Here is a 56046-nt window from a genome sequence, read left to right on the forward strand (position 1 = left end):
CCGACCTGGAAGGAGCGCACCAGGTCGGCCTCGCCGTAGACGCCGTCGCCCAGGTGCACGCCGTAGGTCTTCACCGACACGGTGACCTGGGTGTTGGCCTGCCAGTAGTCGACCGGTCGCCAGCGCACCTCACGGTCGCTGACCCAGCGGAACCCGCCGGGCTGGGCCGGGGTGCTGCTCACGGTGATCGCGGCCTCCGCAGCAGCCCGGTCGCTGACCGGCTCGTCGAACTCGACCGTGATCGGCTGGGCCACGCCGACCACCCGGCCCTCGATGGGATAGACCGCGGCGCGTGTCTTCTCGCCGGGGCTGACCGTGGTGAACGAGGTGGTCGAGCTGGCCGGGACGCCGTCGGCGTTCACCGCGGTCGCGGTCACGGTGTAGGTGCGGCCGTAGCCGAGCTCGGGCACGGCGATCCATCCGGTGCGATCACCGCTCAGTTCGCCGACCAGTTCGATGGCCGTCCCGTCGCGACTGACCGTGACCTGCTCCAGGGTGCCACCGGTCACGGTGACCGTGATCGGTGCGGTCGGGCCGACGGCCTGCGCGTCCGGGCCTGGCGTCACCGCGACCGTGGCGGCCGGCGCCGGCGGTGGCGGCAACGGCGCGGCCGTCACCGACGTCGGGACGGCGGGCGTGGTCACCGCAGCGCTGGTGGTCGGACTCGACACCGCCGCAGTCGCCGCCACTGGGCTGACCTCGGGCAACCCAGGCGCGTCGGAGCAGGCCACCGCCACCGGCAGCAGTACCGCGGTGACGGCCGCGAGCAGGGCGGCCCGCCGGGCGCGCCGAGGGCGGTGGGCCGGACGCCCGGAACGGGCGGTGGTGACTGGCATGGTGTGCTCCCCGCGTGTGCAGCCGGTCCGCGGGCACTCCCCCACGGCCATCCCGGCCTCCGGATCCCCCGATCCGCGGCCAGTGTGCGGCAGCGATCCCCGGAGCGACGGCAACCCGCGCCGCGCGGCGGCGATCGGGAGCGAACCGTGTCAGAGCCGTGATCTTCCGACGCCCCGACCTGCACAGCGATCGCACAGCCGCCGGGGCGTGCGCGTGGACCGGATCTCCGTACCGTGGACGCTCCAGCCACTGCTTGCCCGGAGGCCGCCCGTGCTCAGCCCTGACCGATCGCCACGCCCGTGACGGCCGCCGCCCGCTCCGGTCCCGACGCCGTCCGGCCGGACCCCGGTGTGCTGGACCGGCCGGTCACCGCGGTGGCCGTACCGACCCGGCTGGCCCGCTGGTGTGCCGCGGCCGGGATCGGCGCCGTCCTGCTCACCCTGCTCGGCATGGCCTGGCTGCACCTGGCCGGGTCGACCGCGTCGATCTCCCCGATGCGCCGGACCATCAGCGAGTACGCGCTGACCGACGCGCGCTGGCTGTTCGACGCCTCGGTCGTGGTGCTGGCCCTCGGCGCGGTCACCGCGGTGGCCGCCCCGATCCTGCTGCGACTGGTCCCGGCGGTCAGCACCGGCACGGTGCTCAGCGCGCTCGGAGCCCTGGCGCTGCTCACCCTGGTCGTGTTCCCGAAGCACGACTGGGCCGTTGGTCCGAGCGCCGGCGGGACCGTGCACCGGATCGCCAGCGTGGTGGCCTTCCTGGCCCTGCCGACCGGCCTGCTGCTGCTCACCCGCCGCCGGTCCGACGGGTGGGCCCGGACCGCGTGGTGGTCGTGCGTCGCCGCCCTGCTGTGGTTCTCGCCGCTGGTCATCGCCGTGCTGCTGCGGCCGCTGACCGGCACGCCCTGGTACCGGGCCGTGCCGCTCGGGTTCGTGGAACGGGGACTGGCCGCGTTCCTGGTGCTGGCCGTGCTCGCCCTGGCCGTCTGGGGCTGGACGCGGGCGCGCCGTCCGCTCACCGTTCCGGAGCCGGCCACCGCCACCAACGGGATGCAGCTCGATCCGTCGATCCCCCGTTCGGTGCTGAGCTGATCCGAGTGAGCTGATCCGACTGAGCTGATCCGACTACGGTGAGCGGGCCCGACGCCCGAGCCGAACGGAGACCCTGGCCCGATGGATCTGCAGCAGCAGCTGGACCAGTGGCCGGTGGGTGCCGCCGCCATCGCCGTGATCGGGCCGGACGGTGTGCTCGAGGAGGCCCGGACCGGCGCCGCCACCGCGGACACCGTCTACCGCTGGGCCTCGGTCACCAAGGTCACCACCGCGCTCACCGTGCTGGACGCCGTGCTGGACGGCGCGATCTCGCTCGACGACCCGGCGGGTCCGCCCGGCGCCACGGTGCGGCACCTGCTCGCGCACGCGGCGGGTGTCCGGATGGAGGCCGCCGACGGCGACCGTCCGCTGGCCGCCCCCGGCACCCGCCGGATCTACTCCAACCACGGCATCGAACTGGCCGCCGAGCACCTGGCGGCCGCGACCGGCCGCCCGTTCGTCGACGAGCTGACCGACCGGGTGCTGGAGCCGCTCGGCATGACCGGCGCCGAGCTGGTCGGGTCCCCGGCCCACGGGTTGCGCAGCCCACTGGCCGATCTGGCCCGGCTGGGCCGCGAGCTGCTGCACTCCACCGAGCTGCTGCCCGGCGCGGTCGCCGCCGTGTCCACCCTGGCGTTCCCCGGCCTGGCCGGGGTGCTGCCGGGATTCGGCCGACAGGAGCACAACGACTGGGGTCTGGGCTGCGAGATCCGCAACGGCAAGTCGCCACACTGGACCGCGGCCGGCAATGCACCGAGCACCTTCGGCCACTTCGGCCAGTCCGGCAGCTTCCTGTGGGCCGACCCGGTCGCCGGCCTGGCCTGCGCCTCGCTCTGCGACACCCCGTTCGGCCCGTGGGCGGCGGAGTCCTGGCCCGCGACGGCCCAGCTGGTGCTGGACCGGTACCGCTGACCGACCGCTGACCCGGGCCGCGTCGGGGTACCGGCGCAGTGGTCCGGCGAACCGCAGCGCGCCACCTGATCACCCACCCGGAGGTCCCATGACGCCGTCCCCCGGCGCCGTCCCGTCCGATCAGTCCGGCTCGTCCCGCAGCCGCACCGAGCGGCTCGACGCGCTGCCGTTCACCCGCCAGCACGGGCGCCTGCTCGGCGGTTCGGGTATCGGCTGGGCCTTGGACGCGATGGACGTCGGCCTGCTGTCGTTCGTCATCGCCCAGTTGGCGGTCGTCTGGGGCACCCCGCAGTCGCAGCTGTCCTGGATCGCCTCGGCCGGCTTCATCGGCATGGCGCTGGGCGCCGGGATGGGCGGGCTGCTGGCCGATCGGCTGGGCCGGCGCCAGGTCTTCGCCATCACCCTGCTCGTCTACGGCGTGGCCACCGGCGCCTCCGCGCTGGCCTGGTCGGTGGGCGTGCTCATCGCGCTGCGCTTCGTGGTCGGGCTCGGCCTGGGCGCGGAACTGCCGGTGGCGTCCACCCTGGTCAGCGAGTACGCACCACCCCGGATCCGAGGCCGGGTCATCGTCATCCTGGAGGCGTTCTGGGCGGTCGGCTGGACGGCGGCCGCCCTGATCGGCACCTTCGTCGTCCGGGCCGGGGACGACGGCTGGCGCTGGGCGCTGGCCCTGGGCGCCGTCCCGGCGCTGTACTCGGTGTGGGTCCGCACCCGGTTGCCCGAGTCGGTGCGGTTCCTGGAATCCCGGGACCGGCACAGCGAAGCCGAGGCGGCGGTGCGCAGCTTCGAGCAGTCACCGCCGCTGCGCAGCCGGCTGTTCGCCACCAAGGGCAGCGCCACCGCACCGCCGGCCACCGTCCGGAGCCCGCAGACACCCGTCGCGCACCGGCCCGGTGGGGTCCGCACGCTGTGGACGCGCGGTTCCCGCCGCCGCACCGGCGCGCTCTGGCTGGTGTGGTTCTGCGTCAACTTCTCCTACTACGGCGCGTTCACGTGGCTGCCGACGCTGCTGGTCGCGGACGGGTTCTCACTGGTCCGCTCGTTCGAGTACACGCTGATCATCACGTTGGCGCAGCTGCCCGGGTACGCGGTCGCCGCGGTGCTCATCGAGGTGTGGGGTCGGCGGTCCACCCTGGCCACGTTCCTGCTCGGTTCGGCCCTGGCGGCGACCTTCTTCGCCGCGGCGGACACCACCGTGCTGGTGATCGCGGCCGGCATGCTGTTGTCCTTCTTCAACCTGGGCGCGTGGGGCGCGCTGTACGCGGTGACGCCGGAGATCTACCCGACGCACGCTCGCGGCACCGGGGCCGGCTGGGCCGCCGGCGTGGGCCGCATCGCGTCGGTGATCGCGCCCCTGGCCGTGCCGCCGCTGCGCGAACTGGGCGGCACCGGGCTGCTCTTCGGGCTCTTCGGGGCCGTGTTCCTGATCGCGGCGGCCGGGTCGCTGTTGCTGCCGGAACGGCGCGGTCAGGTGCTCGACGAGTAGCCGCACCGCGCCCGCAACACGGCGGAAATCCGGGCTTCACCCTCTTGCAATTCAGATATCAGATCCTAAATCCTGATCAGGTGCCCGTCCGGGCACCACCCGGCGATCAGAGGGTCGACGCGCATGCGCGACATCGAGTACGGCGTCTTCCTCCCGATCGGCAGCGGCGGCTGGATCCCGTCCACCAACGCCCCGGTACTGGACGGCTCGTACGCGGCGAACCGGACCGTGGTGCAGCTGGCCGAGCGGCTGGGCTTCCACTTCACCCTGTCCCAGGCGGTGTGGCGCGGCCACGGCGGCGCCACCCGCCACTTCGACGACAACCTGGAATCCCTCACCGCCGCAGCCGGATTCGGCGAGGCGACCGAGCGGATCGGGTTGTGGGGCACGGTCAACACCTCGATGCTGCACCCCGCGGTGGCGGCCAAGATCATCGCCACCTCCGACCAGATCTCCGGTGGGCGGTCCGGGCTCAACATCGTGGCCGGCGGCAACCGTGCCGCCGAGCGCCAGATGGGCATCGGGCTCGACCTGGACAACCCGGAGAAGTACCGGCGCGCGGCCGAGTGGGTCTCGGTGGTCAAGGCCCTGTGGACCGAGCCGTCCGTCGACTTCGACGGTGAGTTCTTCACCCTCCGGGACTGCCAGTCCGGCCCGAAGCCGGTGCAGGGTGTGCCCCGGATGATCTGCGCGGCCACCAGCGACGCCGGATTGCGGTTCGTGGCCGAGCATCTGGACGGCGTGATGTTCGAGGGCATCACCGACGATCGGGTCATCGAGGTCGGGCAGCGCACCCGGCGCATCGCCCACGAGCAGGGCGCCGAGCACCTGAAGAGCCTGTGCATCTTCATGGTCGTCCCGGGCGAGACCGACGCCGACGCCGCGCGCCGGGTGCAGCACTACAGCCAGGCCAAGGACACCGTGGCGCTGGCCAGCCTGGCCGCCGAGTTCGGCGCCGGCGCGATCCCGGTCGACGTGACGTCGAACAACGCCGACGCGGCCGCCTGGGCACAGACCATGGCCCTGAGCACCGGCACCCTGGCCGGCAGTCCCGAGACGCTCGCCGAGCGGCTGGCCGGCCTGGCCGACGCGGCCGACCTGGACTCGATGATCTTCATCATGCCCGACTTCGTCGACGACCTGCGGGTCCTCGGCGAGGAGGTGCTGCCGATCCTGGAGCGCAACGGATACGGCAGTCGGCTGCGCACGGCACTGCCCCCGCTGGCCCGGCTCTGACCCACCCGACCTCACAGCTCCACCCCCGACCCCGACCGGAAGGCGACCCATGGCCCGCACCGTGCTCAGCGGAGGGACCGTCCTGACGATGGATCCCGCCCGGCCGTTCCTGTCCGACGGCACCGTCGTCCTGGACGGCACCCGCATCGCCTGGGTCGGCGACACCGCCGACCACCTGGCTCAGGACGACGACCAGGTCGTCGACGCCGCACACCGTGTCGTCATCCCCGGCCTGGTGAATGCCCACTACCACGTCGATCTCGGCAAGGGCGCGGGCGAGTCGTCGAACGAGACGAAGCCCATGTGGGACCTGCTGTTCGACGACTGGTACCCGTTCCTGGGCCAGCTCACCGAGGAGGAGGCGTACTGGGCCACGATGGCCAGCTACGCCGAATCGGTGCGCAACGGCGTCACCACCGTGAACGACATGTACGTGCTCACCCCGGCCCGGGCCCGGGCCGCGAACGACCTCGGACTGCGCGCGGTGCTGTCCAGCGAGATCGCCACCCCGGAGACCGGCATCGACACCGTGGCCACCAACGTCGAGGCGTTCCACGCGGTGAACGGCGGGGCGAACGGTGACGGCCTGGCCCGGGTGTGGCTCGGCGTCGAGTGGCTGCCCTGCGCGACACCGGAGCTGCTCACGGAGGTGCGGGCCGCGGCCACCGAACTGGGCACCGGCATCCACATCCACCTCAACGAGTCGATGTCCGAGGTGGACGACGCGCTGAGCCGGTTCGGCAAGCGGCCCACCGAGTTGGCGTACGAGTTGGGCTTCCTCGGCCCCGACGTGGTCGCCGCGCACTGCGTGCACCTGTCCGACGCCGAGATCACGATGATGGCCGAGACCGGGACGCACATCTCGCACAACCCCGGCTCCAACGCCTACCTGGGCAACGGCATCGCCCGGATGAACGACTTCCGGGCCGCGGGCATCAACGTCGGCATGGGTACGGACGCCGGCTTCTGCTCCGACCTGTTCGAGATCATGCGGTGGGCCACCTACCTGCACCGGGCCACCTCCCGCGACGTGACGGCGCGCAAGAGCGCCGAAGCGCTGCGGATGGCCACCGTCGGCGGCTCCACCGCCCTGGGCCAGGACACCGGCGTCATCGCGGCCGGCAAGCTGGCCGATCTCACCCTGCTGGACGTCGACTCGGTGAAGTTCGCGATGATGGACCGCACCGACGCCGGCCTGGTCGAGGAGTTCGTGGTCAACCACGCCAACGGCTCCGACGTGGCCACCACCATCGTCAACGGCGAGATCGTCATGCGGGACCGGGTCCTCACCACGGTCGACGAGGCCGAGATCACCGAAGGCGTGGCCCGGTCCATCCGCGAGGCCAACCAGCGGTTCTTCGGCGGGCACTGAGCCGCGAGCACGACCGACCCGCGGACGACGAAGGGGCGGGCACCCGATCCGGGTGCCCGCCCCTGGCGTGTCCGCGCCCCGCCCGACCGGGCGCGGCTCACCGCCGCGGCGCCACCACCGACTCGTCCGTCGGGGCGAGCACCCGCTCCACCGCCGCACCGAAGGCCAGCACCGTCTCGTCACCCGAGAACGGGCCCACCACCTGCAGTCCCACCGGCAACCGGCCCGGTCCACGGCCGAACGGCACGGTCAGCGCCGGCTGCCCGGTGACGTTGAACGGGTAGGTGTACGGCGTCCAGGTGATCCAGGGCAGCTTGGCGCCGGACTCCCCGCCCACCGGCACCTCCCGGTCGGCCTCGAAGGCGACCAGTGGCATCGTCGGCATGAGCAGCAGGTCGACCCGGTCGAACACGGCGAACAGCGCCGCGTTGAACGCCCGGCGCGCCTGGAGCACGTCCAGGAAGTCGGGCAGCGAGTACTCCTGGGCCAGCGGCAGCAGCCGGGCCAGCCCGGGGTCCATCACATCACCCTGCGCCCGGATCAGATCGGCGAACCCGTGCCCGCGCCCGGTGACCCACAGCCCCTCGAAGATCTCCCGCGGCACGGCCGGATCCAGGTCCAGATCGACGAACTCGGCGATGCCGCTGCGCCGCACCGCCTCCACCGCCGGTGCGGTGCGCGCGGCCACCTCGGCCGACGGGGCGATGCCGAACGGGGCCGCCACCACGCCGACCCGCAGCGGCCGGCCGGTCACCGCCGGGTCGGGCCGGACGAACGCGGACTGCGGATCTCGTGCGTCCGGACCGCGGGTCAGCGCCAGCACCGCCTGCGCGTCGGCCACGGTCCGGGTGAGCGGTCCGGCGTGCGAGAGGCTCTCGTTCACCGTCCCCGGCCACACCGGGATGGCACTGAGGGTGGGCTTGAGGCCCACCGTGCCGCAGAACGCCGCCGGGATGCGGACCGATCCGCCGGCGTCCGAGCCGGTGGCGATGGGCACCGCCCCGGAGCCCACGGTCGCGCCGGACCCGGCGCTGGACCCGCCGCTGTTCCGGCTCGGGTCCCACGGGTTGCGAGTGATGCCGGTCAACGGAGAGATGCCGGTGCCCTTCCAGCCGAACTCCGGCGTGGTGGTCCGGCCGATGACCACGGTGCCCGCGTCGACCAACCGCTGCACGAACGGGCTGGCGGTCCGCGCCGGCTCGGCCGACGTGGTCCGGGAGCCCTTCAACGCGGGCTCCCCGACCAGGTACATGTTGTCCTTGCTGGCGATCGGTACCCCGTGCAGCGGGCTGCGCAGCCGGCCCTCGGCCGCCTCGCGTTCCAGCCCGGCCGCCTCGGCCAGCGCGGCGTCCTCGCGGAACCCGACGTAGGCGTTGATCGCCGGTTCCGCCTCCCGGGCCAGGTCCAGCGCCAGCCGGGCCAGTTGCACCGGCGACCACTCGCCCCGCGCCACCCCCGCACCCAGCTCCACGCCGCTGAGCACCCGGTAGGCGTCCGGGGTCAGCTCGGCGTACCGGCTCACACCGTCACCCGGGTGCGTTCGGCCAGCGACGTCCAGGCCGCGGCGAACCGTTCCACCCACGCCGGCGGCACCGAGGTCGACACCTTCACGAACCGCTCGCCGAAGTGCGGCGACTGGTAGGTGCCCGGCCGGATGAACACGTCGGCGGCCAGCAGGGCGTCGCAGACGGTCTCGGAGTGCAATCCGGTCGCGGTGACGTCCACGGCCAGGAAGTTGCCGTGCGAGGGCGACACGACCACCTCACCGAACCCGGTGTCCGCGACCACCTGCTCGACCCGTTCGATGTTGGCCCGGTTCACCCGGCGCACCTGCTCCAGCCACGGCCCGCGCACCTTGAGCCCGGCGATGGCCGCCCGCTGCCCGACGATGCCGGCCCCCAGCGGATTGGCCGGCACCGCGGTGAGCGCCGAAAGCAGTTGGGGCTCCGCGATCACCGCGCCCAGCCGCAGCCCGGCCAGGCCCAGCCACTTGGAGAAGCTGTACGTGGTGAAGGTGCCCTCCGGGTACAGCTCGGCGACCAGGCTGTGCCCGGTCGCGAAGTGCCGGTAGGTGCAGTCGTGCACGATCAGCGACTGCGTCTCGCGGGCCAGCGCGACGATCGCCTCGAGCTCGGCCCGGGCGTACCGACTGCCCAGCGGATTCAGCGGGTCGATCAGGTAGATGAGCGATCGCGGCTCGATGACCTCGGCGACCTGAGCGGCGGTCAGCGTGCGGGTCGGGGTGTCGTAGACGTCCAGCGCCGACAGCGGCACCCCGGTACGACCCAGGAAACGCCCCGGCCACGGCCAGCCCGGGTCGGTGGTGATGACCCGCGAGATCGTCGGGGCCAGCGTCATGCACAGGTGGTAGAGGCCGGCGACGGCGCCGTCGGTGATCCAGACCTGGACCTCGGGCAGGCCGATGTCCTCGCCCACCAGCCGGCGCAGTTCCTCGAAGCCGGCCGGTGGGGCGTAGACCTGGAAGTCGCGGTCCCGCACCGACTGCTCCAGCGCCTGCACCACCTCCGCGGGCGGATCGAGGTGCGTGGTGTTCTGCCCCATCCAGACCAGGTCCGGGCGGGCGAGCAGATCTTCGAACGAAGCAGCCATGATGTCCTCTGTCGTCAGTCGTACGGTCTGGAGATCGGCTGGTCAGTCATCGGCCAGCACGCCCGCCCGGATGACGGGGACGCCGTCGAGGTGGACGGTGGCGTCGCGCATGACGCAGTCCAGGTGGGCCACGGCGTCGACGGTCCCGCCGTAGGCGATCGAGTTGCCGAACGCCACGTGCGCGCTGCCCAGGGTCGACTCGGTCTCCATGGGCACCCCGCACACCGATCCCTGCGGGTTCAGCCCGACCGAGACCTCGGCCAGGTTGGTCATCCTCGGGTCCCGGCAGCGGGCCATCATCTCGGTGAGCCGGGCCGCCTCGTCACCGTCGGTGCCCACCAGCAGTCCGTCGCGGACGTGCAGCACGGCCGGGGCGGGCACCGGACCCGGCCCCATGAACAGGAAGTCGGCGTCGATGACGATGACGCCGGTGCTGCTGCCCTCGACCGGGGCGGTGCCCGACTCGATGTCCGGCGGAGCCATGTACTCCCCCGGCTCCCGGGCCACCCCGGTCAGCGCCCGGCCGCGGCGACCGGCCACCGACCCGCGCAGGTCGGTGCCGGCCGGCGTGGTGATCCGGTAGGTCGAGGCCGCCTCCCAGGCCCGGGCCAGCCGGTGGGTGGTGCGGGCCAGGGCGTCGAAGTCGACGTCGAACGGCCCGCCCAGCCGGAACGTGCCCGCGGTGACCGCCGGCATGCACAGGTAGCGGGTCCCGGCCGCGGATGCCTCCCGTCGGGCCCGACTGGACCCGATGAACGTGCTGGTCAGCTCGATCCCGCAGTCGGCGGCGGCCAACGCCGCGGCGGTGTCCGCCGGTGGTTCGCTGCCGGGCAGCGGATACACCGGCAGCACCCGCTCCACCGGCTCTGCGCGGCGCTCCCGGATGCCGGCCATCAGCCCGGCGACCACAGCCCGGTCGGTCCCGGCGTCGGTGAGCAGCACGACCGTCTCCCCGGCCCGCAGACCCAGACAGGTGTCGAGCGCACGGGACACCGTCCGGTCCGGGAGCATCGGCATCGCGGTCATCTGTCGGCATCCATCAGCCGGGGCCCATCAGACTGGCCCATCAGACTGGGCCCATCAGACGGTACCCATCACGCAGTCGCCGCCGGGGCCGGGAAACAGGACGCGAACTGCGCGACGGTGGCCATCCGGTAGTCGGCGTCCCCGCCCAGCGGGAAGACGGTGAAACCGTCGACTCCCAGCGCCTCCAGGTTGGTGATGTGCTCGGCCACCGCGGCCTTGTCACCCGAGAGCGACATGCGGTGCACGAAGTCCTCGGGCAGCAGCGCGGCCGCCTTCGCCGCCTCCTGGAACTCGCCGCCCTGGTACATCCCGCGGACCCGCTCGATGAGCGCCGGATCGAGCCCGGCCAGCTCGCAGTACACCGGGGCCGTCTGCGGGAACCACGCCGCGATGGTCCGGGCCGCGGCCAGCGCGCGCTCGCGGTCGTCGTCCACCGCGCCGTAGCCGAACACCGAGATCTTCGGCCGCTCGGTGCGTCCCGCCTGCTGCACCCCGCGGTCGATGTGCTCCAGGGCGTACCGCAGCCCGTCCGGGTGCAGCCCGGCCAGCAGCACCACCCCGTCGGCCACCCGGCCGGCCAGCTCCAGCGTCTTCGGCCCGGACGCCGAGATCCACACGGGGATCTCGGTCGGCACGTCGAACCGCATGTGCGCGTCGTCCAGGGCGAACCCGCGGTACTGGCGGGTCACCGTGGCTCCCGTCCACAACTCGCGTGCGGCGACGATCGCGTCCTCGAGCAGGGCCAGCTTCGCCGGCCTGAGCCCCAGGGCCAGCAACGGCCGGTCCCCGGCACCGAGCCCGTAGACGGCCCGGCCGCCGGACATCTCGTTGAGCGTGGCCGCGGCGACCGCGCCGAGCGCCGGGTGCCGGGTGACCGGGTTGGTCACCGCGTTGCCCAGGGTCATCCGCGCGGTGCGCATCGCCGCGATGGCCAGGTACATCGGGCTGTACTTGGAGTGCAGCGACGAGTCGGTGAGCCAGAACTCGTCGAAGCCCAGCCGTTCGATCTCCGTGACCATGTCCCCGAACTGCGCCGAGGGGTACACGGGCTGTAGTGCGACTCCGGTCCTCATCAGGGCACTCCTTCCCTCCGGCGCCGGCTCAGGCCTGCTCGGACCCGGCCAGCGCCATGGCGCAGAACGTCGCGTACACGCGGGTGGCTTCGATGATGTCCTCGACCGGGAGGTGCTCGTCGGGGCAGTACACCGGCTCCCCACCGGGCCCGAAGATGATGGTGGGGATGTCCTGGCCGAAGCTGGCGGTGTCACCGAGCCAGCCGGCCACCTGCAGGTCCGGCTCCTGACCCCGCACGGCCTCGACGGCTCGGCGCATCAGGCCGGTCACCGGGGCCTCGGGCGAGGCCAGGTACCCGCTCTTGACGTCGGCCAGCACCACCTCGGCCTGGAAGCGCGGCTCGGACTCCGCGGCCCGGGCCAGGCAGGCGTCGATCTCGGCGCGCACCTGCTCGATGGTGACGCCCGGCTGGGGCCGGCAGTCGACGCGGATGACGCACTCGTCCGGGATCATCGACGGCCCGCCCGGCGGCAGCCCGCCGTAGACGCGACCCGGCGCCATGTAGGTCTCCGGCCCGAACAGCTCGACCACCCAGTCCTCGAGCTGCGGCCGCAGCGCCGACTTGTCGAGCTCGATGATGGCGTGCGCGGCCAACATGTTGGCGTTCACCGCCAGCGGCTTGTGGCAGGTGTGCGCCGAGACGCCGCGGACGATGATGTCGAAGTAGTACCGCCCGCGGTGCCCCAGGAAGATCTCGTTGTCCGACAGCTCGCCGAGGATGCAGTAGTCCGCCGAACGGTCCTTGAAGTACTCGATGGAGCCGAGCTGGTCGCCCATGTGGTCGGAGACCGCGGCCATCGCGACTCGCCCGTTGACCGGCAGACCCGAGGCGCGCAGCGCCTCGATGGCCACGATCTGGCAGACCAGCGCCGCCTTCATGTCCATGATCCCGTGGCCGTAGATCGCGCCGTCGATGAGTTCGCCGGAGAACGGCTCGGTCTTCGTCCAGCCGTGTGAGACCGGCTTGGTGTCCATGTGCCCGGTGAGCACGACGGTCGGCCCCTGTTCCGGGGCGTCCCCGAAGTCGACGTGCCCGATGGCGTTCGGGCGCTCCGGCAGCACCGGCTGCAACTCGACGCCGGCGAAGCCCGACTCACGCATGACCTCGGCCAGGTGTGCGGCCAGCGCGCCCTCCTCGCCGAGGACGCTGGGGATGCGGCTGACCTCCTGGACCAGCCGGACCAGGCGGTCCGTGTCGATGCAGGCCGACACCTGCTCGTAGAGCGATGTGGCAGTGGGCGCGCCCATCGGTTCCTCCATCCGTGTATGAGATATCAGATCTTATCTGCTGGCCCGGCCGGGCACAGCGGCCCGGACCACAGTCCGTGTGAACAGTTCGTTACACCTGCGGCGGGGCCCGGTCCCCCTGCGTCAGTCGTCGACCGCGGGCAGGGCCGCGATCTGCACCTCGCGCACCTCGCGCAGGTGGGCCCGCAGCACCTCCTGTGCGCCCACGACGTCGTCGTCGCGCAGGGCATCCAGGATGGCGCGGTGCTGGGCCAGCGAGTCCGAGAAGCGGGCCGGGCCCGCCCCCAGCCTGCCCAGCCGGCGCAGGTGCAGCGCCAGCCGCTCGATGACACCGCGCAGCAGGGCGTTGTCGAGCAGGTCGAAGAACAGGTCGTCGAAGGCATCCAGACTGGTGCCCGCCTCGTCCAGGTCTCCCTGGTCCAGCGCCGCCGCGGTCTGCGTGATGTTGGCCTCCAACCGGTCCAGCACCTCCGGTCGGCCGGCCGCCATCCGCACGCACTCGCACTCCAGCAGCTCACGCGCCTCGTAGAGCTCCCGGGCGTCCTCCGCCGAGTAGGCCCGGGCCCGCGCGCCGCGGTACGGGGCGATCTCGACCAGGCCGTCGTGCTCGAGGCGGACGAGTGCCTCCCGGATCGGCGTCTTGCTGACGCCGAACCGGACGGACAGCGCGGTCTCACGCATCGACTCGCCCGGCCGGAACTCGTGCGCGATCAACGCGTCCCGCAGTCTGCGGTAGACGAGATCCTTCACCTGCACGGGCGCAACGGCGTCCCCGCTCACGGTCATGCGGCCCCTCCCGCGTCGTGGCCGGTTCCGACAGGCGGGCCGACTTCGTGCTCCGAACATGCTATCTGGGTCAAGGTGACGCGAGACCCCGTCTGCGGCAACGTTGTCCGGTCGAATTGTGAATTCCCTGTTACGCCTGGGCCGAGCCTCCGCCCGCGCTTGCGCGGCGCGATAGATTCGGGTGATTGCATATCAGATCTCATCTGCCGAGCGGGGACCGACCGTCCGGCACAGCGGACGGAGCCCCCATGGTCACTGATCTCGAAGCGACGCTGCGGCCGGAGGTCACCGCGTTCCTGCATCGTGACCACGCCTTGATCATCGGCGACCAGCGGCCGGCCGCCTCGGACGGCGGCCTGCTGGACGTGCACGACCCGGCCACCGGCGCGCTCATCGCCCGCGTCGCGGCGGGCACCGCGGCCGACGTCGACGCCGCGGTGGCGGCGGCGCGGGCCGCGCTGCCGGTCTGGAACGACCTGTCCCCCGCGGCCCGCGCCGATCTGCTGTGGCGCCTGGGCGAGGAGATCGAGCGCCGGGCCGTCGAGTTGGGCCAGCTGGACACCCTGGACAACGGCAAGCCCACCAGCGAGTCGGCGGCCCTGGACGTGCCGCTGTGCGCCTCGATCTTCAAGTACTACGCCGGCTGGGCCACCAAGATCGACGGCGAGACCATCACCCCGTCGGGCGGCGCCGCGTTCCACGTCTACACCCGGCGCGAGCCGGTCGGCGTGGTCGGCGCCATCATCCCGTGGAACTTCCCGCTGCTGATGGTCGGCTACAAGCTCGGGCCGGCGCTGGCCGCCGGCAACACCGTGGTGCTCAAGCCCGCCGAACAGACGCCGTTGTCGGCGCTGCGGCTGGTCGAACTGGCCCTGGAGATCGGCTTCCCGCCCGGGGTGATCAACGTGGTCACCGGCGACGGTGAGGGCGCCGGCGCCCCGCTGTCCCGGCACCCCGATGTCGACAAGATCACCTTCACCGGCGAGAACGCCACCGGACGAAAGATCCTCGAGGCGTCCGGGGCCAACATGAAGCGGCTGTCGCTGGAGCTCGGCGGCAAGTCGCCGAGCCTGGTCTTCGACGACGCCGACCTGGACGCGGCCATCGCCGGCACCTTCGGCGCCGTGTACTTCAACCAGGGCCAGTGCTGCATCGCCGGCGCCCGGGTGTTCGTGCACCGCTCGCTGTACGAGCCGTTCGTCGACGGCCTCGCCGCCAAGGTGCGGGCCATCCGGCTGGGCAACGGACTGGACCCGGCCACCACGATGGGGCCGGTGGTCAGCGGTGAACAGCAATCCCGGGTGAACGGCATGATCACCTCGGGCGTCGAGCAGGGCGCCACGGCGGTGGTCGGTGGCGGCACCGTGCGCCTGCCCGAACTGGCCGACGGCTTCTTCGTCGAGCCCACCCTGTTCACCGACGTGCACCGGGACATGACCATCATGCAACGCGAGATCTTCGGTCCGGTCGGCATGGTCGGCACGTTCGACACCGAGGAGGAGGCGATCGCGCTGGCCAACGACACCCAGTTCGGCCTGGCCTCCGGCATCTGGACCCGCGACGTCAAGCGCACCCACCGCGTCGCCGCGAAGATCAACGCCGGCGTGGTCTGGGCCAACACCTACGGCATGTTCGACGTGGCCATCCCCTACGGCGGCTTCAAGGCCAGCGGCTACGGCAAGGAGCTGGGTCGCGAGGCGCTCGATCCCTACCTGCAGACCAAGACGGTGTGGATCGACCTGGGCTGAGCACGGCGATGCCGGACGGGCGGGGGGCCCCCCCCCGGGGGGGGGGCCCGCCGTCGTGTTCCGGTGCCGCCGGCGGCTCGTGGCACGATGAGCCACGCGACGGCACCGGAACGAGGGAGTCACCAGGTGGCGGGGACGGACGAGAAGCAGCTCAACCCGCTGCAGATCAAGGAGCTGGTCTACGCCCGGCTCCGGCAGGCGATCATCGACCAGACGTTCAAGGCCGGCGAACCGCTGCGCGAGGCGGCGCTCGGCGAGCGGTTCGGCGTCAGCAAGACGCCCATCCGGGAGGCCCTCGTCCGGCTCGAGCAGGACGGCCTGGTGGAGATCGCCCCGTACCGCGGGGCCCGCGCCAAGCGCTACACCCAGGCCGATCTGCACGAGATCTACGCGGCGCGGGAGATCCTGGAGGCCGAGTGCGTCCGGCGTGCCGCGCTCGCGGACGACCCGGCACTGGTGGAGCGGCTCCGGGCCAACGTGGCTCGGACCGAGAAGGCGGTGGCCGCGGGTCGGCTGGCCGCAGCGGCCGACGCGCTGGACGAGTTCGACGAGATCCTGTTCTCGCAGCTGCACAACTCGCTGCTCGAGGAGATCCGCACCCGGCTGTCGGCCCACCTGCAGCGGGTCGGCCAGGTCGGCCGCAGCCGGGTCCGCTTCCAGAGCTCGGCCGACCAGCACCGGCGCATCGTGGACGCGATCGCCGAGGGCGACGCGGAGACCGCCGACGCCCTGCTGCGGGCACACCTGCACCACGTCCTCGAGTCCCAGCTGCCCTTGCTGGAACCCGAGCCGTGAGCCCGGAACGCTGATCCGGGCCCGGGATGCCGGGCCGGTCGTCAGCGCAGCGCCTTCTGCGCCTCGAACGCCTTGCGGGACTCCTCGTGCAGCACCTCGATGAGCTGCTCCTCGATCCGGACGAACTCCGGCGAGGTGGTCATCGACAGGTCCCGGGGCCGCGGCAGGTCCACCTCCACGTCGAGCCGCACCGACGCCGGCCGGGCACTGAGCACGATGACCCGGTCGGAGAGGTACACGGCCTCGCGGATGTCGTGGGTGATGAGCACCGCGGTCCAGGAGTGCTCGGCCCACACCTCCTGCAGCCAGGTCTGCATCTCGATCCGGGTCAACGAGTCCAGGGCCCCGAACGGCTCGTCGAGCAGCAGGATCTCGCGGCCCTGCACCACCGTGCGCAGCAGCGCGGCCCGTTGCCGCATGCCCCCGGACAGTTCGAACGGGAAGGAGTGCTCGAACCCCTTGAGACCGAACTGGGCGAACAGCCCGGCGGCCGCGCGACGGGCCTCCTTGCGCGGGGTGCCCTGCACCTCCAGCCCCAGCGCGGCGTTCTGCACGATGGTCCGCCACGGGAACAGCAGGTCCTTCTGCGGCATGTAGGCGGTGTGTTCGCGCTCGCCGTTGGCGACGGCACCGTCGATCAGCACGTCGCCCGAGGTGGGCGTCTCCAGCCCGGCGATGATGTTGAACATGGTGCTCTTACCGCACCCGGACGGGCCGATGACCGAGACGAACTCGCCCGGGCGGACCGAGAAGGAGATGTCGTCGATCACCTGACGGCGTTCGCCGCCGCCCAGCTCGAACTCGCGGAAGAGGTGATCCAGCCGGATGCGCGGGGTGCCCGCGGCCACATCGTCCGGCATGTCGTTCAGCATGTCGTTCGGCATGTCACTTCGCACTGCGCGCCTTCCTCTCCTTGAAGCTCCACGGGATGACCAGGCGCTCGATGGCGAAGGTCAGCAGGTACAGGCAGATGCTGAGCACGGCGGTGACCAGGACCGCGGCCAGCACGAGATCGGTGCGGAACGCGTTCTTCTGCACGCTCATGTAGATGCCCAGCCCCTGCTGGGCACCGACGTACTCCGCGAAGATGGCGCCGGTGACGGCGTAGGTGATGGCGATGCGCAGGGCGGTGAAGAACGTCGGCAGCGCCGACGGCAGGCGCACGAACAGGAACTCCTTGACCCGGCCCCCGCCCATGCTGCGCAGCAGGTTGGTGACCTCGCGGTCGGTCTTGTTGAACCCCTCGACCAGGCCCACGACGATCGGGAAGAACGTCACCAGCGCGACGACCAGCATCTTGGGCAGCAGCCCGAAGCCGAACCAGATGATCATCAGCGGCGCGATGGCGATGATCGGGATGGTCTGCGAGGCGACCAGCAGCGGCATCACCCCCCGGCGCAGCACCGGCGAGAAGTCGATCGAGACGGCGATGATCCAGGCCACCACCAGCGACACCGCGAACCCGGTGATGGTCACCTGCAGGGTCGCGCCGGCGTGCTCCAGGATCGTCGAGCGCTGGGCCCACCCCTGCTCGAGCACCCGGCTCGGCGGCGGCAGCACCTGGGGGCGCACCTCCAGCGAGCGGACCAGCACCTCCCAGACCGCGATGACGATGGCCAGGATGACCACCGACGGCACGACGTTGGCCCACAGGTTGCGGGTGCGCGGCCGGCGGCGACGGCGCGGCTGGACGGCCTGGGCGATGGGGTCCACCGGCCGGGCGCCCGCGCCCGTCGCCGTCTGCTGGACGTCGGTCATCGTGTGCTCCGTCCCACTGCCGGTGGCTCTGCTGGTGTCACTGCCCGTCCCACTGCCCCGTGTCACTGTCACTGTTCCCGTCCCATGTGCTGCCGTCGTGTCGCGCGCCCGGGTCACGTCCGGGGTCGTTGGTTCCAGAAGGCACGCTCGAGTCCGAGCGCGCGGTCGGTCAACTCCAGTGCCCGCTCCGGGGTGATGTCCAGGTCGTCGAGCAGCGCCAGGTGGCGTTCCATCGCGGCCTCGTACTCGTCGCCGCTGTAGATCCGCAGCCAGGTCGCGTACTCGCCGTCGCCGGTCGCCGCGGCGCGGAGCTGGGACAACGCGACTCCGTAGCCGTAGATGCAGGGCGTCATGCCGACCAGGGTGTCGGCGGCGTCGCCCTTGATCTCCTCGAAGAAGTCCAGGTAGTCACCGAGCTCGGTGGACGGCGTGGCCGACTCGAAGTCGCAGCCGAACGGGGCGGACGCCCGGCGGTGGTGGTCGAGTTCGGTCGAGTAGATCGCGGACGCGAGCTTCACGAACCGTTCGACCAGCTCGTCGTCCGTCGCGGCCGCGGCCAACCGCACGTAGATCCGCGCGTAGTAGGCGATGTAGAGGAAGTCCTGCTCGAGGTAGTTGCGGAAGACCGCGCGGTCGAGCGTGCCGTCGGCGATCCCCCGCAGCACGGGGAGGTCGATCCAGCCGGCGGCGACCTCGTCGATCCGCCCGCGGACGAGCCGGGTGATCGACGGACGGGCGGCGCCGGGGTCCGCAGTGGTGTCAGCGGCGCGTGGAGCGGTGTCTGTCACGGGTCGGTCCTCCGCGGGCAGGGGCGACGCCGACGGCGCCGCCCCTGCCCGGTCGTCGATCAGCCTTCGAGGTAGTCGTTGGTGAAGTACTGGCTCCAGTCGGGCGCCTCGGTCAGCGGGTCGCCGTCGGCGTCCACCAGCAGACCGGAGTCGAACAGGAAGGCCCCGAGCGCGTCCCACTGCTCCTGCGTCTGCCGGCCGAACTGCCCCTGGTCGTCGAGCATGAACTGCTCCGACAGCATGGTCTGGCTCTCGACCAGGAAGTCCAGGTCAGTGAGCACGTCGGCGTTCTCCTCCTGCAGGATCGCCGCGGCGCCGGCCGGATCGGCGATGGCGTCCTCGTAGCCACGGGCCATGGCCTGCACGAAGCCCTTGGCCACCTCGGGGTTGTCCTGCATCCAGGTGGTGTTGCCGACCACGATGACGGCGTAGTTGTCCGGGAAGCCGTAGTCGACGTAGTTGAAGTTCTTCAGCTCGACGCCGCGGTGCTCGGCCTCGATGCCCTCCCAGGCGATGAAGGGCACGGTGAAGTCGACGTCCCCGGAGTACAGCGCCTCGTAGGCGGTGGTACCCAGGATGACGCTCTCGAACTCCCCGGTGCCACCGGCGTCCTGGATGACGGCCTTCATGGTCGTCTCCTCGGCCGGGGTGCCGAACCCGCCGTAGACCAGTCCGTCGAGGTCGGCCGGACTCTGGATGTCGTCCCGGCTGGCGAGCACGCTGATGGCCGTCGTCCAGGTCTGCTCGACGGCCAGCACCGACTGCAGGTCGGCCCCGGCGGCCATCGGGACGGCCGACTGGTTCTGGAAGCCGATGCCGAACTCGGCCTGGCCAGCGTCGATGAGGACCTCGGGACTGCTGTTGTTGTAGGGCAGGATCTCGACGTCGATGCCGGCATCGGCGAAGTAGCCCTTGTTGATGGCCACGTACAGGCCGGTGTGGTTGGTGTTCGGTGTCCAGTCCAGCGCGAACCGCACGGTGGTCGGCGACTCGGGCTGGGACGACCCGGACGACCCGCCGGTGGTGCCGGCGGAACTCTCGGAGCCGGAATCGCTCGAGCAGGCGGCGAGAGCGCCGGCCAGCACGAGCGCCGTCGCGGCGGCAGCCGCGGCGCGAAGCTTCTTCACGGTCACATCCCTTTCGGGGGCAGGGGTGGGGAAGGGAGTCGGGGAATCACTCGGAGGGACTGAGGGGCCGGCCGGGCGGCCGGAGCGGGAGAGCCGGGACGCCGGGCCGGGACCCGGACGCGGCTCAGTGGTCCCGGCGGACCACCGTCATGCGGTTCACGGTGCGGCGGAAGGCCGCGTTGGTCTCGCGCACGATGCGGTCCTCGTCGACCGTCAACAGCTGACGGCCGCGCATGAGGACCCTGCCGTCCACGATCGTCGTGTCGACCGCCGATCCGTTGGCGGCGAAGACCAGGTGGCTGGTGATGTGGGTGGCGGTGTCCCGCAGCAGCGGAGTGAACTCCACCGAGTTCGTCTCGACCAGGATGATGTCGGCCTTGGCCCCGGGGACCAGCTGGCCGGTCTCGTGCCCGAGGGCGCGGGCTCCGTTGCGAGTGGCCATCCGCAGCACGTGGTCGGCCGGCATCACGCCGGCGTCCTGACGCTGCGCCCGGTGCATGAGCGAGGCGTACTTGAGCACCTCGAACATGTCCGCGCTGTTGTTGCACTCCACCGCGTCGTGGCCCAGGCCGACGTTGATCCCGGCCGCTTGCATCTCGGGCACCCGGGCGATGCCGTTGCCGAGCTTGGCGTTCGAGCTGGGGTTGTGCGAGATCGACGTGCCGGTCTCGGCCATCATTCCGATCTCGGCGTCGGACAGGTGCACGCAGTGCGCCGCGACCACGTCGGGACCCAGGAAACCGAGCTCGTATGCCAGTTCGGTGGGCCGGCGACCGAACCGCTCCAGGCTGTTCTCCACCTCGGACATGGACTCGTTGAGGTGGATGTGGATGCCGATGCCGAGGTCGGTCGCCGCCGCGCGCACGTCCCGCAGCAGTTCCGGCGAGGCCAGTGGCAGCCACTCGATGCCCATCCGCACCTGGACGCGCCCGCCGGCCGCGCCGTGACTGCGGTGGAAGGCGTCGATGTTGTCCTGCAGGGTGTCCAGGTCGTGCTCGTCGGTGGCGATGTCGTTGGACAGCACCGCCCGGATGCCGGTCTCCTCGGCCGCCACGGCCAGGGCATCCAGCCGGCGGTACATGTCGTTGACCGTCGTCACCCCGGCCTTGACGGACTCCGTGTAGCTGGCCATCGCCGCCCAGTAGGCCGCGTCGTGGTCCAGGGCCCGGATCATCGGGTACCAGCACTCGTCGAGGTACTCCCACAACGGCATGTGGTCGTTGTAGCCCTTGCCGAGCGCGGTGTGGAAGTGCAGGTCGACCAGCCCGGGCATGATGACCTTGTCGGTGGCATCGATGATCTCGGCGCCGGCGGCGGTCTCCGGCTCGGCGTCGGCCGGACCGATCCACGAGATGCGGTCGCCGTCGACGACCACGGTGCCGCGCTCCAGCCAGGTGCCCGCGTCATCGAGGGTCAGCACCATGCCGCCGCGCAGGACGAGCTGAGACATCGGGCCCCTTCCGATCGTGTCCGTCCACGGATCACATATGAGATCTCAGATTCGATCTGAGGGTAACGGCCGGGGCGGTTCCACCCCAGCCCGTGCGATCGATGTTCACAACTCGTCACACGCTCGAAACACGGCTCACAGCACTGCCCCCGGACCCGTCAGGGCTGCAACCCGAGGTCCTCGAGGATGATGCCGCCGGCCTTCCAGCCGATGGCCATGGTGACCAGGTTGGGGCCGCCGTCCGGGATCTTCGGCATGATCGAGGCGTCCACGATCTTCAGGTTGCCGGCGCCGATGACGTCGAGCCGGCGGTCGACGGTGCGGTCCATGCCGCACGAGGCGACCGGGTGGTTGTAGGTCTCCACCCGCCGCCGCAGCTCGCCCTCGAGATCGCCGGATCGCCACCAGGCGTCGCCCGGCACCGTGACCAGTCCGGTGGCGGCCAGGTCGTCGATGAGCGCGGCCGTCCGGGTCACGGCCACGGCCATCCGCGCCAGGTCGGAGGGCTCGACCAGGTGGCGCAACCGGATGACCGCCCGGTCGTCCGCCCCGCGGGTGATGCTGCCGCGGCTCACCGGCTGCATGAGCGCGACCGACACGCTCCAGCTGTCCCGGGGTGCGGCGTGGTCGTAGAGCCACTCCGAGAACGGGAAGACCTGGAACTCGTCGGTCGGGTCGTCGTGCACCGGCGCCCGCAGCAGCGACCCGGAGACGGGCCGGGCGAAGATGTCCGCCTCGTCGCGGGCCTGCACGTTCATCATCACCCACGGGTGGTCCTGCAGACCGACCCCGATCTGCGGAGCGTCGATGCCCGACCGCCAGAGCACCTCGGGGGTGCCGTAGGTGCCGCAGGACACCACGACGAGATCGGCCGCCAGCGTCTCCGCGCCGTCCGGTCCCTCGATCTCCACCCCCACCGCCCGGGAACCCTCCATCACCACCCGGCGCACCATGGTCCGGTCCCGGAGCTGGATGCGGGACCGCAGCAGCGGGGCCACGGCCGCCAGGGCCCCCCAGCGCCCGCCGTCCACCCGGTTCGTCGGCCACGGTCCGTACCCCTGGGTGCCAGGTGCGTTGTGGTCCGGGCACTCCCGGTGACCGGCGCGGGCGCACGCGGCGAAGAACGCCTCGTCCAGCGGACCCTGGGACAGCCGGGTGACGTGGATGGGGCCGGCGTCGCCGTGGTACGGGCGGTCGCCGAACTGCTCGTCGGTCTCGATCGCGCGCATGGCCGGCAGCAGGTCGTCCCACTGCCATCCCGGTCCCCAGCCGTCGAACCCGCTGGGCTGGCCGCGCGAGCCGGCCGCGGCGTTGACCGTCGAGCCGCCGCCGAGGACCTTGCCGCGGATGAGATGCGCGCCGGTGTCGGCGTCCGAGTAGTCCCAGTCGTGCTCGGGGTACCCGTGTTCGTGCAGGAACCGGGCCGGGACCGGGTCACCGGGGTCGATGCCGGCCTCGAGCACGGTGACGTCGGCGGCGTCGGCGATGCGGTGGGCGGCGAGCAGCCCACCGTTGCCGCCCCCGATGATGACGACCTTGGGCTTCACGCCGCGACCTCCAGTCCCAGCAGCGCGGCGAAGTTGTCACCCATGACGCCGTCGAGCTTGTGCTGCGCGATGGGCGGCAGGCCGAGCCGGTCCGCCTCCTCGTTCACCGTCAGCAACTTGTCCCGCAGCGCCACCGGGTCGTACAGGAAGCCCGGGTAGTCGGTCCCGAACATGATCTTCTCCAGCGGCACGAACATCGGCTCCGCCCGCGACAGGTACAGGAACAGGTCTCGCCGGGTGACGGTGGCGATGTGGTAACTGATCTCGGTGTAGAAGTTCGGGTGCTTGGTGAGCATGAACATCGCCTCGTCGACCCAGGGCGTGCCGCAGTGGGCGATGATCACCTTCAGGTCGCGGAACTCGCGGCCCAGGTCGTCCAGCATGGCCGGACGGGCGTACTCCATCTTGGCGTCGATCCGGGTGGAGCCGGCCTGGTGGATCATCACCGGGATGCCCAGGTCCCGCGCCGCGGCGTAGATCGGGAAGGCGTACTCCCGGTCGGCCGGCGACCAGTGCTGGTACATCGGGTACAGCTTGACCCCGGACAGCCCGTCCTGCTCGACCATCCGGCCCAGCTCGTCGACGGCGGCCCGGACCCCGCGGTAGCGCGGGTTGACCGACCCGAACCCGATGATCGTCTCGGGCTGCTGGCGCACGCAGCCGGCGATGTACTCGTTGCACCGCTCCGGATGCGGGTCACCGGTGACGTCGGTCTGGCCGTGCACGTCGACCGTCCCGATCAGCCGGCCGTCCAGCCACTGCGGGCTGATGGCCAGGGCCACCAGCTTGTCGAACCCGGGGTGCGCGGCGACGGTCTCGTCCGGGCCGACGACCCCGAACCCGTCCATCCCGTCCTCGGTCTCGACGGCCTCCCACTCGTGCTCGGTCGGGCAGCGGTGCGACGGCATCCGGCCGTGCGCCCGGTAGATGCACAGCGAGCCCTCGCGTCCGTACTGCTTGGTGAAGTCGGCGTCGCTGGCCAGCGACAGGATGTGGGTGTGCGCGTCGATCTGCACGGGAACGGCTCCTCAGGTCGGGCAGGGAGTTCGGGCAGGACGGTGGGCGGGCTGATGGGCGCGGGGTGGGCGGGACGAGACCCCTCAGCCGGTCTGGTCCGGCCAGAGCGTGCCGTGCAGCCCCTGGTCCCAGAACTGGCGCTCCAGACGGCATCCGGTGACGAAGATGTCGGCCAGCCGGGCCCGCTTGCGCTCGGTGAGCTCGGCCAGCTCGGGGTCGAAGGCCGCGCGCAACCCGTCGACCACGGCGGCGTAGTCGTCGGAGGCGAAGAAGGCGATCCAGTCGGCGTACACCGGATGGTCCACCACCTCCGACTGCAGGTGCCGGGCGATGTCGCCGTAGCTCCAGGCGCACGGCAGCAGCGCGGCCGAGATGTCCGCCGCGTCACCGGATCCGGCCAGCGCCAGCAGCCAGGAAGTGTAGGCCACGGTGGCCGGGGCCTTGACCGTCTCGGCCTCGGGCACCGGCCCGGCCAGCTCGACGACCGCGTCCCGCAGCCGCTCGTTCTGCGGGATCTCGACGTCGACGATGTTCATCACCGAGCGGGCGAAGGACGTCAGCGTGGCGTCGTCCTGGGCCCGGGCCGCCCCGGAGGCCAGCATCCGCGCGTAGTCGGGCAGGTAGAGCAGGTTCTGCGTGACGTAGAAGCGGAACCGCTCCGGCGGCAGCACGCCGGTGGCCAGCCGGAGCGGGAACTCGTGGTGCACCAACGGGTCGTACACCGCCCGGGCGTGCTCGCGCAGTTCCGCGGTCGTGCGCGGCGCGCGGTCCGAGGTGGTGCTCGTCGGGCTGGTCATCACACTGGTCACAGGGCCATCTCCGGCGCTCGGGTCTGGGTGAAGTGGTCTCGCAGGGTGGTGCCGGCGTACTCGGTGCGGTACAGACCGCGGTCCTGCAGTTCGGGGACGACCAGGTCGACGAACTCCTCGATGCCCTCGGGCAGCACCGAGGCGTTGACGTTGAAGCCGTCGGCGGCGCGGGAGGTGAACCACTCGGCCATGTGGTCGGCGACCATGCTCGGGGTGCCGATGCTGGTGAGGTGACCGCCACCGGCGGAGATGCGGCTGAGCATCTCCCCCACCGTCACCCGACGTCCGTCGTCGTCACGGGACAGTGTCTGCATCATGACGTACCGGCCCTTGGGACCCTGGAAGTCCTCCAGCGACGGCAGTTCCGGCATCTCGTCGTCCGGATCCCAGTGTGAGCAGTCGATGCCGATGTAGCCGCTGAGGGTGTCCAGCTGCTTGGGCAGCGACTTGAGCGAGTCCAGCCAGCGCTTCTTGTCCCGCGCCTCGGCCAGGGTGTCGCCGATGACGGTGACGATGCCGGGCAGCACGGTGATGTCCTGCTCGCGCCGGCCGTGGGCCACCGTCCGGCGCTTGATGTCCTCGTAGTACTCCCGCGCGTCCTCGAGCGTGGAGCCGATACCGTAGATCGCCTCCGCGTACCGGGCGGCCAGCTCCCGACCCTCCACCGACGCCCCCGCCTGTACCAGCACCGGGCGGCCCGCCCGGGTCTGCGGGATGTTGAGGCCGCCGTGGATCCGGAACTCCCGCCCGTGGTGGTCCAGCCGGCCCAGCCGGGAGGCGTCCAGGAACACCTCGCCCTGCTTGTCCATCACCACCGCGTCGGCCGGGTATGAGTCCCACAGCTCGAACAGCAGCTCGGCGAACTCCTGGGCGCGGGCGTACCGGGTGGTGTGGTCGGGCAGGGCGTCCATGCCGTGCAGCCGCGCCTCGACGTCGCTCTGCGAGGTGACCAGGTTGACGCCGGCCCGGCCGCCCGAGATCAGGTGCAGCGAGGCGATGGACCGGGCCGCGTTGGCCGGGTGGTGCAGCGAACTGGACACGGTGGCGACCAGGCCGATGCGTTCGGTCCGGGCCGCGATGTAGGACAGCAGGGTCAGCGGCTCGAACATGGACGCGGTGCTGACGTCCTCGCGCTGGTAGACCGCCTGCTGGCTGTCGGCCAGGAAGACGGCGTCGAACAGGCCCCGCTCGCAGGTCCGGGCCAGGTCGGCGAACCAGTCCGGGGAGAAGGCGTCGGCCAGGGCGGTGGAGGCCCGCTGCCACGCGGAAGGATGGTGGCCGTACAGGCGCATGAACAGGTTGAGGTGCATCAGGCGACCGCTGTCGGCCGTCGCGTGCTGGTCCTTGGACACTGTCGTCCTCTTCCGGTCGCCGGGACCTCAATAGGATCTAATATCTTATTTATCCACGGTTGCCAAGGTGTTACGAGCTCGTTTCGCGCGACGGGAACGGTCCGCCGGTCCTGGATGGTGAGCCTGATGCGAACGAGCTGGAACTGCCCCGACGCCGGAGCCGTTGTCCCCGCGGTGCCCGTCCCGCACCGGAGGAGGATGGAACCGTGCGGCACATGAAGACGGCGGTGTTGGCGTGCCTGGGCGGTCTCCTGCTGCTCGGAGGGATCGCGCTGCTGGTGCTGCCCGGGCCTGGGTTCGTCCTGGTCGCGGCGGGCCTGGCCATCCTGGCCACCCAGTTCGACTGGGCCAAGCGACCGCTGGAGTACGCCAAGGTCAAGGCCGAGCAGGGTGTCCACGAGGTGGCCCGCAGCTGGTGGCGGGCGGCGTTCGCGGTCGCCTGCGCGGTCGCCCTGCTGGTGGTCGGGGTGCTCGGTCTGCTCGGGGTGGACCTGCCGTTGGTGAACCGCATGTCCGCGGTGCTGCTCCTGCTCAGCGGCATCGCCCTGATCGGCACCGTGGTCTACGCCCGGGTCCGCGGGCCGCGCGCCGACCCCGCCCGGCACCGCGACGCCGGCACCACCGTGGCCACCGCGCCGCCGGACTGAGGAGCAGGCCGCAGCGAGGCACGAGCGGAGGGCCGGATCCGACCGCCCAGCACTGATCCCCGTCCCGCCGTCATGACCACCCCGCTGTCGGGGGCAGGGTCCACGATGACGAGCATGCTGCTGTCGACCCTGGCCCAGGCCTCCGCCGAACTGGCCGCCACCCGTTCCCGCACGGCCAAGCGGGTCGTCATCGCGTCCGTGGTCCGGCAGGCGGTGCTCGACGGTGCTGACGACGGCGCGGCCGACGAGCTGCGTGTGGTGGTCACCTACCTGACCGGGTCGCTGCGGCAGCGTCGCACCGGCATCGGCTGGGCCACGCTGCGCGACGCACCCGCCCCCGCGGCCGCGCCGTCGCTGACCGTGGGCGAGGTCGACGCGGCATTCGCGGCGACGGCGGAACTGGCCGGGGCCGGTTCGGCGGCCGCCCGCACCGGGGCGGTGGCCGCGCTCTTCGCCCGGGCCACCGCACCCGAACAGCACCTGCTGCGCGGGCTGATCGCCGGGGAGCTGCGCCAGGGGGCGCTGGAGTCGGCCGTGCAGGACGGGGTGGCCGCCGCCTTCGGGGTGCCGGTGGCGGCGGTGCGCCGGGCGGCCATGCTGCTCGGGTCCACCCCGGAGGCGGCCGCGTTGATGGCCGGGCAGGTGCCCGGCGGCGCCGCACCGGACGGGACGGCCGACGAGGCCGCGCCCCTGGCCGATCCGGCCACGGTGCTGCAGGCGCTGGCCGCGTTGCGCATCCGGGTCGGACAGCCGGTGCACCCGATGCTGGCGGCCAGTGCCCCGGACCCGGCCGGCGCGGTGGCGAAGACCGGGCTGCCCGCCGTGGTCGACGCCAAGCTGGACGGCATCCGCATCCAGGTGCACCGCAGCGGCCCGGAGGTCCGCCTGTTCACCCGCAGCCTGGACGAGATCACCGGACGATTGCCGGAGATCGTCGCCGCGGTGCGGTCGCTGGACGTCCGAGAGGTGGTGCTGGACGGCGAGGTGGTCGCGCTGGACGAGTCCGGCCGGCCGCGCGCCTTCCAGGAGATCGCGGCTCGGACCGCGACCGGGCGGCGGCACACGGGCGTCGACGACACCGCCGATCCGGCAGCCGCGGAGCTTCCGGCCGATCCAGGTCTGCCGTTGTCACTGTCCTGTTTCGACGTCCTGCACGTCGACGGCGACGACCTGCTGGACGAGCCGCTGCGCCGGCGCGACGAGGTGCTCACCCGGCTGGTGCCGGCGGCGCTGCGCATCCCGCGGACCTGGGCGGAGACGCCCGAGGTGGTGGAGGCGACGTTCCTGGACGCGGTCGCCGCCGGCTGGGAGGGCGTGGTGGTCAAGGCCCCGGACGCCGGGTACGCCGCCGGCCGGCGGGATGCGGGCTGGATCAAGGTGAAGCCGCGGCACACCTTCGACCTGGCCGTCGTCGCCGCCGAGTGGGGCTACGGGCGGCGGCAGGGCTGGCTGTCCAACCTGCACCTGGCCGCCCGGGACGAACGGTCCGGCGAGCTGGTCATGCTGGGCAAGACGTTCAAGGGACTGACCGACGCCACGCTGACCTGGCAGACCCAGCAGTTCCTCGCCCGGGAGCAACGACGGACGAAGACCACGGTCTGGGCCGACCCGCCGCTGGTCGCCGAAATTGCCATCGACGGGATCCAGCGCTCACCGCGCTACCCCGGCGGCATCGCGCTGCGCTTCGCCCGGGTGCTGCGCTACCGGGACGACAAGCGCGTGGACGAGGTCGACACCCTGCAGACCGTGCTGGCGCTCAGCGGTCCACCGGCCGCGGCCGGGGAGGACTGAGGGTCCACCGGTGAGCCGAGGGCGGTCGACGTCCGACCCCGCCCGATCACGTCCGACCCCGAACGACCAGGGCCGGACCCACCACCCCGGGCGCACACCCGTCACCCCAGGGTCGGACCTCCCGACAACCGGTTCCGTCGCGCCGGTCAGGCCGGCACGCGCACCGTGGCCGGCTCGGCCGCCACCTGCTCCGGCGCACCAGCCGGGCGCCGACGAGTCCCGAGCGCGAGCGCTCCCCCGGCCAGCACGATCACGACCAGCCCGGCGAACGCACCGAGCGCGCCCCCGGCCAGCACCACCGCCGCCACCAGCTGCGCGGCGATCGCCGCGCGCAGCGACCACGGGGCCACGGCGGCCAGCCGACGGTGCAGCCCGCGCAGCCGGTCCGGATCGCCGGCGCCGGCGCTGATCAGCACCGCGCTGCCCCGCACCAGCCCGAAGACCAGGCCGAACGCCAGCGCGAGCAGCGGGGAACCGGTCAGGGCGCCGAGCACCGGCACCACATACACGGCGGCGGTCATGATGTAGGTCGCGAAGCCGGCGCCGATCTGCGCGCCGAACCCGGAGGCGTACACCCAGCGCCGGTACCGGCTGAGCCACCGCTCGTTGACCTGCCGCGGATGCAACGGCAGCCGCAGCGGGACCCCCGGCAGGTCCGACAGCACGCCGACCAGGCAGACCGCCGCCCCGAGCGCGACCAGCACCACCGGCGCCGCGGGCAGCAGCCCGACCAGCAGCGCACCGACGGCGCCGAGCGTTCCGTACAGCAGCCCACCCAGGGCGGCACCGATGACGAACCACAGCGCGGTCAGGCCGTACCGGTTGCCCCGGGACGCCTCGCTGAACGGGTTGATGGCCGACACCATCGAGAGCCCGCACGGCGACCACACACCGCGCACAGCGGCCACCACCGCCAGCACCAGCGCCGTCCCACCGAGCATCGTCATCGTGCCGTCCCCCGTTCCCCCGTCGTTCCGATCAGCCGCACCGTCCCACTCACCCCGGCACCTGGACGCTGCCCGAACCGACCACCGGGTTCGGCCCCGGCGCCCCGACGTTGATGGCGAACACGGTGAACTCGTGCCGCCCCGGCGACGTGGGCACCCGGATGTCGAAGCCGTGGTCACCGGGGATGCCGAACACGCCGTTGACGTCCGGACGCGCCAGCCCCGTCGGGAACCACGCGATACCGATGCCGTCCCGGTAGACGGCGACATGGATGGCGGCTCCCGGGTCGTCGGGGTCGAACGCCCACCCGCTGAGCCGGACCTCACCCGCGGTGGCGGACAGTCCGTCCAGCCGTCCCAGCGGGAAGCCGGCGTCGCGCACCCGCCCGGACCCGATCACCGGGTTGACCGAGCCGCCACCCACGTTGATGGCGAACACGTCGACGGCGTGGTCCCCCGATGCGACGGGGATCGTGATGCGGAATCCGTGTTGACCCGGGATGCCGAAGACGGCGTTCACGTCCGGCCGCGGCACCCCGGTCGGCCACCAGCCTTCGCCCTGCCCGTTCCGGTACACCGCCACCTGGATGGCCTCACCAGGAGCATCCGGATCGAACGCCCAGCCCTGGAGCACCATGGTGTTGCCCGGGCCCGTCGAGACGCTGTCCAGCACGCCGCGCGGCAGGCCGGCGTTCGGGTCGGTCACCGTCACCCGCCGCGAGCCGATCACCGGGTTCGCCGCGCCACCCCCGACGTTGATCGCGAACACCGTGACCGTGTGCCCGCCGGCCGCGGCCGGCACCACGATGTCGAACCCGTGGTTGCCAGGCACCCCGAACGCGGCGTTGACGTCCGGGCGCGCCACCCCGGTCGGGAACCAGGCCACGCCGGCGCCGTCGAGGTAGACGGCGACCTGGATCTCCTGCTCCGGCAGGTCCTGGTCCAGCGCCCATCCGGTGATCCGGATGCCCAACCGCCCACCCGCGCCGCCGGAGTCGACCGCCGTGTCGAAGGACCCGATGGGCTCCCGGCCGTTGCACGGCGCCGAGTGCGTCGCAGTGCGGTTGTCCGTGGCGCTGGTGCTGGTGCAGACCCCGGCGTACTGCTGCCACGGCGGCGTGCAGGAGACCATCCGGCACACCACCGGCCCGGTCTGGGAGGCCGGGATGTCCAGCCGGCACTGCCCGTACCGGAACTGGTTGCAGGCCACCCGGCGTCGGTCGCAGCCCTGGTCGTTGCAGCGGCACTGCCAGGCGTTCTGGCCGCGGAAGGCGTTGCAGTCGATGTAGTACCGGGCGGCGCCGCCGCAGAACGAGCTGCTGTCGGCCTTCCACCAGCCGCCGATGAACGAGTTGGGCGGGCAGCTGTTGCTGCCGCCGTTGATGGTGCAGCAGAAGACCGAGTAGCCGTCGGCGCACTCGGCGTCCAGCCCGCACACCGCGTCGTAGGCCGAGGCGGGGCGGACCAGGTAGCCCCACGGGTTGACGGCCATGGCCGCCCCGACCAGCGCGGCGCCGCCGAAGAAGCCACGCCGGGACCGCCCGGATCCGCGGGCGTCGCCCTCGCTGATCTCGGTCAGTTCGGCGTCCGGCTCCGCGCCGCCCCGGTCCAGCACGGCCACCGGCGATCCGACGGCGGGTGCGGGGTCCACCCGGTCCCGCCGCCCGGCCAGCCGGTTGACCAACCGCTCGGCCAGCCCGGCCCTCGGTGCCCCGGCCGCTCCCGACGGGGAGAAGATGCTCATCGCGCCGCCACCTCGATCCCGCTCAGCACTGCGTTGACCTGCTCGATCAGGGCGGCCACCGTGGCCGGCGGGGTCCAGGACCCGATCACCACGTACAGACAGCACGGCCGGTCCGCCGCGGTGAAGAACATCTGGCAGCCGGACTGGCCGGGCAGCCGGCGCTGCAGCGCGTTCGGATGGAAGTCGGCCAGGCTGACCCGGGGCACGCCCAGCGGCGCGTAGAGCGCACTGCCCAGGCACTCGGCGCCGAACTCGAGCAGCCCGATGAAGATGTGCTGCCGGCCCATCCGTTCCACCGCGCTGGAGCCGTAGTCGCCGCGCACGGCCGGCAGCGGGAAGTTGGCTGCGTGCAGCACCGGCAGCATCTGCTCGCCGAGCCAGCCGTCGGCGCCGGCGTTCCCGGGGCCGGTGTCGGCGCGGGTCTGCGGGGTGAACGACGTGGTCGGGACCGGACGCCGGGAGATGCGCCCCTCCCAGCCGGCCGGCAGCTGTACGCCCAGGCCGTAGCCGCTCAGCGGCGTGACGGCGGGTGGGGACATCGGCGCGGTCATCGCCGCGGCCCCGGCTGGTCGGCGGTCCGGTCGGCGGCGGGCCCCGTGGTGTCCCCGCCGTACAGGCTCGGATGGCCGGGGCCGATGCCCGCGGCCAACAGCGCCCGGTCCACGTCGACCTCCCGGTCGGTGTCCGATCGCGGCTTGCGCACCGCCTGCGAGGCCAGCCCGACGCCGAGCGCACCGCCGTCGCCGACCGACTGACGGATGAGCCCGGACACCTGGGTGAGCGACGTCCCGGAGCCCTCGCCGGCGACGCGGCCGGAGCGGCCGTTCACCACGAGCACGTACGGCGAGCCGGGGACGCCGTAGTCGTCCCATGCCTGCGTGCTCATCACCAGGTCGATGCCGGGCGGGCAGAGGTCGGCGAGCAGCAGCTCGCTCTCCTGGTCCGGTCCCTTGGTCACCACCACCAGCCGAGCCGAGCCCAGCCCGCCGGTCAGCGCCTCCACCCCGGACCGGCCGGAGCGGGCCAGATCCCGCCAGAAGCTGGCACAGCCCGTGCACCCGGAGGACAGGAAGACCAGCACGGTGTCGTGCTCGACGCCCACCGCGCGCACGGTGACGACCTCGCCGCCGAGCGTCTGCCCGGCCAGGTCGTGCGCGGGTGGCCACTCCGCCTCCCGCCCGGTCACATCCTTGGTGGCAGCGGCCGAACCGGTGGCGGCGGCCCGGCGGGACGGGTCGGGCAGGTCCTGCACCCCCGCGCTCATCCGGAACTCCGGAGCCCCGACGGGGAGTCGATCAGCACCCTGCCCGGGGCTGCCCCCGTCCAGCGCGTGCAACCGGCGCAACACGTCGGCGTAGGCCCGGAGCAGACCGACGACCAGCACGGCCAGCACCACCACCAGGGCGAACAACACGATCAGCAGCGTGGTCGTCATCCGTTGGCCACCATCCGGTCCGGTTCGGAGAGCCGGCGCAGCAGCGCCGGCAGTGCGGTCATCAGCGTCATGAGCAGCCAGGCCAGCAGCAGCACGGCCGCGGTCAGCAGCAGCGCGTCGAGCACCGGGCCGGTGGTCACCGCCGACCACCAGGACGGCGGGTCGAGCACCGCGGCGAGGACCCCGACCGCCACGCCGACCAGGTTGACCACGACGTGCCAGCCGGTGAGCGGGGACGCGGCGGCGCCGAAGCAGCCGCAGTCGGCGCCGGGGGTCCGGACGGCGAGTTGCCAGGCCACCACGGCCAGCGCGGCGTAGCAGCCGGCGAGCAGTACGGCCGGCCAGCGTCCGCCGGGCCCGAGCACGGCCACCGCGACGGCGATCTCGGCCAGCCCGACCAACCGCATCAGCGGCACCCGGGCCAGCACGGTCAGCCCGGGGATGTCGGCCCGGTCCAGCGCGTCGACGGCGGGCAGCGGTCGCAGCAGTTTGGCCAGCCCGGCACCGGCGAGCAGCACCGCACAGGCCGCCAGCACCCCGACCAGCGCGTCCGCCATGCCCACCGCCGTCTCATCATCGGGACCACTCGGCGCCCCGGCGACCACCGGTAGCAGGGTCTGACTCTAGGTGTTGATCGCTGCCTGGCAAGGGATCTCGAGGACGAATCCACCGGACGTCGGTGACCCACCGTGGCCGCTCCGGCCCGGCGGCTCAGCCCGACAGCCCCGCCTCACGCCGGGCCTGCCCGAGCACGTCGTCCAGCATGGCCGGGGTGAGCCGTCCGGTGAAGGTGTTCTGCTGGCTGACGTGGTAGCTGCCCAGCACCACCAGCGACCGCCCGTCGGGATGCCGCAGCGGCACCCGGGCGCCGTGTCCGAACGCCGGCCGCGGTCGCGGCACCGACCAGCCCTGCTCGGTGAGCGTCGACAGCAGCGCCTGCCAGCCGAACGCGCCCAGCACCACGGCCACCCGCACCGTGCCGGCCAGCAACTGGAGTTCGCGGGCCAGCCACGGCGCGCAGGTGCGCCGCTCGGCCGGCGTCGGCCGGTTGTCCGGCGGCGCGCAATGCACCGGGGCGGTGACCCGCGCGTCGGTCATGGTCAGCCCGTCAGCGGCGTGCACGGAGGTCGGCTGGGACGCCAGCCCGGCCCGGTGCAGCGCCGCGAACAGCACGTCCCCGCTGCGGTCGCCGGTGAACATCCGGCCCGTGCGGTTGCCGCCGTGGGCCGCCGGGGCCAGCCCGACCAGCAGGATCCGGGCGGCCGGGTCGCCGAACCCCGGGACCGGCCGGCTCCAGTACTCCTGATCGGCGAACGCCGCCCGCTTCACCGCCCCGACGCTGGTCCGCCAGGTGACCAGCCGCGGGCAGGCCGCGCAGTCGGCGACCAGGGCGTCGAGGGTGGGCAGGTCCACGGCGGTCGCTGCCAGGGCGGGATCGGTCGCCGTCACGGCGCCGCCGGCGGACGGCCGTGGGCCAGCCCGGCCACGATCCGCTGCAACCGGGCGGCCCGGACGGCCGGGGTGGTCGCGGTCATCAGCTGGTGCAGCAGCAGGTACCGATCCTGGCCGGACAGCGCCTCGAAGCGTTCCCCCGCGTCCGGTCGCGCCGCCAGCGCCGCGATCAGGTCCTCCGGCACCTGCGCCGACGCCGGCCCGGCGTAGGCGCGGTCCCAGCGGCCGTCGGCCTTGGCCCGCTCGATCTCGGTGTGCCCGCGCGGCCGCATCCGGCCCTGCTCGATCAGGCCGGCGACGAACCCGACGTTGCGTTGCGACCACAGCGACCGCTTCCGACGGGGCGTGAACCGCTGCCGGTAGGTCTGGTCGTCCAGCCGCTTGGCCTGGCCGTCGATCCAGCCGCTGCACAACGCCTCCGGCAGCGCCTGCGCGTAGGTCAGCGAGGTGGGGACGGTGACGCCCTTCTTGGCCAGGGTCAGCCAGACGCCGTCCGAGTCGTCCTCGTGCCGGTTCAGCCAGGCCCGCCAGGCGGCGACGTCGGCCACGGTGAGCGGCTCCGGTTCGGTCGACACCCGGTCACCCTGTCACGCGGGCAACGCCGGCACCGGGGAGAAGCCCGTGGGCGAGAGGAACTTGTTCTCCGCGGCCAGCAGCAGCCCCTGCTCGCTGACCCCGTCGAAGTACTCGACCCAGGCCGGATCCCGATACAGCGCGTCCCGGCGGCGTTCCCGGTCGGCGTAGTCCTGGTAGGCCCACAGGTGCACCACCTGGAACAGCGGCCCGTCCTTGCTGCTGTACCAGCCCAGACAGGTGCCGAGGTACTGCTGCTGCAGGGCCCAGCCGTGGCGCTCGTAGAACGACAGGAAATCGTCCACCCGCCCCGGCTTGATCGTGTAGGTCCGCATCTCGACCAGCACCGTGTTCTCCTGTCCGCCCGGGACGCCGTCGTCGCCGCAGCGGCACCAGGGTGCCGGAGCGCCCCGGCAGCCGTCGCGCCGGGGTCGCGCCGGGGTCAGGTGGCGGCCAGCACCGGAGTGGACCCGTGCTCGCCGCGACGGACCAGCGCCACCCCGGCCACCACCAGCGCCGCCCCGACCAGCTGGACCGGCAGCGGTCGCTCACCCAGCAGCACCCAGGCCAGGGCCACCGCGAACAGGACCTCGGACAGGGCCAGGAACGACGCCGTCCGGTCCCCCAGCAGCCGTACCGACACCGCACTCAACCCGTAGGCCAGCGCGGTCGGTACCACGCCGACCACCAGCACCGGCAGCACCCAGGACACCGCGGTGCCGAGCAGCGTCACGTCGACCAGGGGTGCCCGCAGCGGCAGGATCCCGACCGCGGCGACGATCGCGATGATGACCAGACCCAGCGCCATGCCGGTGCCGGCCAACGCGACCGCCGGCAGCCGGGACGGCCGGGCGGTGAACAGGAAGTACGCGGCGTTGCCGATCGCAGCCCCGAAGGCGAGCAACAGGCCGATCGGGTCGAGCCGCAGATCACCGGCGAGATCGAGGACCAGGGCCAGCCCGACCGTGGCCACCACCGCCCCGAGGACAGTGGTGCGGCTCGGCGTGCGGCGGAAGCGCAGCCAGGTCCAGCCGAGCAGGAGCAGCGGGCCGGTGTACTCGACCAGCAGCGCCACCGCCACGGGCAGCCGAGTCAGCGAGGCGTAGTAGAGCGTCGCCGCGGCGGCCACCCCGAGCGCCCCGAAGCCGACGACGACCCGCCACTCGGCCAGGACCAGACGCCACCGGCCCCGCAGCGCGAGCGCGGTCGGGACCGTGAGCAGCAGCACGCCGAGCCCGAGCCGGGCCAGGATGGCCGCGCCGGGCGTCCACCCGGCGTCCAGCAGTGGCTTCACCACCGGCCCGCTGGTGGCGAAGGCCAGGGCGGCCACCAATCCGATGACCACGCCGCCCTGCGACCCGTTGCGCACCGCCACTCCCTCACCCGATCCCGACCCGGAGCCGCCCGACCCTACGACCTGTCGCCGACACCAGCCGTCCGTGTGACCCAGGTCCCCTTGGTCCAGCCGGGTGCTGCCCCTACCATTCGACGATGACCGACTTCGGAGCGCCGAACTCACGGGTGCGGCGCGTCGAACAGCGACTCGCGCTGATCACCCTGGCGCTGGTCGTGGCGGTGCTCACCGGCTGCGCCGCGCCCGCCCCGACGCCGGCCACCCGGGCCGACGGCACCCCCGTCCCGGTCGTGCTGACCACGTTCACCGTGCTGGCCGACATGGCCCGCGAGGTCGCCGGCGACCACCTGCAGGTCGAGTCGATCACCAAGGCCGGCGCCGAGATCCACGGCTACGAGGTCACCCCCGGGGACATCCGCCGGGCCGCCCACGCCTCGCTCATCCTGGACAACGGACTCGGTCTGGAGGCCTGGTTCGAGCGGTTCGTGGCCGAGCTGGACGTGCCGCACGTGGTGGTCAGCGACGGCATCACGCCCATCCCGATCGGCGAGGACGCGTACGCGGGCCGGATGAACCCGCACGCGTGGATGTCGCCGTTGAACGCGCAGATCTACGTGGACAACATCGCCCGCGCATTCGCCGAGCTCGACCCGCTGCACGCCGCCGACTACGCGGCGAACGCGGCCGCGTACCGGGCCGAGCTGCAGCAGGTGGCCGACAGCATGCTGGACCGGCTGGCCGCGTTGCCCCAGCACGAGCGGGCCCTGGTCACCTGCGAGGGCGCCTTCCCGTACCTGGCCCGGGACGCCGGGCTGACCGAGGCGTTCATCTGGGCGGTGAACGCCGACCGGCAGGGCTCCCCCGCCCAGATGGCCCGCACCACCGAGTTCGTCCGCGAGCGCCAGGTGCCCGCGGTGTTCTGCGAGTCCACCGTCTCGGCCGACTCGATGCTGGAGATCGCCCGCGACACCGGCGCCCGGTTCGGCGGCGTGCTGTACGTGGACTCGCTCTCCGCGGCCGAGGGCCCCGTCCCGACCTTCCTCGACCTGCTGCGTCACGACACCGACGTGATCGTCGCCGGCCTCACCGGCACACCCACCCCGACCCCGACCGGAGCCGACGATGCTGTTCAGGGCTGACGCCGGTCCGCGCCCGGCCGTAGGAGATCCTGGCGACACCGATCCACCGCCCGCCGTGTTGGTCGAGGACGTCACCGTCCACTACGGCGCCGTGCATGCCCTGGACCGGGCCAGCCTGACCCTGGCGCCCGGGCGGGTGTGCGGACTGGTCGGGATGAACGGCTCGGGCAAGTCGACGCTGTTCAAGACGGTGATGGGGCTGGTCCGGCCGGACTCGGGCCGGGTGGAGATCGACGGGCTGTCGCCCCAGCAGGCCCGCCGTCGCGGCGTGGTCGGCTACGTCCCGCAGAGCGAGGACGTCGACTGGGCGTTCCCGGTCTCGGTGCGCGACGTGGTCATGATGGGCCGGTACGGCCGGCAGAACCTGGTGCGACGGGCCACCGCGGCCGACCGGGCCGCGGTCGACGAGGCGCTGGAGCGGGTGGAGCTGACCGCGCTGGCCGACCGGCAGATCGGGGCCCTGTCCGGCGGGCAGCGCAAGCGGGCGTTCGTGGCCCGCGGCATCGCCCAGCAGGCCTCCGTACTGCTGCTCGACGAGCCGTTCGCCGGGGTGGACAAGCGCTCCGAGGCCACCATCAGCCGGCTGCTGCGCGAGTTGGCCGCCGATCCCGACGCGCCACGCACCGTCCTGGTCTCCACCCACGACCTGCACGGCCTGCCGCAGCTGTGCGACGAGGCGGTGCTGCTCATGCGGAAGGTGCTGATGCACGGACCGCCCGAGACGGTGCTGCGACCGGAGCCACTCGCGCTGGCCTTCGGACTCGACGTGCTCAGCGACCACCGCGGGCCCGACCCCGCCGACGACCGGGAGGACGGACGGTGACCGTCTGGGAGTGGTTGGCCGAACCGTGGAGCTACGACTTCATGATCCGGGCCACCGTGACGACCGTGGTCGCGGCCGCACTGTGCGCGTTGCTGAGCTGTTGGCTGGTGCTCATCGGCTGGTCGCTGATGGGTGACGCGGTGTCGCACGCGGTGCTCCCCGGCGTGGTGCTGGCCTACGTGGTCGGCGCGCCGTTCGCGCTGGGGGCGTTGATCTTCGGGCTGATCGCGGTGACGTTGATCGGGGCGGTGCGCAGCACCAGCCGGGTCAAGGAGGACGCGGCCATCGGCATCGTGTTCACCACCCTGTTCGCGCTCGGGCTGGTCCTCATCTCGGTCACCCCGAGCCAGACCGACCTGAACCACATCCTGTTCGGCAACCTGCTCGGCGTCGGCGACGAGGACGTGCTGCAGGTCCTCGTCCTGGCCGTGCTGGCCGGGGCGATCCTGCTAGTCAAGCGGCGTGACCTCACGCTGTTCGCGTTCGACCCCACCCACGCGCACGCGATCGGGCTGTCCCCGCGGCGACTGTCCGCGCTGTTGCTCGGCCTGCTCGCGCTCACCTCGGTGGTCGCCCTGCAGGCGGTCGGCGTCGTCCTGGTGGTGGCCATGCTGATCATCCCGGGCGCCACCGCCTACTTGCTCACCGACCGGTTCGGCCGGATGCTGCTCATCTCGCCGATCATCGCGGTGGCCTGCTCGGTCATCGGCATCGTGGCCAGCTTCTGGCTGGACGCGTCCTCCGGGGCCATGGTCGTGCTCACCCAGGGCATCGTCTACGCGCTGGTGCACCTGTTCGCGCCGCGCCGCGGGCTGATCAGCACCGCCTCGGCCCGGCGGCGCCGGACCCGGGCGACCGCGGCCGCCACAGCCGGGGTCGGGACGGCGACCCAGCCTCTACGCTGAGGGCCGTGCCCGATCGTTCCAGCCCGACCGTGCCGTCCCCGCAGACCACCGCCGCGCAGGACTACCTGAAGGTCATCTGGGGCCTGCAGGAGTGGAGCGACGAACCGGTCACCACCTCCGCGCTGGCCGCCAAGCTCGACCTCGCCGCCTCGACGGTGTCCGAGGGCGTGAAGAAGCTCGCCGCGCAGGGGTGGGTCACCCACCGCCGCTACGGATCCATTGAGCTCACTCCGACCGGGCGGCAGTACGCGGTGGCGTTCGTCCGCCGGCACCGGCTCATCGAGACGTTCCTGGCCGACGTCCTGGGCTACGCCTGGGATGAGGTCCACGAGGAGGCCGAAGCCCTCGAGCACGCCGTGAGCGACACCTTCATCGACCGGTTGTCGCAGCGGCTGGGGCATCCGTCCCACGACCCGCACGGTGATCCGATCCCACGGCCGGACGGCACCCTGGATCCCATGCCGGCGGCGACGCTCCGGACGGTCGAGCTCGGCCGCGCTGTGCGGGTGGTCCGGGTCTCCGACAGCAACCCCGACCTGCTCCGCTACCTGACCGATCTGGGCGTCGAGCTCGGCCTGCGCCTGCAGGTGCAGCAGCGGGAGACCTTCGCCGGCACCCTCACCGTGCTGCTGGACGGCGGCGACCCGCGGCCGGTGATCATGGGCCTGCCGGTCGCGGACGCGATCTTCGTGGTGCCAGAGACCGGCTGAGGGTGGCGCTCAGGCGGTGGTCGCGGGACGCCGGAGCGCGGGCCGCGGTTCCGGCCGCTCGTCCAGCACCGGCTGCCCGTCGGCGCTGGCCACCGGCTCCCGCTCGGACGCCCGCGGCACCAGCAGCGCCAGCGCAGTGCCGACCAGCGCGACGACCGCGCCGATGACGAAGGCGACGTGGAACGCTCCCGCGGTCGGCAGCTCGTCCCCGCCGACCGAACGGGACATGCCGGCGAGCAGCGCCCCGACCACCGCCGCGGCGGTGCTGGTGCCCAGCATCCGCATCAGCGAGTTCAGGCCGTTGGCCGCGGCCGTCTCCGACGACGGCACCGACCGCATGATGAGCGTCGGGATGGACGCGTAGCTGACGCCGATGCCCAGGCCCATGAGCAGGTTGACCACCGCGATGCTGGCCACGGTGATCGGCACCGCGAGCGCCACCACGTACCCGAGGGCCACGATGCCGCAGCCGACGGCCAGCACCAGCCGCGGCCCGAAGAGTTTGATGAGCCGCCCGGACACCGGCGACATCGCCATCATCACCAGCCCGGCGGGCATCAGGATGAAGCTGGCCGCCAGCAGCGACAGTTCCAGGCCCACGCCGCTGGACCTCGGCAGCTCCAGCAGCTGCGGGAAGGCGACCTGCCCGGCGAACAGCGCGAACCCGGACGCGATCGACGCGAGGTTGGTCATCAGCACCGGGCGGCGGGCCGCGACCCGCAGGTCGACCATCGGCTGGTCGCGGTGCAGCTGGTACCAACCCCACACCAGCAGCACGGCCAGGCCGCCGACGGCGCAGGCCAGCGTGCGGACCGACAGCACGCCCCACGGTTGTGCCTGGCTCACGGCGAGCAGCACCGCGGTGAGCCCGATGGCCAGGCCGACGGCACCGAGCGTGTCGAACTTCGCGGCCGTGGCCACCCGGGTGGACGGCACCGCGAGCGTGATGAGCACGAAGGTGATCACGCCCAGCGCGGCGGCCGCCCAGAACAGCACGTGCCAGTCTGCGTGCTCGCTGATCACCGCGCTGATCGGCAGCCCGATCGCCCCACCCACCCCGAGGGTGGCGCTGACCAGCGCGATCGCCCCGGGCAACCGGTCCTTGGACAGGTGGTCGCGCAGGATGGCGATGCCCAGGGCGATGGTGCCGAGCGCGGCACCCTGCAGGCCGCGGCCGACGATCAGCCAACCGAGTCCGGTGGACAGCGCGCAGATGACCGAGCCGACCACCTGGACGGCCAGCAGGGTCAGCAGCACCCGCCGCTTGCCGTACATGTCTCCGAGCCGGCCGGCCACCGGGTTGACCACGGCGGCCACCACCAGCGTCACCGTGATGACCCAGGCCGTGTGGTCGCGCGGGGCGTCGAGCAGATCGGGCAACTGGGCCTGGATCGGGACGACCAGCGTCTGCATGAACGAGGCGCCCATCCCGCACATGGCCAGCACGGCGACGGCGAACCGGCCCATCGTGACCGACGGAGTGACCGACGGAGTGGTGGGCGGGGTGATCGACGGAGTGGTGGGCGGGGTGTCCTGCTCGGTCTGCCGTCCGACGGTCACACCCGCACCCTTCAGTCGAGTCCTGCGGCCCCGACGAGGCCGATCCGCGCCGACCCGGCGGGGCGCCGACGTGTGTCCTTACTCAGACTAATTGCTTGCCCTCCACATCGATTCCCGAAGTGGCCTGGGTCATGTCCGGATCGCCCGGATGGTGGAACGCGGACGGCCGCCTTGCTCCGGGGAGCAGGACGGCCGTCGCGGTGCCGCAGTGCGACTCCGGTCAGCCGGTGAACTGCCCGCCGGCCGGGTGCAGCACCTGACCGGTCATGAACGACGACTCGGAGCTGGCCAGGAACAGGCAGGCCGCGGCCTGCTCGTCCGGCGTGCCGAGCCGACCCATCGGGGTGATCGACATGGCCGAGTCCATGGCCGGCTGGTTGTCCTCGATGCCGGCGATCATCGGAGTCGCGGTGTAGCCGGGGCCTACCGCGTTGACCCGGATGCCGGTGGTGGCCAGCTCCTTGGCCATCACCTTGGTCAGCATGATCACCGCCGCCTTGGAGGTGCAGTACGCGGCCGCACCGGCCAGCGGGATCTTCCCGGCGGTCGAGGCGATGGTGATGATCGAGCCGCCCTCGCCCTGGGCCAGCATCTGCCGCGCCGCGGCCCGGCAGGTCTGCATCACACCGGTGACGTTGATGTCGATGACCCGGGTGAACGACGCGGTGTCCAGGTTGTGCACGTAGGTGGCGTCGCCGCCGCGGGCCCGGATCTGGATGTTGCTGGCGCCCTGCACGCTGGCGATGCCGGCCGAGGCGACGCACACGTCGACCTTGCCGAACGTCTCCACTGCCGCGGCGATGAGGCCGTCGACCTGCGCCTCGTCGGTGGTGTCGGTACGGACGAAGATGGCCTTGCGGCCCTGCTCCTCGACGAGGCGGATGGTGTCGTCGCCGTCCTTGAGGTCGCCGATGACGATGTCGGCACCCTCCTTGGCGAACCGCACCGCGGTCGCCTGGCCGATGCCACTGGCACCGCCAGTGATCACCGCGATCTTGCCCGTCAGGTCTCCGGCCATGAAGTGCTCCTCCTCGAGCTCGTGGGGTGACCGCCCGGCCCACGGCCCGCCGCGCGACGACGCGCTGCGGAGTGCAGCGGCGCAGCGTCGCGCCGGCGGGTCGATCCGACCGACCCGGTGGTCGGGAGCGTACGGGGCGCCGGTAGCGTCCCGCCAGACGCGGCCGGCGACAGCGCCCGTCCGGCCCATCCGAGCCGTCGCGCGCCGCCACACCCCTGCGGGCTCGCGCCGTGTCCCTGATCAGCCCCAGAGTCGGGGCGAGGAGGAGCGAGCATGGAACTGGGCATCCACATCGCCGACTTCACCTGGTCCGGCGGCGACGCCGACCTGCGGCCGAAGCTGGCCCGGACCGTCCGGGACGTCGAGGCCGCGGGCATCAGCCGGATCACCGTCATGGACCACTTCTGGCAGCTCGGCCGCGATCTCGGCCCGTACGACCACGAGATGCTCGAGGCCTACACGGCGCTGGGCTACATCGCCGCGCACACCGAGACCGCGCTGCTGCACACGCTCGTCGCAGGCGTGATCTACCACGAGCCCGCGGTGCTGGCCAAGAAGATCGCCACCCTGGACGTGCTCTCCGGCGGCCGGGCCGTGCTCGGCATCGGCGCCGGCTGGAACGTCGACGAGTCCAAGGGCCTGGGCATCCCGTTCCCGTCGACCAAGGAACGGTTCGAGCGGCTCGAGGAGGCGCTGCAGATCTATGCGCAGATGTTCTCGGACAGCGAGGAGCCGTTCAGCGGCAAGCACTACCAGCTGGAACGGACGCTGAACTCGCCGCAGAGCCTGACCAGGCCCCGGCCGCCGATCATGATCGGCGGCGGCGGCGAGCGGAAGACGCTGCGGCTGGTGGCCCAGTACGCCGACATGTGCAACATCGCCGGCACGCCGGAGGCCGCCCGCAAGCTGGACGTGCTCAAGTCGCACTGCTCGGACGTCGGCCGGGACCACGACGCGATCGAGAAGACCACGATGATCTCGGTGAACCCCAGCACCACGAAGGAGTCGCTGACCCAGCAGCTGCTGGACCTGCGCGCCGTCGGCTTCACCGTCGCCTACGTGTACTTCACCGGCATCGACGACCCGGGTCGCGTGGTCGACCTGCTCGGCTCGGTGCTGCCGGACGTGCAGCAGGCCTGAGGTGCGGGGCTGACGGTCTCGCGCTCATTCGTGGGTCGGGGGCCGTCAGCCCTCCCGCACGTCCCGCAGGATCGACTGCTGCAGCTGCCGTTCGTACTGCTTGGGAAACGCGCGGTAGGTGATGTTGCCCGCGTAGGTGGCCAGACCCAGGACGAGGCGCGCCAGACCGTCGGGCTCCTCGGCCGCCTCGGCCAGCACGGTCTCGGTGGCGAGCCGGTCCTCGCGGATCGCCGCGAGGACGAGCCGGGCCACCCGCGCCCGGTCCAGGGCGGGCGATCCGGGATCCGGGGACGGCGGCACGGACATGACATCAACCCCCGGGGTCCGAGGCGGCACGAGCGGTTCCAGTATCGACTGCGGGGCGGCCGGATGTCCTCGTCCGGTGCCGTTCCGCCTGACATGGGTCGGAGCCCGCCTTCCGCTCGTTCCTCGCTCCGGCGACTCCTCCGCCAGCGTCGTAGGTTGAGCGGATGCATGCCGTCGAACTCGACTCCCCCGCCCCCATCGCCGACCACCCGCTGCACTGGCGGGAGACGGACACGCCGGAACCGGGTGCCGGGCAGGTGCTCATCCAGGTGGCCGGCTGCGGGGTGTGCCGCTCCAACCTGCACATGGTCGAGGGCGACTGGGTGGACGGCGGCGTGCCGGCCATCAGCCCGATCGTCCCGGGTCATGAGGTGACCGGCACCGTCGCCGCGCTCGGTGAGGGGGTCACCGACTTCGCGGTGGGTGACCCGGTCGGGGTCCAGCCGCTGTGGTGGACCTGCGAGGAGTGCGAGTTCTGCACCACGGGCCGCGAACAGCTGTGCCACCAGCGGCTCATCACCGGCGAGCACGTCGACGGCGGCTACGCCGAGTTCATGCTGGCCACTGCGGCCCACACCTACCGGGTGCCCGCCGGACTCGACCTGGTCGAGGCGGCGCCGCTGTTCTGCCCCGGTATCACCGCCTACGGCGCCGTGCAGCAGCTGGACCTGCGGCCGGGCATGCAGGTCGCGGTGTTCGGGCTCGGCGGGGTCGGCCACATGGCCCTGCAGTTCGCCCTGCTCACCGGGGCCGACGTCATCGGCGTGGCCCGCAGCGCCGACCACCTCCGCGTGGCCGAGGACCTCGGGGCCACCCGGGTGGTCGATGCCTCCGCCCAGGACCCGGGTGAGGTGCTGGCCGACTCGATGGACGCCGTGCTCACCTTCGCCCCGTCCGGCGCGGTGACCGCCCAGGCCCTGAAGACGCTGAAGTGGGGCGGCACCCTGGTCACGGCGGTGCCGTTCTCGGTGCAAGACCTGCCGTTCAACCAGGGCCAGACGATCAAGTGCTCGATCCTGGGCAACCGGGCGCAGATGCGCGAGGTGCTGGAGCTGGCCGCCCAGGGGAAGATCCGCACCGTCGTCGACCGCTTCCCCATGGAGCAGGCGCAGCCGGTGCTGGAGCGGCTGGCCGCCGGCTCGCTGCGGTCCCGGGCGGTGCTGGAGAACGCCTGACGTGCTGCGGCAGCGTCAGGCCGACGTCAGGCCCTTGATCAGGACCGCGACGCCGAACACGAGCATCACCCCGCCGACGATCCGCAGGTACTTGGCCGTCCACAGGAACCCGCTCGGCTCGCTGTCCTTGGCGACGCCTCGCCCCAGCTTGGTGCTGGCGCGTCGGTTCCATGCTGCCACCGGGCCGGCGAAGACCGTCAGGACCAGGCCCAGCACGAGCGCGGTCCCGCTGAAGGCCCACAGTTCCGCCATCGCTGGTTCCTCCGATCGACCGGGCCGCCGTTGGTCCGGTCAAGATCGGCAGTCTGACAGCCCAGTCCTGCGCGTCAGTCCTGCGCGTCCGACGGATCCGCCGGCCGGCCGGCGTCCGGCACCACGCACACTCCGTCGATGCACACCACGGAGTCGGCGTTCCCGATCATGGTGAATGCCGGCGCCGGGGCCGGCCGCTGATCGGCCTGCTCGGTCGGCTCACTCATGCCTGCACCCGCTCGTCGGCCACCTGCTGCAGCGCCTGGCGGAACACCTCGGGGTCCTGGGCGCCGGACACGCCGTACCGGCCGTCCAGCACGAAGAACGGCACGCCCTGGATGCCGTAGGCCCGGGCCCGGGCCAGGTCGGCGTCCACGTCGGCCACGTACGTGCCGTCCCGGAGCGCGGTGAGCACCTCGTCCCGGTCGAGGCCGGCCTCGGCAGCCAGGTCGGCGAGTTCCGCGGGGTCACCGATGCGACGTCCGTCGCAGAAGTAGGCGCGGTACAGGCGTTCCAGCACGGCGTCCTGCGCCCCGCGACCGGCCGCCAGGTGCAGCACCTGGTGGGCCAGCCGGGTGTTGGTGTGCTGCGCGTGCTCGAAGTGGTACTCCAGCCCCACGTCGGCGGCGATGCCGGTCACCTGGTCCAGCATCTGCTGGGCCTGCGCCGGGGCCACCCCACGCTTGCGCACGAAGTACTCCGCCACCGGCTGGTGGTCGCCGACCAGTGCGTCCGGCGTCAGCTCGTACGAATGAGCACGGACGCGGACAGGTCCCCCGCCGTCGGCCTGGAACGCGGCCAGCCCGGCCTCGAACTTCCGCTTGCCGATCCAGCACCACGGGCACACCACGTCGGTCCAGACATCGACCGTGATCGCTTCAGTCACGATCCGGAACAACCCGCTGCGCCCGCCGGATGTTCCGGCCCGGTTCAGTGATGCGCGCCGTGACGCCCCAGCGTCGTCACCGGTGTCGCTCCCGGCCGGGTCCACTGGGCCACCGGACGGCGAACCCGCGGCCCGCGCGGGGGACGTCGCCGGCTGGTCCGCGGTGCCGGTGCGGGTGTTCAGCAGTCATTGCTGCAACGAGTCCAGCTGCAACGAGTCCAGCCCGGTGACGAAGCAGGCCCGGGTCGGGCCACGGATGACGGGCCGGTGAGCAGCCTGCGGCGCCCGATGCCGGAAGGCTGGTGGTCAGGATCAGGCGGAATGTCGGGCGGTTCTCCTGGTGCAATGGTCGGAGTCCGGTCTCGCTCGTCCCTCGCTCGACCGACGCCTCCCCCTGCTGCTCTGCGATGGCATCCAGGTGCTCGCCGAGTCGATCGAGGCGGTCCTCCCACATCCAGCGGTACGGCTCCAACCACTGGGCCACCCCGACGAACGGCTCGGCCCGCAGCTGGTACCAGCGACCGTGGCATCGACCCGCACCGTCATGTGCCGGCGATCGGGTCCTCCAGCGGGCGCACCGCGTACACCAGCCGCGCGAACTGCCCGACCGCCGTTGCCGAGACCAGCCGCAGCCGGTCGGACTCGACTCGGCGCGGGAGCAGTGGTGCGCCCCCGGTCAGGGCGACCGGGGCGACCGAGACGGCGATCTCGTCCAGCGCGCCGATGTCGAGGAACTGGCCAGCCAGGTCGCCTCCACCGACGATCCAGATGTCCCGGTCACCGGCCACCTCCCGGATCGCGGGCAGCGCCTCGGTCACCGCCCCGGACACGAACCGGACGTCCGCCCCCGCGGGCACCGGGAGCCGGCGGGTGGTGAACACGAACACCGTCTTGTCACCGTGGAAGTCCCGCCACTTCTCGGGATGGGCGAGCAGGTCCTGGTCGTCCAGCACCCACTGGTAGGTGGTGGAGCCCTCGACCATCACCCCGGCGCCCGCGGGGAACAGGCCCTCGTCCGGTTGCTCGCCGTTGTCAACGGCGAACAGCCAGGCCAGTGAGTTGTGCTCGTCGGCGATCCATCCGTTCAGGCTGGTCGCGGTGTCGAAGAGGATGCGGCCCATGGTCGGGACGCTAGCGAGGACCAATGACAGCGCCGGGCAGTCGACGCCGATCCGCGGTCAGCAACGGTGCGTCCAGCGCTTCCGCCAGCACGACGGACGTGGCGTCGTCCGCACTGACCACATCCCGGAGCTGCCAGATGCGGGACGCCGACGGATCCGCCGGCCAACGCCGGCCCGGCAGATCTGTCAGATCGATCACGACCTCACCCGCCCGGGACGGTGTGATCCGACCTCCACGCGTCCATCCACGGAGCACCGAGATCGTCTCGACCACGGCCACGTGCGGCAGATGCAGGGCGCCCTCCGACTCGGCCATGCGCCGTGCTGCCTCGACGCTCGATCCGATCGGTCAGTTCGGCGAGGGTGGGTTGACGGGCCAGGCGGCTCAACTCGGTCAGCACGTACTCGGAGAGGCTCTGCCCGGCTGCAGCGGCCCGGTCCTTGAGCATCCGGCGGACGTCCTCCGGGACGTCGCGCACCGGCAACGTCGACATCGCCCCGCGTCGTCGCATCACCGTGCATGTCACCGGTGCGCGACCCCCCACTCAGAGCGCGCGGGCGAAATCCAGCAGCGCGCGGTTGAACGCGGCCGGTTGCTCGATGTTCGCGGCGTGCCCGTCGTCCGGGATGACGACGGACGATCCGCGGGCCGCCAGCGCTGCCGCCGCGGCGGCGTGGGACGGCGGCCAGAACTCGCTCTGGGCGCCGGCCACGAACAACACCGGCAACTCGGTCACTGCGATCACCGGCCGCCAGTCGGCCCTGGCGTGATCGTCCAGCAGGGCCAGCTCCCCCGGGGTGAGTCTCGGGTCGACGCCGCGCATGGCACTCAACAACCGGACCAACCGTCGACCGCGCCGCCACATCGGCGTGCCGTGCCCCGTGCGGGGGATGCTCGCGGCGAAGTACGTGTCGACGTTCGACTCGTCGTACCCGTAGAAGCCGTGCGACCAGTCGGCGGTGTTCAGCATCTTCGGGGTCTGGTCGACGATCACCACCCCGGTCAGCCGGTCGGCAGCGCACTGCGCCAGGAACGACCAGATGGTGTTGCCACCCATCGACCCGCCCACCACCAGGACGCCGCGCAGGTCCAGACCCTCCAACACGTCGCGGATGTCGCATCCGCGCCGGGCCATGTCCACGCCCGAGGCCGGTCGGTCGGCCTGACCGTGACCGCGGAGGTCGACGGCCAGCACCCGGTGGCCCGCGGCCACCAGCGGACCGATCTGGAACCGCCAGCTCGTCGCGGCGGCCTTGAACCCGGCCAGCAGCAGCACCGGCCGCCCGCCGGGGTCGCCGTGTTCGGCGTAGTGCAGACGGGTGCCATCATCGGCCGCGATCGAGGGCATGCGCCACCCTACGATCGCCCGGCCGTCGGCTAGGTTCGCCGACGTGCGAGCCGCCGCGTCGATCATCCTGCTGGTCCTGGCCGGGGGCGGCTGGTACGGCGGGGTCGCGCTGTTGACGGACCCGTCCGGTGCCGCGCTGGGCCTGCGGCGCGACATGCTGCCCGACTGGTTCCTCGCCGACTACCGCTGGGCCGGCCTGGTGTTGCTGCTGGCGTTCGGGGTGGGTGCACTGGTCGCAGCCGGACTGGTGCTGGGTCGGCGCCGGACAGGTTGGCCTGCGGTCATCGCGCTGGGAGCCGTGCTGCTCCTGTGGATGGCGATGCAGCTGGCGATGATCGGCCTGATCCTGCCGCCGATGCAGCTGACGTTCGTCGTGGTCGGCGTCGCGCTGCTCCTACTCGGTCTGCGCGGGACCGGGCGGGCCGTCGCACCGACGTCGAGACAGGTGTGAACGGTGACGTTCTCGCTCGCCGGACTGCTGGTGTCGCTGGCCGTCCTGACTCCGAACCTGCTCCTGGCGGTGGCGCCCCCTCGCGACCGGCCGACGGTCCTGCCGACCCTGCCCGGGCCGATCGTCGTCCTGGAACGGGTGGGTCAGGCCGGGTGCCTCGTCGCTCCCGCGCTCACCGGCCAGCCCGCCAGGGCCGACGCCCGGCTGGTCCTGGTCGTTCTGCTCGTCGCCGGGCACCTGCCCACCGCGAGGCGCATCGCCCGGATCACCAACCGTTGATGCGCGGCCAGGTCGTCTCGATCGCGGCGGGCCTGTCACCGACCGCGGCGTCCCCCGCGATGACCGCGTACTGCTGGTACTGCGAAGCGGTGGCGCAGGCGTGGTTGGGCAGCACCCGGAGCCGGGTGCCGATCGGCAGCTCGGGCAGCGGGGTGCCGGATCCCGGGCGCATCGACAGCACGCCGTGCTCCTGACTGGCACCGGTCATGATCAGGTCGCCCAACACCCGGCCGGACAGGTCGAGCACCACCCCGTAGCCCTGGTCGACCGGCTGGGCCGCTGTCCCCCGGTCCCGGGACATCGCCATCCAGCCGCCGTCGGTGAGGATCCAGCCGCGGTCCGGTCGGTGCCCGATGACGGTGACGACCACCGACAGGGCCAGGTCGTCCAGCTCGCACACCCCGATCCCGGCCATGACCAGGTCCAGGAAGACGAAGTTGCCGGCCCGCACCTCGGTCACCCCGTCCAGCACCGCGACGGCGTGCGCGGTCGGCGTCGAGCCGACACTGACCACCGGGCAGGCCATCCCGACATCACGCAGGATCCGCGCAGCCTGCACCACGGTGGCGCGTTCGTCCTCGGCGTCCCGTTGCCGGTCAACGCCGGTGGTCGAGAAGTAGGACTCGCCGGCATGGTCCAGCACGCCGCGCAGCTCGGCACCGCCGTCGTGCAGCAGGCGCCCGATGGTGAGGACCTGCGGATCGTCCGGCGCGATCCCGGCCCGATGCCCGTCACAGTCGATCTCGATGAGCGCCGGGATCCGGATCCCTCCCGCGCGGGACGCGGTCGCGACGGCCTCGGCCTGCGCGACGCTGTCCAGCAGGACCGCCAGGTCGACCCCGCGACGGTGCAGCGCGACGACCCGGTCCAGCTTGGCGGGAGCGATGCCGACCGCGTACAGCACATCGGTGTATCCGGCGTCGGCGAAGTACTCGGCCTCGGCCAGGGTCGAGACGGTGATCGGCTCCGGCCCGTGCCGGTGCACCCGGGCCGCCACGTCCAGCGACTTGGCCGTCTTGACGTGCAGCCGCAGCGGCACCCCGAGCCGGCGCAGGTGCCCCTGCAGCCGGTCGACGTTGCGGTCCAACCGGTTCCGGTCGACGACGGCGAACGGGGTGTCCGGGTCGAGCAGGCTGGTCATCGCGTCCTCTCCGCCGGGCGCCGGCACCGGGCGAGGCGGCGGCACCGCCGATCCTGGCACGGCGCGAGGCGGCCGGGCCGGAGCGATCAGCAACGGCGGCAGGAGTCCGCAGGTGCACGCGGTCCACGCGCGGACGCACCGGCCGCCCCGACCCCGGTTGGAGGGACATCGGATCATGTGGTCCGATGTGTGGGTGCAGCCACCGCTCGGGACACTCGACCCGTCGCCCGTCCCCCGTCCCCTCGGTCGTGTCCGGGGCCGCGGTCCCGGCTCACCCGCTCGGCGGCGGCTCGTCGCGCTGGCCGCGGCGGGCCTGCTCGCCGCCGGATGCTCGAATCCCGACGCCCGTGACACGGCGGTCACCACGGGGACCGGGAGCGCCGCGACGGGCGCCGCCAGCACCTCCCTGGTGCTGTCCGACGGGTACGACACCGCGACGTGGAACCCGCTGAACGGTGACTCGGACTACACCTCGAAGGTCTACGACGGGCTGCTGCGCATCGAGGCCGGCACCGGCGGCGAGCCGACGTTCGTCCCGAACCTGGCGGCGGCGATGCCGGTCTCCAACGCCGACGCCACCGAGTGGACGGTGACGCTGCGGGACGACGTCACCTTCCAGGACGGCTCGCCGCTCACCGCTGCGGACGTGGCGGCCACGTACGACACCGCGATCGACCCGGCCGCTGCGGCACCGGTGGCCTCCATGTACGACATGCTCGACGACGCCGAGGCGACCGACGAACGCACGGTGGTGTTCTCCCTCACCGAGCCGTACGCCGCCTTCCCGTCGAAGCTGCTGATGGGCATCGCCCCGGCCTCCGCCCTGGACCCGGTGGTCCCGGTGGAGGAGTCGCCGCTGAACACCGCACCGATCGGCACCGGGCCCTACCGGCTGGTCTCGACCGGGCCGGAGCGCACCGTGCTGCAGGCGTACGACGGATACTGGGGCGGCCCCGTCCCGATCACCGACCTGACCATCGTCAGCGTGCCGGACGACAACACCCGGGTGCAGCGGATGCTCGCGGGCGACTTCGACGGCACCGTGGTGCCGCCGCAGCTGGCCGAGGCGTTCGAGGGGAACGAGTTCGACGTGGTGGCCAACCCGTCCGCCGACTGGCGCTCGGTGGTGCTGCCGATGCGCGACCCGGTGGCCGGCGACCCGGCCGTGCGGCAGGCGTTGAACCGCGCCGTCGATCGCGACGCGATCGTGCAGACCGTGCTCGCCGGCTACGGCACCGCGGCGTCCACGCCGTTCTCGCCGGTCTTCGCCACCTTCTACGACCAGGCGGCGGAGTTCTCCTTCGATCCGGACGAGGCCCGCCGCATCCTGGACGAGGCCGGCTGGGTGGTCGGCACCGACGGCATCCGGGTCAAGGACGGCCGACGGGCCGAGTTCACGCTGATGTACTACGCCCCGGAGACCCTGCGCCGCGACCTGGCCACCGCCTTCGCCGGATCCGCCCTCGACATCGGCATCTCGGTCCGACTGGACGGCATCGGCTCCTGGGACGACATCGCCCCGCGCCTGGGCACCGACGCGGCCGTGTGGGGCGGCGGCGACACCCCGTACGACCCGGACAGCAACCTCTACCGGATGCTCTCCTCCACCTTCGACGAGGCCGGTTCGTTCGACAATCCCGGCCAGTACGCCGATCCCGCCGTCGACGGCTTGCTGGAGCAGGGTCGCACCACGCTTGATCCGGCCGCCCGAGCCGAGGCCTACCAGCAGCTGCAGCGGCAGTACCTGCAGGACCCGGCCTTCGTCGTCATGGCCTTCATCGACCACGTGTACGTGATGCGCACCGACACCGGCTGGACCGGCTGGACGCCCGTGCTCGAGCCGCACGCCCACGGCGTCGTGTCCTGGGGTCCCTGGTGGAACCTCACGGAGTGGACGCCGGCGTGATCCGGCGGGGCGCCGCGGCGTCCTCGGGGTTGGAGCCGTCCGCGACCGGCCGCCGGGGCCGGTGGGCCGCGGCCGCCCGGATGGCGCTGCGCCGGGTGCTGTTCGTCGTCCCGGTCACCGTTCTGGTCTCCATGGCGGTGTTCGCCCTCGCCGCGGCATCGCCGTACGACCCGCTGGCCGGGTACCTGGGCGACCGCTACCTCACCGTGGGCGCCGATCAGGCTGCGGTCCTGCGCGAACAGCTGGGACTGGACCGGCCGTGGATCGTCTGGTGGTGGGACTGGGTCGTCGCCGCGGTGCAGGGCGACCTCGGTACCTCGCACCTGTACGGCCAACCGGTCACCGCGGTGATCGGGCAGCGACTGCCGTGGACGCTGCTGCTGGCCGGCACCGCCCTGGTGCTGGCCGTGCTCGTCTCGCTGCTGGTCGGGGTGCGCTCGGCCGCCCGCCCCGGTGGGCTGCTGGACCGCACCGTGGTGCCGCTGGCCTACGTGCTGCAGGGCATCCCCGCCTTCGTGCTCGGACTGGGCGCGATCCTGCTGTTCGCACTGACCTGGTCGGTGCTGCCCGCCGCCGGGGCGACCGATCCGACCGCCGCCGTGGGTGTCGGTCAGGTCGCGGAGCACCTCGTGCTGCCGGCCGGCGTACTGGCCCTGTCGCAACTGCCGTGGCTGCTGCTGCACGTACGGCAGTCGATGCTCGATGCCCTGTCGGCGGACCACGTGCGCACGGCGCGGGCCCGCGGCCTGCCGGACGCCGTGGTGATCCGGCGGCACGCGCTGCCCGGGGCGCTGCTGCCGTTCCTGTCGGTGATCGGGGTGCGGCTGCCGGAACTGGTGGTCGGGGCCACCATCGTCGAAGTCGTGTTCTCCTGGCCGGGGATCGCGGCGGCGACCGTGTCCTCGGCCCGGGCCATGGATTTCGCGTTGCTGGCCGCGTTGACCACCGCCACCACCCTGCTGGTGCTGCTGGGCAACCTGCTCGCCGACGTCGCCTACACCGTCGCCGATCCGCGGGTGAGCGCCGATGACCAGTGAGCTGACCGCCGTCCCGCGAGCGATCGACCGGTCGCGGTGGCGGGCTCCGGTGACCTGGCGGCCGGCCCGGGTGCCCGGCGGTCGGCGGCGCTGGGTGCTGCCGCTGTGCGTCGGGGTCCTGGTGGTGCTGGTGCTGTTCGCCGTGGTGGTGCCCTGGGTGGCCGGCATCGATCCGCGTCAGACGGCCCTGGCCGACGCCAACCAGGCGCCGTCCTGGGACCACTGGTTCGGCACCGACCAGGCTGGACGGGATCTCGTCGTCCGGGTGGCCGAGGGCCTGCGGGTCTCGCTGCTCGTCGCCGCCGTGTGCGCGGTGGTGGCCACCGTGCTGGGTTGCGTGGTCGGGTTGACCGCGGCCGTGGTCGGCGGTCGGACCGACCGGGTCCTCATGCGCACCGTCGACGGACTGAACGCGGTGCCGCACCTGTTGCTGGGCATCGTGATCGCAGCGATGTGGAAGGGCGCGATCCTGGCCGTCATCGCGTCGATCGCCCTCACCCACTGGACCCAGGTGGCCCGCATCGTCCGGGCCCAGGCCCTGACCGTGCGCACCCGCGACTACGTGCTGGCCACGGTGTCGCTCGGCGGCTCCCGCCGGCAGGTGTTGGTGCGGCACCTGCTGCCCGCGGTCGCGCCGCAGGCCCTGCTGTCGGTGGCGTTGCTGCTGCCGCACGCGGTCTGGCACGAGTCGGCGCTGTCCTTCCTGGGCGTCGGATTGCCGCCGGACCGCCCCAGCCTGGGCACGCTGCTCGAGGACGCCAGGACCCGGATCCTGGTCGGGCAGTGGTGGACGTTGGTCTTCCCGTCGCTGGCCCTCATCGCGACGACGGCGGCGGTGGCCGGACTGTCGGCCGCGGCGCGGGACCGGCTGCTGCCGCACCGGCGCACCGAGGTCGGCGTGGGCGGTGCGGCGTGACGGCCGCTGGAGCCGTACCGGGGGCGCCGCCGGTCCTGTCGATCCGGGGGTTGAGCGTGCAGCTGGGCCTGCTGGACGGGCGCTGGGTGCATGCCGTGTCCGACCTGGACATGGACCTGCCGGCCGGCACGGTGACCCTGCTGGCCGGGGAGTCCGGCTGCGGCAAGTCGGTGCTGGCCTCGGCCTTGATCGGGCTGCTGCCGCCCACCGCGCGGGTGCGCGGGCAGGTCGGGCTGGACGGCCCGGATCCGCTGGACCTGCTGGCGGCCGACGACGACGTGCTGGCCACCCGGGTGCGAGGCCGGCGGGTCGGGCTGGTGCCCCAGTCGGCCGGGACCGCGCTCACTCCGACCCGCACGGTGGGGGCGCTGCTGAGCGAGGCGGTCACCACCCTGGGTGGGGCGGTGCCGGCTGCGGACCTGTTGCGCGAGGTGTGGCTGGATCCGGACGGGGTGGCCGACCTGTACCCGCACCAGCTCTCCGGCGGCATGGCGCACCGGGTGCTGCTGGCCCTGGCCCTGGCCGGTCAGCCGGACGTGCTGCTGTGCGACGAGCCGACCGCCGGGCTGGACCCGGAGAACGCCGCGCACGTCGCCGGGCTGCTGGCCGCGCAGGCCCGCACCGGGCGGGCGGTGCTGCTCATCTCGCACGACATCGCCGCCTGCGCACCGGTGGCCGACCGGGTCGCGGTGATGGTCAGCTCCCGGGTGGTCGAGGTCGGTCCCGCGACCGATGTGCTGGACCGGCCGTGGCACGACTACCCGCAGGCACTGTGGAACTCGTTGCCGGAACGCGGCTTCCGCCCCGTGCCCGGCGACCCGCCACCGCTGACCGACCTGCCCGACGACTGCGCGTGGCACCGGCGGGCGGGCGGCGCGTGCAGCGGGGTCCTGACGTTGGAACCCGTCGCCCCCGACCACTGGGTGAGCTGCGGGCGCGGTCCGGTCGGTGTCGGATGCTGACCGCGACCGGCGTGGTGGCTGGGTACGGCGAGCACACGGTGCTGCGGTCGGTCGACCTGACGGTCACACCGGGCCGGATCACCGGACTGCAGGGCCCGTCCGGCAGCGGCAAGTCGACCCTGGCCCGGGTGGTCGCCCTGCTGCACCCCCGGACCGCCGGGACGGTCACCGTCGACGGACGGTCGGTGACCGGGTCGGGCTACCTGGCGCCGGCCGAGCTGCGACGGCGCATCGGCATGGTGTTCCAGTCCCCGCGCGCCGCGACCGATCCGCGCTGGACGCTCCGGCAGGTGATCGCGGAGCCGCTGGGTGCCGCCCGGCGCTCGGCGACCCGGCAGCGGGTGGCCGAGCTGGCCGAGCAGTTCCAGCTCACCGACGACCTGCTCGACCGGTACCCGCACCAGGTCTCCGACGGGCAGTTGCAACGCGCCTGCCTGGCCCGCGCGGTGGCGCTGCGGCCGGCCTACCTGGTTTGCGACGAGGCCACCGCGATGCTCGATCCGTCCACCACCGCGACCATCGCCCAGCTCGTGCGCGGTCTGGCCGACGCCGGCACCGGCGTGCTGGCCGTGTCGCACGACCGCGCCCTGCTCACGGCCTGGGCCGACCACGTCCTGGACCTGCACGATCTGCACGCCGATGCGCGGACTTCATGGGAGTCCTGATGGCGCGATGAGAGACTGACGGCATGGAGCAAGGGACCCCGGCCGACCCGGAGCCCGTGGGCACCAGCCGTCCGGACCAGGTCGAACGCTGGGCCGACGCGTTCAGGACGATGGCCGACATCAACCGGCTGAAGATCCTGCTGGCCGTCCACCACTCCCCCGGCATCAACGTCACCGACCTGGCCGCCACCGTCGGGATGTCCGCCAACGCCACCTCGCACGCCCTGCGCGCCCTGCGCGACCAGGGCATCATCCGCACCGAACGCGCCGGGCGGGAACGCCGCTGCCGCCTG

58 protein-coding genes and 1 pseudogene (2 of these 59 running past the window's edge) are annotated in these 56046 nt (G+C 72.5%); 23 read left to right on the forward strand and 36 right to left on the reverse strand.

Translation table 11 applies throughout. From position 1 onward, the window contains the following. Positions 1-836, reverse strand: partial view of a L,D-transpeptidase gene (locus JL106_RS15460; RefSeq protein ID WP_205261626.1) — the 5' portion only. The gene continues 466 nt to the left of window position 1, outside the view; only the first 836 of its 1302 coding nucleotides appear in the window; it begins with the start codon at positions 834-836; its stop codon lies off the left edge, out of view. Positions 837-1136: 300 nt separating this feature from the next. On the opposite strand from JL106_RS15460, the gene JL106_RS15465 reads away from it, so the two are divergent. The 5 genes from JL106_RS15465 to JL106_RS15485 all read left to right on the forward strand — a co-directional run bounded on the left by JL106_RS15465 (position 1137) and on the right by JL106_RS15485 (position 6934). Beyond that, positions 1137-1928, forward strand: coding sequence for a DUF998 domain-containing protein (locus tag JL106_RS15465; protein WP_205261627.1), 792 nt, complete (start codon positions 1137-1139; stop codon positions 1926-1928). Positions 1929-2009: 81 nt separating this feature from the next. Further along, positions 2010-2840: a serine hydrolase domain-containing protein gene (locus JL106_RS15470; protein ID WP_205261628.1), complete on the forward strand. Its 831-nt coding sequence runs from the start codon at positions 2010-2012 to the stop codon at positions 2838-2840. A gap of 88 nt (positions 2841-2928) precedes the next feature. Next, positions 2929-4326, forward strand: a complete 1398-nt coding sequence (locus tag JL106_RS15475) for an MFS transporter (protein WP_205261629.1) — start codon at positions 2929-2931, stop codon at positions 4324-4326. A 123-nt stretch (positions 4327-4449) separates the two neighbouring features. Continuing rightward, positions 4450-5562, forward strand: a complete 1113-nt coding sequence (locus JL106_RS15480; protein ID WP_205261630.1) for an LLM class flavin-dependent oxidoreductase — start codon at positions 4450-4452, stop codon at positions 5560-5562. A gap of 88 nt (positions 5563-5650) precedes the next feature. After that, positions 5651-6934, forward strand: a complete 1284-nt coding sequence (locus JL106_RS15485; protein WP_205261631.1) for an amidohydrolase family protein — start codon at positions 5651-5653, stop codon at positions 6932-6934. Positions 6935-7031: 97 nt separating this feature from the next. On the opposite strand, the gene JL106_RS15490 is transcribed toward JL106_RS15485, so the two are convergent. From JL106_RS15490 to JL106_RS15515, 6 genes are all read right to left on the reverse strand, one after another. Beyond that, the gene (locus JL106_RS15490; RefSeq protein ID WP_205261632.1) at positions 7032-8456 is read right to left on the reverse strand and encodes an amidase; all 1425 of its coding nucleotides are present in this window, start codon (positions 8454-8456) and stop codon (positions 7032-7034) included. Further along, the gene (locus tag JL106_RS15495) at positions 8453-9544 is read right to left on the reverse strand and encodes a pyridoxal phosphate-dependent aminotransferase (RefSeq protein ID WP_205261633.1); all 1092 of its coding nucleotides are present in this window, start codon (positions 9542-9544) and stop codon (positions 8453-8455) included. The genes JL106_RS15490 and JL106_RS15495 overlap by 4 nt, the downstream gene beginning before the upstream one ends. 42 nt (positions 9545-9586) lie before the next feature. Next, entirely contained in the window at positions 9587-10570 is a 984-nt protein-coding gene (locus JL106_RS15500) for a M29 family metallopeptidase (protein ID WP_205261634.1), read from the reverse strand. A 68-nt stretch (positions 10571-10638) separates the two neighbouring features. Then, complete coding sequence (locus JL106_RS15505; RefSeq protein ID WP_205261635.1) at positions 10639-11643, reverse strand: LLM class flavin-dependent oxidoreductase; 1005 nt, start codon at positions 11641-11643, stop codon at positions 10639-10641. A gap of 28 nt (positions 11644-11671) precedes the next feature. After that, the gene (locus JL106_RS15510) at positions 11672-12892 is read right to left on the reverse strand and encodes a M20 family metallopeptidase (RefSeq protein WP_205261636.1); all 1221 of its coding nucleotides are present in this window, start codon (positions 12890-12892) and stop codon (positions 11672-11674) included. Positions 12893-13015: 123 nt separating this feature from the next. After that, positions 13016-13678: a GntR family transcriptional regulator gene (locus JL106_RS15515; RefSeq protein ID WP_205261637.1), complete on the reverse strand. Its 663-nt coding sequence runs from the start codon at positions 13676-13678 to the stop codon at positions 13016-13018. 248 nt (positions 13679-13926) lie between these two features. Here JL106_RS15515 and JL106_RS15520 point away from each other — a divergent pair, with 248 nt between their 5' ends. Together JL106_RS15520 and JL106_RS15525 are read left to right on the forward strand one after the other, a co-directional pair. Then, entirely contained in the window at positions 13927-15426 is a 1500-nt protein-coding gene (locus JL106_RS15520; protein WP_205261638.1) for an aldehyde dehydrogenase family protein, read from the forward strand. Positions 15427-15552: 126 nt separating this feature from the next. Further along, the gene (locus tag JL106_RS15525; RefSeq protein WP_205261639.1) at positions 15553-16221 is read left to right on the forward strand and encodes a GntR family transcriptional regulator; all 669 of its coding nucleotides are present in this window, start codon (positions 15553-15555) and stop codon (positions 16219-16221) included. Between the two features lie 41 nt (positions 16222-16262). Here JL106_RS15525 and JL106_RS15530 read toward each other — a convergent pair whose 3' ends face one another. The 9 genes from JL106_RS15530 to JL106_RS15570 all read right to left on the reverse strand — a co-directional run bounded on the left by JL106_RS15530 (position 16263) and on the right by JL106_RS15570 (position 26069). Continuing rightward, a complete protein-coding gene (locus JL106_RS15530; RefSeq protein ID WP_236007746.1) occupies positions 16263-17105 on the reverse strand; it encodes an ABC transporter ATP-binding protein in 843 nt (280 codons plus the stop codon). A 1-nt stretch (position 17106) separates the two neighbouring features. Next, positions 17107-17979 (reverse strand): ABC transporter permease, encoded by an 873-nt coding sequence (locus JL106_RS15535; RefSeq protein WP_205261640.1) that lies wholly within the window; start codon positions 17977-17979, stop codon positions 17107-17109. Between the two features lie 113 nt (positions 17980-18092). After that, on the reverse strand, positions 18093-18767 hold the full coding sequence (locus JL106_RS15540) for a thiaminase II/PqqC family protein (protein WP_205261641.1): 675 nt from the start codon (positions 18765-18767) through the stop codon (positions 18093-18095). A gap of 59 nt (positions 18768-18826) precedes the next feature. Continuing rightward, entirely contained in the window at positions 18827-19900 is a 1074-nt protein-coding gene (locus tag JL106_RS15545) for an ABC transporter substrate-binding protein (RefSeq protein ID WP_407940179.1), read from the reverse strand. Positions 19901-20018: 118 nt separating this feature from the next. After that, the gene (locus JL106_RS15550) at positions 20019-21344 is read right to left on the reverse strand and encodes an amidohydrolase family protein (protein ID WP_205261643.1); all 1326 of its coding nucleotides are present in this window, start codon (positions 21342-21344) and stop codon (positions 20019-20021) included. A 158-nt stretch (positions 21345-21502) separates the two neighbouring features. Beyond that, positions 21503-22891 carry a GMC family oxidoreductase gene (locus JL106_RS22190; RefSeq protein WP_205261644.1) on the reverse strand — a complete coding sequence of 463 codons (1389 nt, stop codon included), beginning with the start codon at positions 22889-22891 and terminating at the stop codon, positions 21503-21505. Next, the gene (locus tag JL106_RS15560; RefSeq protein ID WP_205261645.1) at positions 22888-23907 is read right to left on the reverse strand and encodes an amidohydrolase family protein; all 1020 of its coding nucleotides are present in this window, start codon (positions 23905-23907) and stop codon (positions 22888-22890) included. Before JL106_RS15560 ends, JL106_RS22190 begins: the two co-directional genes overlap by 4 nt. A gap of 84 nt (positions 23908-23991) precedes the next feature. Then, positions 23992-24705, reverse strand: coding sequence for a thiaminase II (tenA, locus tag JL106_RS15565; RefSeq protein ID WP_205261646.1), 714 nt, complete (start codon positions 24703-24705; stop codon positions 23992-23994). Positions 24706-24713: 8 nt separating this feature from the next. Continuing rightward, positions 24714-26069 (reverse strand): NtaA/DmoA family FMN-dependent monooxygenase, encoded by a 1356-nt coding sequence (locus JL106_RS15570; RefSeq protein WP_205261647.1) that lies wholly within the window; start codon positions 26067-26069, stop codon positions 24714-24716. Between the two features lie 215 nt (positions 26070-26284). On the opposite strand from JL106_RS15570, the gene JL106_RS15575 reads away from it, so the two are divergent. Together JL106_RS15575 and JL106_RS15580 are read left to right on the forward strand one after the other, a co-directional pair. Continuing rightward, complete coding sequence (locus JL106_RS15575) at positions 26285-26716, forward strand: PGPGW domain-containing protein (RefSeq protein ID WP_205261648.1); 432 nt, start codon at positions 26285-26287, stop codon at positions 26714-26716. A gap of 114 nt (positions 26717-26830) precedes the next feature. Then, on the forward strand, positions 26831-28507 hold the full coding sequence (locus JL106_RS15580) for an ATP-dependent DNA ligase (RefSeq protein WP_236007747.1): 1677 nt from the start codon (positions 26831-26833) through the stop codon (positions 28505-28507). A 146-nt stretch (positions 28508-28653) separates the two neighbouring features. Here JL106_RS15580 and JL106_RS15585 read toward each other — a convergent pair whose 3' ends face one another. The 9 genes from JL106_RS15585 to JL106_RS15625 all read right to left on the reverse strand — a co-directional run bounded on the left by JL106_RS15585 (position 28654) and on the right by JL106_RS15625 (position 36027). Then, positions 28654-29454, reverse strand: a complete 801-nt coding sequence (locus JL106_RS15585) for a hypothetical protein (RefSeq protein ID WP_205261649.1) — start codon at positions 29452-29454, stop codon at positions 28654-28656. Between the two features lie 49 nt (positions 29455-29503). After that, entirely contained in the window at positions 29504-31198 is a 1695-nt protein-coding gene (locus tag JL106_RS15590; RefSeq protein ID WP_205261650.1) for a hypothetical protein, read from the reverse strand. Then, positions 31195-31737, reverse strand: coding sequence for a hypothetical protein (locus tag JL106_RS15595; RefSeq protein ID WP_205261651.1), 543 nt, complete (start codon positions 31735-31737; stop codon positions 31195-31197). Before JL106_RS15595 ends, JL106_RS15590 begins: the two co-directional genes overlap by 4 nt. A gap of 8 nt (positions 31738-31745) precedes the next feature. Beyond that, entirely contained in the window at positions 31746-32633 is an 888-nt protein-coding gene (locus JL106_RS15600) for a hypothetical protein (RefSeq protein ID WP_205261652.1), read from the reverse strand. Then, positions 32630-33190: a MauE/DoxX family redox-associated membrane protein gene (locus JL106_RS15605; RefSeq protein ID WP_328842536.1), complete on the reverse strand. Its 561-nt coding sequence runs from the start codon at positions 33188-33190 to the stop codon at positions 32630-32632. Before JL106_RS15605 ends, JL106_RS15600 begins: the two co-directional genes overlap by 4 nt. 154 nt (positions 33191-33344) lie before the next feature. Beyond that, positions 33345-34082: a uracil-DNA glycosylase gene (locus JL106_RS15610; RefSeq protein WP_328842532.1), complete on the reverse strand. Its 738-nt coding sequence runs from the start codon at positions 34080-34082 to the stop codon at positions 33345-33347. Then, positions 34079-34660 (reverse strand): YdeI/OmpD-associated family protein, encoded by a 582-nt coding sequence (locus tag JL106_RS15615; protein WP_205261654.1) that lies wholly within the window; start codon positions 34658-34660, stop codon positions 34079-34081. The genes JL106_RS15610 and JL106_RS15615 overlap by 4 nt, the downstream gene beginning before the upstream one ends. 12 nt (positions 34661-34672) lie before the next feature. Beyond that, positions 34673-35005: an NIPSNAP family protein gene (locus tag JL106_RS15620; protein ID WP_205261655.1), complete on the reverse strand. Its 333-nt coding sequence runs from the start codon at positions 35003-35005 to the stop codon at positions 34673-34675. A gap of 95 nt (positions 35006-35100) precedes the next feature. Then, positions 35101-36027: an EamA family transporter gene (locus JL106_RS15625; protein WP_205261656.1), complete on the reverse strand. Its 927-nt coding sequence runs from the start codon at positions 36025-36027 to the stop codon at positions 35101-35103. Between the two features lie 122 nt (positions 36028-36149). Here JL106_RS15625 and JL106_RS15630 point away from each other — a divergent pair, with 122 nt between their 5' ends. The 4 genes from JL106_RS15630 to JL106_RS15645 are packed head-to-tail and all read left to right on the forward strand — an operon-like array spanning position 36150 to position 39589. Further along, a complete protein-coding gene (locus JL106_RS15630; protein ID WP_205261657.1) occupies positions 36150-37151 on the forward strand; it encodes a metal ABC transporter substrate-binding protein in 1002 nt (333 codons plus the stop codon). Further along, entirely contained in the window at positions 37135-37974 is an 840-nt protein-coding gene (locus JL106_RS15635; protein ID WP_205261658.1) for a metal ABC transporter ATP-binding protein, read from the forward strand. The genes JL106_RS15630 and JL106_RS15635 overlap by 17 nt, the downstream gene beginning before the upstream one ends. A gap of 41 nt (positions 37975-38015) precedes the next feature. Continuing rightward, the gene (locus tag JL106_RS15640; RefSeq protein ID WP_205261751.1) at positions 38016-38879 is read left to right on the forward strand and encodes a metal ABC transporter permease; all 864 of its coding nucleotides are present in this window, start codon (positions 38016-38018) and stop codon (positions 38877-38879) included. A gap of 5 nt (positions 38880-38884) precedes the next feature. After that, positions 38885-39589, forward strand: a complete 705-nt coding sequence (locus JL106_RS15645) for a metal-dependent transcriptional regulator (protein ID WP_328842534.1) — start codon at positions 38885-38887, stop codon at positions 39587-39589. A 9-nt stretch (positions 39590-39598) separates the two neighbouring features. Here the strand turns inward: JL106_RS15645 and JL106_RS15650 are convergent, their stop codons facing one another. Continuing rightward, positions 39599-41056: an MFS transporter gene (locus JL106_RS15650; RefSeq protein WP_407940183.1), complete on the reverse strand. Its 1458-nt coding sequence runs from the start codon at positions 41054-41056 to the stop codon at positions 39599-39601. Between the two features lie 313 nt (positions 41057-41369). Beyond that, the gene (locus tag JL106_RS15655; RefSeq protein WP_205261660.1) at positions 41370-42167 is read right to left on the reverse strand and encodes an SDR family NAD(P)-dependent oxidoreductase; all 798 of its coding nucleotides are present in this window, start codon (positions 42165-42167) and stop codon (positions 41370-41372) included. A 273-nt stretch (positions 42168-42440) separates the two neighbouring features. Here JL106_RS15655 and JL106_RS15660 point away from each other — a divergent pair, with 273 nt between their 5' ends. Further along, the gene (locus JL106_RS15660; protein WP_205261661.1) at positions 42441-43307 is read left to right on the forward strand and encodes an LLM class F420-dependent oxidoreductase; all 867 of its coding nucleotides are present in this window, start codon (positions 42441-42443) and stop codon (positions 43305-43307) included. Positions 43308-43352: 45 nt separating this feature from the next. On the opposite strand, the gene JL106_RS15665 is transcribed toward JL106_RS15660, so the two are convergent. Continuing rightward, entirely contained in the window at positions 43353-43613 is a 261-nt protein-coding gene (locus tag JL106_RS15665; RefSeq protein WP_205261662.1) for a hypothetical protein, read from the reverse strand. 164 nt (positions 43614-43777) lie between these two features. Between JL106_RS15665 and JL106_RS15670 the strand changes: the two genes are divergently transcribed. Then, the gene (locus JL106_RS15670; RefSeq protein WP_205261663.1) at positions 43778-44788 is read left to right on the forward strand and encodes an alcohol dehydrogenase catalytic domain-containing protein; all 1011 of its coding nucleotides are present in this window, start codon (positions 43778-43780) and stop codon (positions 44786-44788) included. Positions 44789-44803: 15 nt separating this feature from the next. On the opposite strand, the gene JL106_RS15675 is transcribed toward JL106_RS15670, so the two are convergent. The 7 genes and pseudogenes from JL106_RS15675 to JL106_RS15695 form a co-directional block, all read right to left on the reverse strand. Beyond that, entirely contained in the window at positions 44804-45040 is a 237-nt protein-coding gene (locus JL106_RS15675) for a hypothetical protein (protein WP_205261664.1), read from the reverse strand. 74 nt (positions 45041-45114) lie between these two features. Beyond that, positions 45115-45267, reverse strand: a complete 153-nt coding sequence (locus tag JL106_RS15680; RefSeq protein WP_205261665.1) for a hypothetical protein — start codon at positions 45265-45267, stop codon at positions 45115-45117. Next, positions 45264-45926, reverse strand: coding sequence for a DsbA family oxidoreductase (locus tag JL106_RS15685; protein ID WP_205261666.1), 663 nt, complete (start codon positions 45924-45926; stop codon positions 45264-45266). The genes JL106_RS15680 and JL106_RS15685 overlap by 4 nt, the downstream gene beginning before the upstream one ends. 44 nt (positions 45927-45970) lie before the next feature. Beyond that, positions 45971-46045, reverse strand: a pseudogene (locus JL106_RS22655) (DUF899 family protein); the annotation flags it as partial. A gap of 423 nt (positions 46046-46468) precedes the next feature. Beyond that, positions 46469-47047, reverse strand: coding sequence for a dihydrofolate reductase family protein (locus tag JL106_RS15690; RefSeq protein ID WP_205261667.1), 579 nt, complete (start codon positions 47045-47047; stop codon positions 46469-46471). A 203-nt stretch (positions 47048-47250) separates the two neighbouring features. Next, complete coding sequence (locus JL106_RS22605) at positions 47251-47559, reverse strand: FitA-like ribbon-helix-helix domain-containing protein (RefSeq protein WP_407940180.1); 309 nt, start codon at positions 47557-47559, stop codon at positions 47251-47253. A gap of 33 nt (positions 47560-47592) precedes the next feature. Further along, the gene (locus tag JL106_RS15695) at positions 47593-48396 is read right to left on the reverse strand and encodes an alpha/beta fold hydrolase (RefSeq protein WP_205261668.1); all 804 of its coding nucleotides are present in this window, start codon (positions 48394-48396) and stop codon (positions 47593-47595) included. On the opposite strand from JL106_RS15695, the gene JL106_RS15700 reads away from it, so the two are divergent. Next, positions 48395-48847: a hypothetical protein gene (locus JL106_RS15700; protein WP_205261669.1), complete on the forward strand. Its 453-nt coding sequence runs from the start codon at positions 48395-48397 to the stop codon at positions 48845-48847. The genes JL106_RS15695 and JL106_RS15700 overlap by 2 nt on opposite strands. Positions 48848-48850: 3 nt before the next feature. Beyond that, positions 48851-49126, forward strand: a complete 276-nt coding sequence (locus JL106_RS15705) for a hypothetical protein (protein WP_205261670.1) — start codon at positions 48851-48853, stop codon at positions 49124-49126. On the opposite strand, the gene JL106_RS15710 is transcribed toward JL106_RS15705, so the two are convergent. Continuing rightward, positions 49113-50267 (reverse strand): DSD1 family PLP-dependent enzyme, encoded by a 1155-nt coding sequence (locus JL106_RS15710; protein ID WP_205261671.1) that lies wholly within the window; start codon positions 50265-50267, stop codon positions 49113-49115. The genes JL106_RS15705 and JL106_RS15710 overlap by 14 nt on opposite strands. A 409-nt stretch (positions 50268-50676) precedes the next feature. Between JL106_RS15710 and JL106_RS15715 the strand changes: the two genes are divergently transcribed. From JL106_RS15715 to JL106_RS15740, 6 genes are all read left to right on the forward strand, one after another. Continuing rightward, positions 50677-52173 carry an ABC transporter substrate-binding protein gene (locus tag JL106_RS15715; RefSeq protein ID WP_205261672.1) on the forward strand — a complete coding sequence of 499 codons (1497 nt, stop codon included), beginning with the start codon at positions 50677-50679 and terminating at the stop codon, positions 52171-52173. A gap of 80 nt (positions 52174-52253) precedes the next feature. Continuing rightward, positions 52254-53210, forward strand: a complete 957-nt coding sequence (locus JL106_RS15720; RefSeq protein ID WP_268928241.1) for an ABC transporter permease — start codon at positions 52254-52256, stop codon at positions 53208-53210. Next, positions 53200-54126 carry an ABC transporter permease gene (locus JL106_RS15725; protein ID WP_205261674.1) on the forward strand — a complete coding sequence of 309 codons (927 nt, stop codon included), beginning with the start codon at positions 53200-53202 and terminating at the stop codon, positions 54124-54126. Before JL106_RS15720 ends, JL106_RS15725 begins: the two co-directional genes overlap by 11 nt. A 56-nt stretch (positions 54127-54182) precedes the next feature. Beyond that, the gene (locus tag JL106_RS15730; protein WP_328842537.1) at positions 54183-55088 is read left to right on the forward strand and encodes an ABC transporter ATP-binding protein; all 906 of its coding nucleotides are present in this window, start codon (positions 54183-54185) and stop codon (positions 55086-55088) included. Continuing rightward, positions 55082-55753 carry an ABC transporter ATP-binding protein gene (locus JL106_RS15735; protein WP_205261676.1) on the forward strand — a complete coding sequence of 224 codons (672 nt, stop codon included), beginning with the start codon at positions 55082-55084 and terminating at the stop codon, positions 55751-55753. The genes JL106_RS15730 and JL106_RS15735 overlap by 7 nt, the downstream gene beginning before the upstream one ends. Before the next feature lie 23 nt (positions 55754-55776). Beyond that, a protein-coding gene (locus tag JL106_RS15740; protein WP_205261677.1) for an ArsR/SmtB family transcription factor crosses the window boundary here: on the forward strand, positions 55777-56046 show its 5' portion. 69 nt of this gene lie beyond the right edge of the window; 270 of the gene's 339 nt are visible here — the first part of the coding sequence; the start codon lies at positions 55777-55779; its stop codon lies off the right edge, out of view.

Source organism: Nakamurella leprariae (genome assembly GCF_016918035.1).
GTDB classification, from domain to species: domain Bacteria; phylum Actinomycetota; class Actinomycetes; order Mycobacteriales; family Nakamurellaceae; genus Nakamurella; species Nakamurella leprariae.

Coding starts and splice junctions, on each gene's coding strand:
- JL106_RS15635 (WP_205261658.1), top strand. CDS start 37,135: ATGCTGTTCAGGGCTGACGCCGGTCCGCGCCCGGCCGTAGGAGATCCT.
- JL106_RS15690 (WP_205261667.1), bottom strand. CDS start 47,047: ATGGGCCGCATCCTCTTCGACACCGCGACCAGCCTGAACGGATGGATC.
- JL106_RS15530 (WP_236007746.1), bottom strand. CDS start 17,105: ATGCCGAACGACATGCTGAACGACATGCCGGACGATGTGGCCGCGGGC.
- JL106_RS15505 (WP_205261635.1), bottom strand. CDS start 11,643: ATGAGGACCGGAGTCGCACTACAGCCCGTGTACCCCTCGGCGCAGTTC.
- JL106_RS15680 (WP_205261665.1), bottom strand. CDS start 45,267: ATGAGTGAGCCGACCGAGCAGGCCGATCAGCGGCCGGCCCCGGCGCCG.
- JL106_RS15695 (WP_205261668.1), bottom strand. CDS start 48,396: ATGCCCTCGATCGCGGCCGATGATGGCACCCGTCTGCACTACGCCGAA.
- JL106_RS15720 (WP_268928241.1), top strand. CDS start 52,254: ATGGCGCTGCGCCGGGTGCTGTTCGTCGTCCCGGTCACCGTTCTGGTC.
- JL106_RS15575 (WP_205261648.1), top strand. CDS start 26,285: ATGAAGACGGCGGTGTTGGCGTGCCTGGGCGGTCTCCTGCTGCTCGGA.
- JL106_RS15470 (WP_205261628.1), top strand. CDS start 2,010: ATGGATCTGCAGCAGCAGCTGGACCAGTGGCCGGTGGGTGCCGCCGCC.
- JL106_RS15710 (WP_205261671.1), bottom strand. CDS start 50,267: ATGACCAGCCTGCTCGACCCGGACACCCCGTTCGCCGTCGTCGACCGG.
- JL106_RS15520 (WP_205261638.1), top strand. CDS start 13,927: ATGGTCACTGATCTCGAAGCGACGCTGCGGCCGGAGGTCACCGCGTTC.
- JL106_RS15725 (WP_205261674.1), top strand. CDS start 53,200: ATGACCAGTGAGCTGACCGCCGTCCCGCGAGCGATCGACCGGTCGCGG.
- JL106_RS15495 (WP_205261633.1), bottom strand. CDS start 9,544: ATGGCTGCTTCGTTCGAAGATCTGCTCGCCCGCCCGGACCTGGTCTGG.
- JL106_RS15600 (WP_205261652.1), bottom strand. CDS start 32,633: ATGACGACCACGCTGCTGATCGTGTTGTTCGCCCTGGTGGTGGTGCTG.
- JL106_RS15640 (WP_205261751.1), top strand. CDS start 38,016: ATGATCCGGGCCACCGTGACGACCGTGGTCGCGGCCGCACTGTGCGCG.
- JL106_RS15510 (WP_205261636.1), bottom strand. CDS start 12,892: ATGGGCGCGCCCACTGCCACATCGCTCTACGAGCAGGTGTCGGCCTGC.
- JL106_RS15735 (WP_205261676.1), top strand. CDS start 55,082: ATGCTGACCGCGACCGGCGTGGTGGCTGGGTACGGCGAGCACACGGTG.
- JL106_RS15500 (WP_205261634.1), bottom strand. CDS start 10,570: ATGACCGCGATGCCGATGCTCCCGGACCGGACGGTGTCCCGTGCGCTC.
- JL106_RS15655 (WP_205261660.1), bottom strand. CDS start 42,167: ATGGCCGGAGACCTGACGGGCAAGATCGCGGTGATCACTGGCGGTGCC.
- JL106_RS15605 (WP_328842536.1), bottom strand. CDS start 33,190: ATGGCGGACGCGCTGGTCGGGGTGCTGGCGGCCTGTGCGGTGCTGCTC.
- JL106_RS15670 (WP_205261663.1), top strand. CDS start 43,778: ATGCATGCCGTCGAACTCGACTCCCCCGCCCCCATCGCCGACCACCCG.
- JL106_RS15475 (WP_205261629.1), top strand. CDS start 2,929: ATGACGCCGTCCCCCGGCGCCGTCCCGTCCGATCAGTCCGGCTCGTCC.
- JL106_RS15665 (WP_205261662.1), bottom strand. CDS start 43,613: ATGTCCGTGCCGCCGTCCCCGGATCCCGGATCGCCCGCCCTGGACCGG.
- JL106_RS15675 (WP_205261664.1), bottom strand. CDS start 45,040: ATGGCGGAACTGTGGGCCTTCAGCGGGACCGCGCTCGTGCTGGGCCTG.
- JL106_RS15580 (WP_236007747.1), top strand. CDS start 26,831: ATGCTGCTGTCGACCCTGGCCCAGGCCTCCGCCGAACTGGCCGCCACC.
- tenA (WP_205261646.1), bottom strand. CDS start 24,705: ATGACCAGCCCGACGAGCACCACCTCGGACCGCGCGCCGCGCACGACC.
- JL106_RS15550 (WP_205261643.1), bottom strand. CDS start 21,344: ATGTCTCAGCTCGTCCTGCGCGGCGGCATGGTGCTGACCCTCGATGAC.
- JL106_RS15485 (WP_205261631.1), top strand. CDS start 5,651: ATGGATCCCGCCCGGCCGTTCCTGTCCGACGGCACCGTCGTCCTGGAC.
- JL106_RS15660 (WP_205261661.1), top strand. CDS start 42,441: ATGGAACTGGGCATCCACATCGCCGACTTCACCTGGTCCGGCGGCGAC.
- JL106_RS15700 (WP_205261669.1), top strand. CDS start 48,395: ATGCGCCACCCTACGATCGCCCGGCCGTCGGCTAGGTTCGCCGACGTG.
- JL106_RS22605 (WP_407940180.1), bottom strand. CDS start 47,559: ATGCGACGACGCGGGGCGATGTCGACGTTGCCGGTGCGCGACGTCCCG.
- JL106_RS15650 (WP_407940183.1), bottom strand. CDS start 41,056: ATGGGCCGGTTCGCCGTCGCCGTGCTGGCCATGTGCGGGATGGGCGCC.
- JL106_RS15515 (WP_205261637.1), bottom strand. CDS start 13,678: ATGACCGTGAGCGGGGACGCCGTTGCGCCCGTGCAGGTGAAGGATCTC.
- JL106_RS15480 (WP_205261630.1), top strand. CDS start 4,450: ATGCGCGACATCGAGTACGGCGTCTTCCTCCCGATCGGCAGCGGCGGC.
- JL106_RS15585 (WP_205261649.1), bottom strand. CDS start 29,454: ATGACGATGCTCGGTGGGACGGCGCTGGTGCTGGCGGTGGTGGCCGCT.
- JL106_RS15595 (WP_205261651.1), bottom strand. CDS start 31,737: ATGTCCCCACCCGCCGTCACGCCGCTGAGCGGCTACGGCCTGGGCGTA.
- JL106_RS15535 (WP_205261640.1), bottom strand. CDS start 17,979: ATGACCGACGTCCAGCAGACGGCGACGGGCGCGGGCGCCCGGCCGGTG.
- JL106_RS15590 (WP_205261650.1), bottom strand. CDS start 31,198: ATGAGCATCTTCTCCCCGTCGGGAGCGGCCGGGGCACCGAGGGCCGGG.
- JL106_RS15630 (WP_205261657.1), top strand. CDS start 36,150: ATGACCGACTTCGGAGCGCCGAACTCACGGGTGCGGCGCGTCGAACAG.